The sequence below is a fragment of the Wolbachia endosymbiont of Phyllotreta cruciferae genome (assembly GCF_918697765.1).
GTDB lineage: Bacteria > Pseudomonadota > Alphaproteobacteria > Rickettsiales > Anaplasmataceae > Wolbachia > Wolbachia pipientis.
Genome location: NZ_OU953855.1, coordinates 922,743 through 980,413, shown reverse-complemented (window position 1 = coordinate 980,413; position 57,671 = coordinate 922,743). Strand labels below are relative to the sequence as shown.

At 34.9% G+C, this 57,671-nt stretch carries 53 protein-coding genes, 1 tRNA gene and 8 pseudogenes (2 of these 62 cut by a window edge); 30 read left to right on the top strand and 32 right to left on the bottom strand.

The window, feature by feature from the left end:
- From NL281_RS04595 to NL281_RS04575, 5 genes and pseudogenes are all read right to left on the bottom strand, one after another.
- Positions 1-1,092 (bottom strand): annotated as a pseudogene (locus NL281_RS04595) (IS4 family transposase) (it extends 146 nt beyond the left edge of the window).
- 106 nt (positions 1,093-1,198) lie between these two features.
- Positions 1,199-2,296: pseudogene (gene ltrA / locus NL281_RS09225) on the bottom strand (group II intron reverse transcriptase/maturase).
- A 1,684-nt stretch (positions 2,297-3,980) separates the two neighbouring features.
- Positions 3,981-5,093, bottom strand: coding sequence for a tRNA 2-thiouridine(34) synthase MnmA (mnmA, locus tag NL281_RS04585; protein ID WP_253303008.1), 1,113 nt, complete (start codon positions 5,091-5,093; stop codon positions 3,981-3,983).
- A gap of 316 nt (positions 5,094-5,409) precedes the next feature.
- Positions 5,410-6,486 (bottom strand): rod shape-determining protein, encoded by a 1,077-nt coding sequence (locus tag NL281_RS04580; protein WP_007548791.1) that lies wholly within the window; start codon positions 6,484-6,486, stop codon positions 5,410-5,412.
- Between the two features lie 23 nt (positions 6,487-6,509).
- Positions 6,510-7,931, bottom strand: coding sequence for a gluzincin family metallopeptidase (locus tag NL281_RS04575; RefSeq protein WP_253303007.1), 1,422 nt, complete (start codon positions 7,929-7,931; stop codon positions 6,510-6,512).
- A gap of 275 nt (positions 7,932-8,206) precedes the next feature.
- On the opposite strand from NL281_RS04575, the gene NL281_RS04570 reads away from it, so the two are divergent.
- The 4 genes from NL281_RS04570 (at position 8,207) to NL281_RS04555 (ending at position 12,838) form a co-directional block, all read left to right on the top strand.
- A complete protein-coding gene (locus NL281_RS04570) occupies positions 8,207-8,686 on the top strand; it encodes an OmpA family protein (protein ID WP_010081889.1) in 480 nt (159 codons plus the stop codon).
- A 182-nt stretch (positions 8,687-8,868) separates the two neighbouring features.
- Entirely contained in the window at positions 8,869-10,164 is a 1,296-nt protein-coding gene (gene tilS, locus NL281_RS04565) for a tRNA lysidine(34) synthetase TilS (protein WP_253303006.1), read from the top strand.
- Between the two features lie 12 nt (positions 10,165-10,176).
- Positions 10,177-12,015, top strand: coding sequence for an ATP-dependent zinc metalloprotease FtsH (gene ftsH / locus NL281_RS04560; protein WP_253303005.1), 1,839 nt, complete (start codon positions 10,177-10,179; stop codon positions 12,013-12,015).
- Between the two features lie 154 nt (positions 12,016-12,169).
- Positions 12,170-12,838 (top strand): hypothetical protein, encoded by a 669-nt coding sequence (locus NL281_RS04555; protein WP_010081999.1) that lies wholly within the window; start codon positions 12,170-12,172, stop codon positions 12,836-12,838.
- Here NL281_RS04555 and tmk read toward each other — a convergent pair.
- Complete coding sequence (gene tmk / locus NL281_RS04550; protein ID WP_010081998.1) at positions 12,831-13,421, bottom strand: dTMP kinase; 591 nt, start codon at positions 13,419-13,421, stop codon at positions 12,831-12,833. The genes NL281_RS04555 and tmk overlap by 8 nt on opposite strands.
- Before the next feature lie 108 nt (positions 13,422-13,529).
- On the opposite strand from tmk, the gene NL281_RS04545 reads away from it, so the two are divergent.
- Both NL281_RS04545 and NL281_RS04540 read left to right on the top strand, forming a co-directional pair.
- Entirely contained in the window at positions 13,530-14,102 is a 573-nt protein-coding gene (locus NL281_RS04545; RefSeq protein WP_253303004.1) for a thioredoxin family protein, read from the top strand.
- 5 nt (positions 14,103-14,107) lie between these two features.
- Positions 14,108-15,826, top strand: coding sequence for a monovalent cation:proton antiporter-2 (CPA2) family protein (locus NL281_RS04540; protein ID WP_182319809.1), 1,719 nt, complete (start codon positions 14,108-14,110; stop codon positions 15,824-15,826).
- A 30-nt stretch (positions 15,827-15,856) separates the two neighbouring features.
- On the opposite strand, the gene NL281_RS04535 is transcribed toward NL281_RS04540, so the two are convergent.
- Genes NL281_RS04535 through NL281_RS04520 form a run of 4 tightly spaced genes read right to left on the bottom strand, consistent with a single transcriptional unit; the run spans position 15,857 to position 18,144 of the window.
- The gene (locus NL281_RS04535; protein WP_182321165.1) at positions 15,857-16,474 is read right to left on the bottom strand and encodes an SURF1 family protein; all 618 of its coding nucleotides are present in this window, start codon (positions 16,472-16,474) and stop codon (positions 15,857-15,859) included.
- Position 16,475: 1 nt separating this feature from the next.
- Entirely contained in the window at positions 16,476-16,952 is a 477-nt protein-coding gene (gene bfr / locus NL281_RS04530) for a bacterioferritin (RefSeq protein WP_077188433.1), read from the bottom strand.
- Between the two features lie 59 nt (positions 16,953-17,011).
- On the bottom strand, positions 17,012-17,506 hold the full coding sequence (locus NL281_RS04525; protein ID WP_077188432.1) for an RDD family protein: 495 nt from the start codon (positions 17,504-17,506) through the stop codon (positions 17,012-17,014).
- Complete coding sequence (locus tag NL281_RS04520) at positions 17,506-18,144, bottom strand: HAD family hydrolase (RefSeq protein ID WP_253303003.1); 639 nt, start codon at positions 18,142-18,144, stop codon at positions 17,506-17,508. Before NL281_RS04520 ends, NL281_RS04525 begins: the two co-directional genes overlap by 1 nt.
- A gap of 167 nt (positions 18,145-18,311) precedes the next feature.
- On the opposite strand from NL281_RS04520, the gene NL281_RS04515 reads away from it, so the two are divergent.
- The 3 genes from NL281_RS04515 (at position 18,312) to NL281_RS04505 (ending at position 21,014) form a co-directional block, all read left to right on the top strand.
- Complete coding sequence (locus NL281_RS04515; protein ID WP_253303002.1) at positions 18,312-18,611, top strand: hypothetical protein; 300 nt, start codon at positions 18,312-18,314, stop codon at positions 18,609-18,611.
- Positions 18,612-18,789: 178 nt separating this feature from the next.
- The gene (locus NL281_RS04510) at positions 18,790-19,140 is read left to right on the top strand and encodes a hypothetical protein (RefSeq protein ID WP_253303001.1); all 351 of its coding nucleotides are present in this window, start codon (positions 18,790-18,792) and stop codon (positions 19,138-19,140) included.
- 404 nt (positions 19,141-19,544) lie between these two features.
- Positions 19,545-21,014 (top strand): PD-(D/E)XK nuclease domain-containing protein, encoded by a 1,470-nt coding sequence (locus NL281_RS04505; RefSeq protein ID WP_253303000.1) that lies wholly within the window; start codon positions 19,545-19,547, stop codon positions 21,012-21,014.
- 697 nt (positions 21,015-21,711) lie between these two features.
- On the opposite strand, the gene NL281_RS04500 is transcribed toward NL281_RS04505, so the two are convergent.
- The 3 genes from NL281_RS04500 to NL281_RS04490 all read right to left on the bottom strand — a co-directional run bounded on the left by NL281_RS04500 (position 21,712) and on the right by NL281_RS04490 (position 24,185).
- The gene (locus NL281_RS04500; protein ID WP_010962344.1) at positions 21,712-22,290 is read right to left on the bottom strand and encodes an RlmE family RNA methyltransferase; all 579 of its coding nucleotides are present in this window, start codon (positions 22,288-22,290) and stop codon (positions 21,712-21,714) included.
- A 76-nt stretch (positions 22,291-22,366) separates the two neighbouring features.
- A complete protein-coding gene (locus NL281_RS04495) occupies positions 22,367-22,942 on the bottom strand; it encodes a PopZ family protein (protein ID WP_010082598.1) in 576 nt (191 codons plus the stop codon).
- Positions 22,943-22,961: 19 nt separating this feature from the next.
- Entirely contained in the window at positions 22,962-24,185 is a 1,224-nt protein-coding gene (locus NL281_RS04490; RefSeq protein ID WP_253302999.1) for a TolC family protein, read from the bottom strand.
- Positions 24,186-24,314: 129 nt separating this feature from the next.
- Between NL281_RS04490 and rplM the strand changes: the two genes are divergently transcribed.
- From rplM to NL281_RS04475, 3 genes are all read left to right on the top strand, one after another.
- Positions 24,315-24,773 (top strand): 50S ribosomal protein L13, encoded by a 459-nt coding sequence (gene rplM / locus NL281_RS04485; RefSeq protein ID WP_253303726.1) that lies wholly within the window; start codon positions 24,315-24,317, stop codon positions 24,771-24,773.
- Between the two features lie 10 nt (positions 24,774-24,783).
- Complete coding sequence (rpsI, locus tag NL281_RS04480; protein WP_006279875.1) at positions 24,784-25,239, top strand: 30S ribosomal protein S9; 456 nt, start codon at positions 24,784-24,786, stop codon at positions 25,237-25,239.
- 146 nt (positions 25,240-25,385) lie between these two features.
- Positions 25,386-25,697: an HU family DNA-binding protein gene (locus NL281_RS04475; protein WP_010082594.1), complete on the top strand. Its 312-nt coding sequence runs from the start codon at positions 25,386-25,388 to the stop codon at positions 25,695-25,697.
- On the opposite strand, the gene NL281_RS04470 is transcribed toward NL281_RS04475, so the two are convergent.
- A complete protein-coding gene (locus tag NL281_RS04470; protein WP_253302998.1) occupies positions 25,690-26,397 on the bottom strand; it encodes a pyridoxine 5'-phosphate synthase in 708 nt (235 codons plus the stop codon). The two genes, NL281_RS04475 and NL281_RS04470, sit on opposite strands and share 8 nt — an antisense overlap.
- Positions 26,398-26,533: 136 nt before the next feature.
- Between NL281_RS04470 and NL281_RS04465 the strand changes: the two genes are divergently transcribed.
- The 3 genes and pseudogenes from NL281_RS04465 to NL281_RS09220 all read left to right on the top strand — a co-directional run.
- Complete coding sequence (locus tag NL281_RS04465) at positions 26,534-26,827, top strand: transposase (RefSeq protein ID WP_253302997.1); 294 nt, start codon at positions 26,534-26,536, stop codon at positions 26,825-26,827.
- Positions 26,812-27,141 carry an IS3 family transposase gene (locus NL281_RS08785; protein WP_370274061.1) on the top strand — a complete coding sequence of 110 codons (330 nt, stop codon included), beginning with the start codon at positions 26,812-26,814 and terminating at the stop codon, positions 27,139-27,141. Before NL281_RS04465 ends, NL281_RS08785 begins: the two co-directional genes overlap by 16 nt.
- Before the next feature lie 147 nt (positions 27,142-27,288).
- Positions 27,289-27,836: pseudogene (locus NL281_RS09220) on the top strand (DDE-type integrase/transposase/recombinase); the annotation flags it as partial.
- Positions 27,837-28,304: 468 nt separating this feature from the next.
- On the opposite strand, the gene NL281_RS04450 reads toward NL281_RS09220, so the two are convergent.
- The 6 genes from NL281_RS04450 to NL281_RS04425 form a co-directional block, all read right to left on the bottom strand.
- Complete coding sequence (locus NL281_RS04450) at positions 28,305-28,940, bottom strand: hypothetical protein (protein ID WP_077188484.1); 636 nt, start codon at positions 28,938-28,940, stop codon at positions 28,305-28,307.
- Positions 28,941-29,068: 128 nt separating this feature from the next.
- Positions 29,069-31,585: a leucine--tRNA ligase gene (gene leuS / locus NL281_RS04445; RefSeq protein WP_253302995.1), complete on the bottom strand. Its 2,517-nt coding sequence runs from the start codon at positions 31,583-31,585 to the stop codon at positions 29,069-29,071.
- Positions 31,586-31,597: 12 nt separating this feature from the next.
- Positions 31,598-32,194: a murein hydrolase activator EnvC family protein gene (locus NL281_RS04440; RefSeq protein WP_253302994.1), complete on the bottom strand. Its 597-nt coding sequence runs from the start codon at positions 32,192-32,194 to the stop codon at positions 31,598-31,600.
- Positions 32,195-32,239: 45 nt separating this feature from the next.
- A complete protein-coding gene (locus tag NL281_RS04435; RefSeq protein WP_006279880.1) occupies positions 32,240-32,566 on the bottom strand; it encodes a MerR family transcriptional regulator in 327 nt (108 codons plus the stop codon).
- Complete coding sequence (locus NL281_RS04430; RefSeq protein ID WP_006279881.1) at positions 32,566-32,871, bottom strand: integration host factor subunit alpha; 306 nt, start codon at positions 32,869-32,871, stop codon at positions 32,566-32,568. Before NL281_RS04430 ends, NL281_RS04435 begins: the two co-directional genes overlap by 1 nt.
- Positions 32,872-32,931: 60 nt before the next feature.
- The gene (locus NL281_RS04425; protein WP_141456806.1) at positions 32,932-34,119 is read right to left on the bottom strand and encodes an MFS transporter; all 1,188 of its coding nucleotides are present in this window, start codon (positions 34,117-34,119) and stop codon (positions 32,932-32,934) included.
- A gap of 227 nt (positions 34,120-34,346) precedes the next feature.
- On the opposite strand from NL281_RS04425, the gene NL281_RS04420 reads away from it, so the two are divergent.
- A complete protein-coding gene (locus NL281_RS04420; RefSeq protein ID WP_253302993.1) occupies positions 34,347-35,516 on the top strand; it encodes an IS4 family transposase in 1,170 nt (389 codons plus the stop codon).
- 162 nt (positions 35,517-35,678) lie between these two features.
- On the opposite strand, the gene NL281_RS04415 is transcribed toward NL281_RS04420, so the two are convergent.
- A complete protein-coding gene (locus NL281_RS04415) occupies positions 35,679-36,635 on the bottom strand; it encodes an IS5 family transposase (protein ID WP_253302992.1) in 957 nt (318 codons plus the stop codon).
- Complete coding sequence (locus NL281_RS08465) at positions 36,620-36,745, bottom strand: hypothetical protein (RefSeq protein WP_256469358.1); 126 nt, start codon at positions 36,743-36,745, stop codon at positions 36,620-36,622. Before NL281_RS08465 ends, NL281_RS04415 begins: the two co-directional genes overlap by 16 nt.
- A gap of 127 nt (positions 36,746-36,872) precedes the next feature.
- On the opposite strand from NL281_RS08465, the gene NL281_RS04410 reads away from it, so the two are divergent.
- From NL281_RS04410 to NL281_RS04380, 8 genes and pseudogenes are all read left to right on the top strand, one after another.
- A complete protein-coding gene (locus NL281_RS04410; RefSeq protein ID WP_265029948.1) occupies positions 36,873-37,517 on the top strand; it encodes an alpha/beta hydrolase in 645 nt (214 codons plus the stop codon).
- Positions 37,518-37,522: 5 nt separating this feature from the next.
- The gene (locus tag NL281_RS04405) at positions 37,523-38,329 is read left to right on the top strand and encodes an SDR family oxidoreductase (RefSeq protein WP_213863192.1); all 807 of its coding nucleotides are present in this window, start codon (positions 37,523-37,525) and stop codon (positions 38,327-38,329) included.
- A 303-nt stretch (positions 38,330-38,632) separates the two neighbouring features.
- Positions 38,633-38,893, top strand: coding sequence for a transposase (locus NL281_RS04400; protein WP_253302990.1), 261 nt, complete (start codon positions 38,633-38,635; stop codon positions 38,891-38,893).
- On the top strand, positions 38,878-39,192 hold the full coding sequence (locus tag NL281_RS08775; protein ID WP_370274059.1) for an IS3 family transposase: 315 nt from the start codon (positions 38,878-38,880) through the stop codon (positions 39,190-39,192). The genes NL281_RS04400 and NL281_RS08775 overlap by 16 nt, the downstream gene beginning before the upstream one ends.
- 150 nt (positions 39,193-39,342) lie before the next feature.
- Complete coding sequence (locus NL281_RS04390; RefSeq protein ID WP_253302989.1) at positions 39,343-39,513, top strand: hypothetical protein; 171 nt, start codon at positions 39,343-39,345, stop codon at positions 39,511-39,513.
- A 184-nt stretch (positions 39,514-39,697) separates the two neighbouring features.
- A pseudogene (locus NL281_RS09215) lies at positions 39,698-40,127 on the top strand (transposase); the annotation flags it as partial.
- Positions 40,128-40,298: 171 nt separating this feature from the next.
- Complete coding sequence (gene polA / locus NL281_RS04385) at positions 40,299-42,884, top strand: DNA polymerase I (protein WP_253302988.1); 2,586 nt, start codon at positions 40,299-40,301, stop codon at positions 42,882-42,884.
- Between the two features lie 49 nt (positions 42,885-42,933).
- The gene (locus NL281_RS04380; RefSeq protein WP_253302987.1) at positions 42,934-43,977 is read left to right on the top strand and encodes a hypothetical protein; all 1,044 of its coding nucleotides are present in this window, start codon (positions 42,934-42,936) and stop codon (positions 43,975-43,977) included.
- A gap of 20 nt (positions 43,978-43,997) precedes the next feature.
- Here NL281_RS04380 and NL281_RS04375 read toward each other — a convergent pair whose 3' ends face one another.
- The 4 genes and pseudogenes from NL281_RS04375 to NL281_RS04360 all read right to left on the bottom strand — a co-directional run bounded on the left by NL281_RS04375 (position 43,998) and on the right by NL281_RS04360 (position 46,389).
- The gene (locus NL281_RS04375; RefSeq protein WP_006280373.1) at positions 43,998-44,777 is read right to left on the bottom strand and encodes an exodeoxyribonuclease III; all 780 of its coding nucleotides are present in this window, start codon (positions 44,775-44,777) and stop codon (positions 43,998-44,000) included.
- Positions 44,777-45,484 carry a uroporphyrinogen-III synthase gene (locus NL281_RS04370; protein ID WP_077188389.1) on the bottom strand — a complete coding sequence of 236 codons (708 nt, stop codon included), beginning with the start codon at positions 45,482-45,484 and terminating at the stop codon, positions 44,777-44,779. Before NL281_RS04370 ends, NL281_RS04375 begins: the two co-directional genes overlap by 1 nt.
- 253 nt (positions 45,485-45,737) lie before the next feature.
- A pseudogene (locus NL281_RS04365) lies at positions 45,738-46,234 on the bottom strand (hypothetical protein).
- Between the two features lie 70 nt (positions 46,235-46,304).
- Positions 46,305-46,389 (bottom strand) — tRNA-Leu (locus NL281_RS04360).
- Positions 46,390-46,451: 62 nt separating this feature from the next.
- On the opposite strand from NL281_RS04360, the pseudogene NL281_RS04355 reads away from it, so the two are divergent.
- Positions 46,452-47,393, top strand: a pseudogene (locus tag NL281_RS04355) (TldD/PmbA family protein); the annotation flags it as partial.
- Positions 47,394-47,549: 156 nt separating this feature from the next.
- Positions 47,550-47,726, top strand: a complete 177-nt coding sequence (locus tag NL281_RS08760; RefSeq protein ID WP_370273900.1) for a metallopeptidase TldD-related protein — start codon at positions 47,550-47,552, stop codon at positions 47,724-47,726.
- Between the two features lie 10 nt (positions 47,727-47,736).
- Here NL281_RS08760 and NL281_RS04345 read toward each other — a convergent pair whose 3' ends face one another.
- The 5 genes and pseudogenes from NL281_RS04345 to NL281_RS04325 all read right to left on the bottom strand — a co-directional run bounded on the left by NL281_RS04345 (position 47,737) and on the right by NL281_RS04325 (position 53,581).
- On the bottom strand, positions 47,737-48,825 hold the full coding sequence (locus tag NL281_RS04345; protein WP_253303703.1) for an IS481 family transposase: 1,089 nt from the start codon (positions 48,823-48,825) through the stop codon (positions 47,737-47,739).
- Positions 48,826-48,898: 73 nt separating this feature from the next.
- Positions 48,899-49,432: pseudogene (locus NL281_RS04340) on the bottom strand (helix-turn-helix domain-containing protein); the annotation flags it as partial.
- Positions 49,433-49,497: 65 nt separating this feature from the next.
- A pseudogene (gene ltrA, locus NL281_RS04335) lies at positions 49,498-50,394 on the bottom strand (group II intron reverse transcriptase/maturase).
- A gap of 905 nt (positions 50,395-51,299) precedes the next feature.
- Positions 51,300-52,382 (bottom strand): bifunctional diaminohydroxyphosphoribosylaminopyrimidine deaminase/5-amino-6-(5-phosphoribosylamino)uracil reductase RibD, encoded by a 1,083-nt coding sequence (ribD, locus tag NL281_RS04330; protein ID WP_253302986.1) that lies wholly within the window; start codon positions 52,380-52,382, stop codon positions 51,300-51,302.
- Positions 52,382-53,581 carry a deoxyguanosinetriphosphate triphosphohydrolase gene (locus NL281_RS04325; protein ID WP_253302985.1) on the bottom strand — a complete coding sequence of 400 codons (1,200 nt, stop codon included), beginning with the start codon at positions 53,579-53,581 and terminating at the stop codon, positions 52,382-52,384. Before NL281_RS04325 ends, ribD begins: the two co-directional genes overlap by 1 nt.
- 47 nt (positions 53,582-53,628) lie before the next feature.
- Here NL281_RS04325 and NL281_RS04320 point away from each other — a divergent pair, with 47 nt between their 5' ends.
- Both NL281_RS04320 and NL281_RS04315 read left to right on the top strand, forming a co-directional pair.
- On the top strand, positions 53,629-54,090 hold the full coding sequence (locus tag NL281_RS04320; protein WP_010081891.1) for a HesB/IscA family protein: 462 nt from the start codon (positions 53,629-53,631) through the stop codon (positions 54,088-54,090).
- 39 nt (positions 54,091-54,129) lie between these two features.
- Entirely contained in the window at positions 54,130-54,804 is a 675-nt protein-coding gene (locus NL281_RS04315; protein ID WP_065106727.1) for an ABC transporter ATP-binding protein, read from the top strand.
- A gap of 237 nt (positions 54,805-55,041) precedes the next feature.
- Here NL281_RS04315 and NL281_RS04305 read toward each other — a convergent pair whose 3' ends face one another.
- Entirely contained in the window at positions 55,042-55,740 is a 699-nt protein-coding gene (locus tag NL281_RS04305) for an alpha/beta hydrolase (RefSeq protein ID WP_151808056.1), read from the bottom strand.
- Positions 55,741-55,895: 155 nt separating this feature from the next.
- On the opposite strand from NL281_RS04305, the gene NL281_RS04300 reads away from it, so the two are divergent.
- Together NL281_RS04300 and NL281_RS04295 are read left to right on the top strand one after the other, a co-directional pair.
- Positions 55,896-57,032 (top strand): cysteine desulfurase family protein, encoded by a 1,137-nt coding sequence (locus NL281_RS04300; protein ID WP_253302983.1) that lies wholly within the window; start codon positions 55,896-55,898, stop codon positions 57,030-57,032.
- Positions 57,033-57,560: 528 nt separating this feature from the next.
- On the top strand, positions 57,561-57,671 hold the start of the coding sequence (locus NL281_RS04295; protein ID WP_458695369.1) for a WD_0702 family putative metalloprotease. Its footprint extends 627 nt past the window's final position; 111 of the gene's 738 nt are visible here — the first part of the coding sequence; the start codon lies at positions 57,561-57,563; its stop codon lies off the right edge, out of view.

The window sequence follows — 57,671 nt, the reverse complement described above, 5'->3', positions numbered from 1 at the left end:
GATAGAGTTTCTGCCTCATTACACCAAATAAAACCGAAAAATTTAAACGATACTCAGCAATTTGATCTGGATTCCAAGGCCCTTGTGCATCACACATATGAAGCGACAATATATTACACATGACTAAGTTTGCCCAAAATTCTTGTAATACAGCCTCTAAATTTACGCCAGAAAAATTCTCTAACTCTGCACCTATTTTGAGTCGTTTATAGCACTCCTCTATATGCCACCTTAATACATAAGCTTTGCTGATATCTTCCAAAGTAAATTTTTCTCGATCAAAAAGTGAAGTAACCAATACCTCTGTTTCTCCGTTGGCTAATGTCAGCACTATTACTCTTACTTTCTGTCCTTTCATTTTATTTTTTAGCTTTTCATTTTCTAATATAAAATCGAAATCTAATTCTCCAGATGCAATTCGTTCCCATAGCTTGCTATAATTTCTTTTTTGCAAGCGAAAAATAAAATCTACTTCCAAATCATAATGCTGCTGAATGAATTTTACTGAAGACGATCATAGATAAATAATAATTTCTTTTGATTTAATGAACGCATTTGAGTGATAACTTCGGGTAATTGCTCTTCCGCCAACGTTTGTTCACCTATATTCCAAGCCGCAAGACGAGCACTACAAATCAGCGAAGTACACAAATCAACAAACAAATTGCCAATGGTGGCATTGTGCCTGTTGTTCCATTTGGTTTAAAGCGGCCAAACTCGGATACAATTTCCTCAGAGCTGGGTAATCTCATACCAGAACCATCTGCTGCAATAAGCCTATAGCCTCTCCAACTCAGGCTCATCTTGATAGGCTGTTTGGATGCTTAAATTCTTTAAAACCTGTATGACAAATCTTATATCTTGCTTTAGAAAAAGCTTGCTTTGAGGGTACATGTCAATGGCTCCATAAGTTCACATTCTATTCCCAAACTTTTTTTAACTAACTTTAAAATCATAGAAAATACTGTCGAAAAAGGAAGTTTTCTTGTTCGTGTAAAACTCAACACAATGGATTCTCTGAAAAGCTTTCGAGTATATTATATTTTTAATTTGTAGAATAAAATTTTTTCCTTTTTGTTTGGTAGAAGTCATAGTTTTAAATCCTCCTGATTAAGTTTTATCGCTATGACTCCCCCACCAGAACCGTGCTTGCAGCTTTCCCGCACACGGCTCCACAATGTAGTATTCACAGCATTTCCTATTTTGTATATAATGAGTAGCATATTCTTGGTTTTGGTAATGGATTAACTTGTAGATAGTGTATAAATTGCTTTGAATTCATACTCTTCTTCTGACTACGTCGGTTTATCCATTTATACGCTAGCTTGATTACCCGCCAGAAGAATTTATTCAACCACCGGTAATTTCCGCTAACTCCGAAGTAGTTATAGTGTCCTGTTAGTTTTGCTTTAAGTATTGACCACCAATCTTTAAGGTGAACTTTATTTCGGATCTTTTTCACCCATTCTTTGATTTCTTTAAGTTTTCTAGATAGATTTTCTTTCGAGGTTTTATGACCTACCATTACTCTACCTTTACGACTCCTTGTACCATAATGGGTGAATCCTAGAAAGTTGAAACTTTCCGTTTTTCGTTTCTCCCTTATTCCTTGTTGCCACTCCTTTTTGCCAAACTTTACTATTCTTGTTTTGTCTTCAGATATTTCCAGTCCAAATTTTCCTAGCCTTTGTTTCAGTGACTCTAAGAGTTCTCTAGCATCTTTTTCTCTTTCGCAGCAAATCAGGTGATCGTCTGCATACCTAACTAGCTCCATATAACCTTTAGATCTTAGCTTGAATTTCTTTTCAAACCACAAATCCAGCACATAATGCAACTATATATTAGCTAGTATAGGACTTACTATTCCCCCCTGAGGTGTGCCTAGTTCAGTTGCTTCATAATGTCCTGCTTCGACTACTCCTGCCTTAAGAAATCGTTTTACTAACCACAGTATGTTTGGGTCTGTTATCCGTTCTCTCAAGCATCTCATTAGCCATTTGTGCTGGACATTATCAAAGAATTTCTTGATATCAACTTCTACTACATAGTTAGTTGGTCTGTACATAACTGCTTTATTTAGTGCATTTACCGCTTGATGACAGCTTCTACCAGGACGAAAACCATATGAGTTATCCAGAAAGTTAGCTTCATAAATATTTTCTAATATCTTCTTCAGCATTATCTGGACTAACTTATCTTCTGTAGACGGTACTCCAAGCCCGCGTTTCTCTTTGCTTCCAGCTTTTGGTATATATACTCTTTTCACTGGTTGCGGTTGATATCGCTTTCTTTTCATACTATCCACCAGAGTGTTGAGCTTCTCTTCAAGATTTTCTCCATAAGCTTCTACTGTCACCTGGTCTATACCGCATGCTTTGTTATGCTTTAGCTCTTTATAACATTCAGCAAGATTCTCTGCGTTTATCAGATGAATTAACGATTAAATTTCAATCGTTTATCTTGCCTGGCTCTTACTGCTATCTGATTTAGTTTTCTTTGCACGTTATTCCAACCTCCGTTGTATTGGCATAGCAATTCCTAAACCAGTCACTATATTGCTGACCGCTTCCCCTTGTATGTGGCTTTCCCACACTCTGAGTACTATCAATCAGTCCGACTTCCTTTATATCTTCCGTCAGTACTCGCCTTTGTTGACTTGTTCCAACGTACCTTAATAGGAATACAAAGGATCTCCCAAGTTTACGTAAACTCCATCTCAACACGTGATACGGCCTCAGATCCCGATAGAGTGAGTGATAACTTGCCCTATTGTTACCCTTCTTGCTGTCTTCCACTATATGCAACGTGTCGACCTCTATGACATCGAGAATTTCGGGACTCAATACCTTCACTTTCGTTGTACCCTGTGTTGTCCATTCCACTAGCTTTACTACGCTCGTTACCTTACGCAGCATAGTGGTTTGTTCCAGCCTGCTGGCTAGGCTTTGCCTGGGTTGGATTTTCACCAACTGGACTTTACGCACTTTGCTTGGCGCACGCATGTTTCACCTAAAAAGGACACATTTTAGACTTCTTTATTGAAATAAAACAGAAACAAAAGTGCTGTTTATTGCACTCTTTGGATAATTTAATGATAAAAAATTTAGAGAGAAATTTTATACACTATCGCTGATATTTTTCCTTAAGTTGACGCCATTGACCGTCCAGCCTCTACTTTTGAGAAGGGAACTCTTTTCTTTCCCACAGATTTTATATCTAAGGTATTGCCCAGAGTTTTTCCCTTCTCCATCTAATGCTTAAGCTTAAAGCATTAGATGCTTTTTTCAAGATACAAGGTATAGCTATACCGCCGCGGTATCTCAGCCACTAACAAGAGATCCCGCTAACACGCAGCGGGATGACGAGACTTATCTTTATGCCGCCGCGAACCGTCATACCGCGATTCATTCGCGGTATCTCTAGATCCCGCTGGGATGACGGTTGTCGTTTAGCTGCAAACATTAAGAAATTTACCAAACGAAAAAAAAGGCAAAAGAAGCCCCGTGGTTGGCTAATTACTTACATTATACTTTCAAGTATGGCGTTTTTTTATTCTAAACACTTAATAACCGCGATTTAGCTGCTTTTAAGCCGCAACTAATCTAAATTATAAACGTTAAGAAATTTACTAAACAGAAAAAAAGGCAAAAGAAACCCTAGGGTAGCTAGTTATTCACTATCCATTTTTTAAGTTGGCGTTTTTTAATGTTTTAAATGCTTTATAAGCGTATTTCAGCTTGTGTAGGTAAAAACCCAGAAATTTGATAAAGACATAGAGTGCACATAGTGCAAAAAATTAAACATGAAACGCCAGATACGTGAGTTTTTTTGTCATTTAATCTGTACAGAGAAGATAAATAAATAGCTTCAGTTTCATGATAAGGGGGCTGGCGAGGTTTGTCAAGGAAGTTTTTTCGTTTCTGTTATATGGTTATGCAAGAAGTCTATTGTATGTTTACACTCTGCATTAAAGCTTTTAGTTAAGAGCATATCCATCCACCGCCGATAACTTGCTCATCTTTATACGCTACACAGGCTTGACCTGGACTGATGCCAAAGTAATCGTCGTTTAAAATGACACAGGCTTTATTTTTTTCGTCAGTTGAATGTATTGTTGCTAAACTTCCCGCATGTGATGATCTCAGCTTCACAGTTACTTCCATACCTTCCTTTGGTTGTTCTAACCAATTTAACTCCTTGATCAATATTTTTTTTTGCATTAATACGTTGATCGGACCTACTATAACCTCATTATTTTCTGTATTAATTTTTATCACATAAAGAGGTTCATTGTGTGCGATACCCAAGCCCTTTCTTTGCCCCACTGTAAAATTTACTATGCCACTGTGCTCGCCTAGCACTTTTCCATTAACATCCACAATTCTGCCTTTCTGTACGGATTGTGGAGCTAATTTAGCTATTGTTTTACTATAGCTTTCGGAAACAAAGCATATATCTTGACTGTCTGGCTTTTCAGAAATTTGTAAACTGAAATATTTTGCTAATTTTCTTATATCACTTTTATAGAACCCACCTAGCGGAAATCGCAAAAGCTTTAACTGCTCTTGAGTTGTAGCAAACAAAAAATAACTTTGATCTTTACTTTTATCAATACTTCTGCACAACTTTACCTCACCATTTTTTTCTAACCTTCTCACGTAATGTCCTGTTACGAGCACATCCGCACCAAGATTTTTTGTAACTTGCAATAGATCACGAAATTTTACCGTTTGGTTACATCTCACGCATGGTATGGGAGTTTCCCCACGCATATAGGTACTCGCAAAATCCTCTATTACTTCCTTTTTGAATATTTCCTCATAGTTTAAAATATAGTGAGGAAAGCCAACACTTTCAGCTACACGCTTAGCGTCATAAATATCCTGTCCAGCGCAGCATGCACCCTTTCTTGCGTTAGCATTACCGTCAGTGCCATAGAGTTGAAGAGTCACACCTATCACCTGGTACCCAAGGTTATGTAGCAGTGCTGCAGCAACCGAGCTATCAACTCCCCCGGACATTGCAACAACAGCCTTGGTCTGGTGCGGAGTTTTATCTTTTAGCAGAGGTTCAATTTCAAATTCTTTTAGCATAACCGCCTTAATTTATAAACGCAAATCTTGTGTCATTCCAACATACAACTGTGCAAACGTTTTGATTTGGGGGCAATTTACATAGTAGATAATGTCATGAAAGTAGCTGACACTGGAATCTAGCTTCTATTACACAAATTCATTAAAACAGCATATTTATTTGTAATCAAGTTTCCTGGATCCCAGTGTTAGCTACTCGGATGACACCCTTTTCTGCTAGAAGTTGCCTTCAAATTACTTGGTGCATGACACTGGGATCTCATTTATATTACATAATTCCATCAAAACAATTCGATAAACTACCTTCAAAAATAATTTAATCTTGCTTGAATAAAACATGGCCAAAATAATCCATGTTTTCAAGCACTTTTCCACTACCTAAGGCAACACAACAAAGTGGGTCATCTGCAACACGAACCGGTAATTTTGTTGTTTCACTGATAACTTTACCTAGATTACGTAATAATCCACCACCACCGGATAAAACTATTCCTCTATCGACTATATCAGAAGAAAGTTCAGGTGGAGTGCTCTCCAGCGCAGTCTTAATAGCAGAAATTATCTGATGTACAGGCTCTATTAAACTCTCTGCAACTTGGTATTCTGATAAAAGCATTTCTTTTGGCATGCCACTCACTAAATCCCTGCCTTTAATTATCATTCCCTCTTTGTTATTTTCACCTGGCAGACTGGCTGAACCTATGCTTTTCTTAATTTTCTCAGCGGTTGTTTCACCGATTAATAACTTATGATTTTCACGAATATATGATTTTATTGCTTCATCCATAATATCGCCACCTACTCTGGCAGAACGTGAATAAACAATTCCGCCTAAAGAAATAATTGCAACTTCAGTTGTACCGCCTCCTATATCAACAATCATAGAACCCTCAGGTTCAGTAACCGGGAGCCCAGCTCCGATTGCTGCAGCCATTGGTTCTTCAATTAAAAATACTTCATTTGCACCAGCACTTTCTGCTGCATCTTGTATAGCACGCCTTTCAACTGGCGTGGATCCAGATGGAACGCATATGATAATATTAGGTTTATTAACAGTGAATTTTGTGTTTGCACTGCGTATGAAATATTTTAGCATTTCTTCCGCACTTTTAAAATCAGCAATGACTCCATCTTTTAAGGGCCTTATCGCCTCTATTTCTCCAGGCGTTTTTCCAAGCATCATTTTAGCTTTTTTACCAAAAGCATAAGGAACGTAACTTCCTTTTTCTTTTATTCTTGCTACAACTGAAGGCTCATCAAGCACTATTCCCTGATTTTTCTGATAAACTAAAGTGTTTGCAGTACCAAGGTCTATAGCAATATCGCTAGCAAACAAACCTTTGAAAGTAAAAAGGCTATAAAACTTTCCGGTTAATTTTCGAACAAAATTCATACATAACTCAAGAAAACCATTTATTAAGACAAATTATACTTTTCAGATAAGTAGTAAGTAACACACTCAACGTCTAAACCCTTACCTGTTACTTTTTTTAGCAGTTCCAGGCCACACTTTGCACTGTATACATTTTGAGATAACCAACTGATAAGTAAACTAAAATCTCCTTTTATTATAGCACTTAATGATTCGTAATGATTCTTTTTAACGAAAGAGAAAATCTGCACAGCAGCAATTAAAGCAATAATTTTTATAGGAAAGTAACCCATAACACCGCTTGCCCAATATTCATCTTGAAAATAAGTGTTTAGCTCATTTTTAGCTTTTACTGGAATTTTATAGTGCTTCATACCTTCCAACCACGCATCATGCAGGTCTTTGACTTCCAATGTGCCATTTATTATATCTTGTTCTAACTTAGTTCTCAACATAATATGAGCTAACAGACTAAATTCATCTGCATTTTTTAAAAAAGAAGAAAGGTTTATTTCATTGAAAATCAAGTACAAATTTTCAACACTGCTAACTTTCTCGTTAGTTTTGCCTTTTATAGCAAATTTCTCTTTTATGTGTGGTTGAATAAACTCAATAAATTCTCTGGATGTTCCAATCATCCTTTCCATGAATAACCCTTGAGTTTCATACATAACATGTCTCGTAATTGGACTACTTATAGAATTTTGCGCTAAACATTTTTGATAAATTGCATAACCACTATGCCGTAAAAGTGAAAATAAACCATAACAAAAATCAGATTCATCATAATCTATAGGGTAGTAATAAGAAGTACGAATCTCATTTAGTGCAATACCCATTTGCTGTAAACATAATGAGCCAAGTTCAATCTGTTTCTGAGTAGCAACTTTTTGTATATTAGTAACCTTATCCTTTTTCTGCTTTTCAATTATTTTATCTACATTTTCGCTAAAAAATTTGCCTACCTTGGGGAATACTTCCCTTATATTCTTTTCTGTGATATCAGAGTCATAGTCAGCAAGCAGTGAGTCGTATTTTGAGCATTTTAATTGCTGCGATTTTATAGAAGCTACTTCGCGAATGAGTGTGATTAAATCAGTAAAACGTTCTTTTAGTTTTTCTAAGTTACTGGTTTCAGAATGGGATAGCTTCCATAAATTTTGGCATTCAACCTTAGCTTTGGATAAAGACTTTACTAAATCAATAGGAACAGCACTGTTGCTTTTATGTATTCTCTCTATTAACTTTAGCTGCTGAGTATTTGCACTTTTTTTGTTACCAAGAGCATCTGCTAATGATTCCTTTATTACGTCATGAGAGATAATTTCATGTCTGATTTCTTCTAGAAGACTCATTTGTTCAACTTTGTCCTCTATATTCAATTGGCTTTGGTTTAGTACTTTTAGCGTATTTTCGATATTCTTTACCCTATATAATACTTCCTCTAAAAACTTATAAGATTTCATATTTGTTCATTATTTTAGAAAACATCTGTTTAACATCGTGATAGATTAATAATAAAGTTAAAAGTATATTTGCTTAAAGTACAATAAAAAATTGTACTTTTTATTCTTTTATTGGATTTTTCTACTCAGAGTCCAGCATATTATAGGAAAATTAATTGTAAGGTTGTAGAAAAAGTATTTAGTATTTTATTTCTCTTGACTATATTACAATATGGAGAGATATTAGCTACTGAAATTAAAGTTACGCACTATTTAAAATTTATGGAGGTTTAGTAATGTGGAGTAGACTGGTTATAATGTGCTGTTTTTGTTTATTACTTACTGGTGTAAGTTCTTGCCCAAAAAAAGGAGCAAATACAACAAATAAAATAAATTCTGTTGTTAAGCAGATAGGTGATAAAAGAGTTTTCTTTGGTTATGATGAATCTAGTATTGCTGAAGTAAGTGCAGATGCATTACTTGACGTAATGGAGGTGTTACAAGATAACCCTGACGCGAAGGTTACTTTAACTGGTCACACTGACAACCGTGGTTCTCATGAATATAATCTTGCGCTAGGCGCTAGAAGGGCAGATGCAGCTAAAAAATTTATGGTTAGTTGTACACCCTACATAGAAAACAGAATAAAAACTGCTTCTAAAGGTGAAACTGAGCCTTTGGTTAATGTAAAAGATGATTCTAGAAATTCTAAATATGAAAAAGAGCATGCTAAAAATCGTAGAGTGGAATTTTCATTTTCTGGAATAAAGAAATAGTTTCTTGCATTAAAACCTGGATCCCAGTGTCAAGCACTGGGATGACATAAAGAAAGGGCACTGGGGTAGACAAAAAAGGACAAACTTGTCATATTTCGTTGCTTGAGTGGGATCTATATATACCACAAATAAGTCGCGGTATGACGTAAGAGATCTGACCTATCTGGCCATCAAGAGACATAATGGAATTAGAGTTATTATTTCAAAATGTGGTTAATAGTTTTGCTTTCTATAACAATCAAGTTGCAGTTGCAGTATCAGGTGGTGTAGATAGTATAGTCTTACTGCACTTAATGACTAACTGGGCAAAAAAAAACAAGCTTTCACTTCCTATAGCATTAACAGTAAATCATGGATTACGTTCAGAGTCTCAAAAAGAAGCTGATTTTGTTGTAAGTTATGCAAAGGAACTTGGAGCAAAGGAATCGTTCATATTAAATTGGGAAAAGCAAAATATTAAAGGCAATATTCAGTTACAGGCACGAAAAGCACGGTATAAGTTACTAGCAGAGTGGTGTAAAAACAATAATGTTAAATGTTTGCTCGTCGCTCATCACAAAGATGATCAAGCAGAAACGTTCTTGTTAAGATTAGAGCGAGGTAGTGGCGTAGATGGATTATCATCAATGGACTACAAGTCTTTCCTAAATGGTATTTATATATTTAGGCCACTGTTAAATTTTAGTCGTAGTGAAATAGAAAAGCACGCTAAGCTTCACCAGTTAAAATGGATCGAAGATAGAAGCAACTATGACTTAAAATACAGGCGAACTTTATACCGTAACTTACTTAAAGCAAGTGACAATCAAGAGATTTTAACAGAGCGAATATGTCTCACAGCCCTTCATATGAAAAGAGCTGCAAAAGCGTTGATGCACTACACACGCCTTGCGTTTAATGACTGTGTTAATGTTCATGATCTTGGTTATATTGAAATTAAACTAAGTGAATTTTATCAATTGCCAGAGGAAATAGCCTTGAGGCTTCTTCTTTACTCTATAATGGCAATTGCCAGTAAACACTATAAACCAAGGTATAATAGCCTTATCGTAATATTTAATAAAATATTGCAAAAGGATAGTAATGTTAACTGTACACTTTCTGGGTGCAAAATAAGAAAGTATGGAGAAAATATCTTGATAATTAGAGAATCGTCAAAGATACAAGAAATTACCGTAAACCTACCTTTAAATGAACCTACTCAATGGGATAACAGATTTAGCTGCACAATACTCGGAAATCAAGAGTGTTCAGTTATCATCGCTCCATTAAAAAAAACACAAAAAGTTCCTGAATTTCTGAAGGATTACAACTGCTGCCCTGAAGTTTTCTATTCTTTGCCTGTAGTGCTAAAAGATGGAAAGGTGCTTGCTTATCCTGATGTAAATTATAACGAAAAAAATACCAATGACGATAAGGCTCAATGCATTATTAATAGCACGATAAAACAAAATTTGGTAAGCTTGATTAGTATTTAGTTAGAAATAGAAATGAAAAAATTTTTAGAAGGCTTATTGATCTGGTTAGTAATTATTGTTCTTATTTCAGTTGCTTATATTCAGTTCAGCGGAAATGTAGGTAAAAGTAAAACAATTATACCTTTTTCGGAATTTTTAACTAGACTAGAAGACAATGATGTAGAAAATATTATTATAAAAAACCAGAGCATTGAAGGCAAGTTCAGGGATGGTTCAAGTTTCAATTCAAACGGTGTCATATATAGCGACCTAATAAAAAATTTACATGATAGAAAAGTGAGATTCTCCTTTTCAACTGGAGATTCCGCCATGAGCGTAATTGGTGGATTACTTATCTCATGGGTCCCAACATTTATCTTTATTGGCTTTTTGCTATTCTTTCTTAAACAAACACAAGCGGGGGGCAACAGAACTATAAGCTTTGGCAAGTCAAGGGCTAGACTTATGACTAGTGGAAAAAAAGTAACATTTGATGATGTTGCCGGAATTGATGAAGCAAAAGAGGAGCTAGTAGAAATCGTTGATTTCCTTAAACAAAGGCAAAAATTTCAAATATTAGGTGGAAAAATACCAAAAGGGTGCCTTTTAATCGGCTCTCCTGGAACTGGTAAAACTTTACTTGCTCGTGCAATTGCAGGAGAAGCTAATGTGCCATTCTTTAGTATTTCTGGATCTGATTTTGTTGAAATGTTTGTGGGTGTTGGTGCAAGTCGTGTTCGTGATATGTTTGATCAAGGCAAGAAAAATGCTCCTTGTATAATTTTTATAGATGAAATAGATGCGGTGGGTAGGCATCGTGGCATTGGTCTTGGTGGCGGCAATGATGAAAGAGAACAAACATTAAATCAGTTATTAGTTGAGATGGATGGCTTTGAGTCTAATGAAGGTGTAATAATAATTGCTGCGACTAACCGTCCGGATGTCTTAGATCCAGCACTGCTTAGACCTGGTCGTTTTGACCGACAGATTACTATTTCTTTACCCGATATAAATGGGCGTGAAAAGATATTAAATACTCATATAAAGAAAATATCAATAGCACCAGATGTAAACGTGAAAACAGTTGCAAGAGGAACACCAGGTTTTTCAGGGGCTGATCTAGCAAATTTGGTGAATGAATCTGCACTTATCGCTGCAAGAAGAAACAAGAAGATTGTTACCATGGATGATTTCGAATATGCACGTGATAAAGTGATGATGGGCGTAGAAAGGCGATCTCTCATTATGACAGAAGAGGAAAAGAGACTGACTGCATACCATGAAGCTGGTCATGCGATGATTGCTGTTAATATGCCTGCTTCTGATCCTATACACAAGGCAACAATTATTCCACGCGGTAGGGCACTCGGTTTAGTTATGAGACTACCAGAAACAGATAGAGTGTCCCTCACAAGAGAAAAGATGCTAGCAGATATAACTGTTGCAATGGGTGGAAGAGTGGCAGAAGAGCTAATTTTTGGCTACGATAAAGTCACAAGCGGTGCATCTTCGGATATAAAACAAGCATCTGATTTATCACGCGCTATGGTAACAAAATGGGGAATGAGTGACAAAATAGGCCCGATCTATCACAATCGCGAACAAACCATACATGGTTCTGAGATAATTTCTGAAGATACGTTAAAACTTATAGATGAAGAAGTGAAGAAAGTTGTATCTTCTTGCTATGAAAAAGCAAAAGACATTTTGACCAAGCATAAGAAAGGCTTAGATCTCATTGCCGAAAATCTACTGGAGTTTGAAACTTTAACAGGAGATGAAATAAAGGACATATTAAATGGAAAAAAAATTGTTAGAGAGGAAAATGAGAAGAATGAGAAAATAAAAAAATCCTCTCTCTATGAGAGTTGACCTCATCTTAAAAATGCTAATCAGCTAACGCTGCAATAAAACATTCAGAATTGTAACTGTCAATATAAATTGTATTAAAATATTCATAATATTGCATTTTCATCACAATAATGCTATCATTCAGTTAGTATTAATGTTTAATGAGGTGTGAGTAATGATTGATATAGCTTCTATTGGTGTAAGTACAGTTATTGATCAGAATTATAGAAGAAAAGCACAATTATGTTTATCAGGATTATTTGTAACTGTGTCAATAGCAACTGTTACCTGGTTTATTTTCCCTGCGTCACAAAATGTATTAGCTCCGTTTTTACTTCCGGCTATGTTCTTGCTCTTCACTTTATCGATGGGTTATTACATGTTCATATTTAGTTGTGAAGAAAAATCTTTGGTAAAGAATGTTCTTGGTATGGTTGAACCGGCTGAATCGGTAAAGAGAGTGCATTGCCAAGAAAATATTAAGTCCTTATTAGCAGAAGTGAGAAGTACTACGAAAGATAGGTTTCGTAACGTGCTTGTTAATCTTTGTTTTGAAGATCGTAGTAAAGCACACAAACTTGCATTATATGTGAAAGAAATTGACGATATTGTGTCTTCAATAAAAAATAAAGACCTCTTAGACCATTTTGATCAATTTTTTACTATTACTGAAGTAAGCAATAAAAAAAATAGAAGTGAATTAATGAACCTCGCAAGGGCATATAAGATGATAAGTGAAGAAGATCCAGACAAAATACAGGATTTTTTAGCTACTCAAACAAAAAGTTATTCATATGAAATAATGTTACCTGAAATTGATAATTTTCTATCACAAGCTAGGTGATTTTATCAATAATTTCATTGTGTACGTGATTATCATTTTTTGTTTCAATTCCAGTGATAACACTGCACCTAACGGGCTCTTTTATGGCTATTTCCTGAAATCCTTTTCTGACCTTATTGTAAAAATTAACATCCATTTCTTCATATTTATTCTTGTCTTTTGCTCTATTTAACCCAACTTTAACATCAATATCTAGAATGAATGTAATATCTGGATATTTAATTTCCACTAGCTTATGTAAGTCCCTTATTAGCCCTAAGTCAACTCCAAACCCATATCCTTGATATGCAATAGTTGAATCAATAAACCGATCACAAATCACTATTTTTCCTTCTGCAAGAGCTGGTAATATTAATTTTTTCATATGTTCGCGCCTCATCGAGATAAGTAGCAAGAGTTCAGAAATAGAATCAATATTATTCGTTAACAATACTCCTCTTACCTTCTCTGCAAAGTTAGTGCCACCTGGTTCTCGAGTCAATACCACATTATTTTCGCCGCGAATTTGCTTAAAATGATTTGCAAGTAGCTTAGATTGTGTTGTTTTACCAGAGCCGTCTATTCCTTCGAAAGTTATGAACATAAGTTTTATAATTATAATACTAAAAAAGAATATGCAAACAGTATACATAGAAACCGTTTGACATTTAAATAATAAGACCGTAAACTACATATGGTATAATAATAGTCTATGGTTGCTCTGAATACTCCTAAAGTCGATTTTAGTTTTACTGCAAAAGATTTTAATCTTTTGGGAGTAGACAATAAATATTATGCATTAAGTGACTGTTGTGGAAAAAATAGTCTTATTATAATGTTTATATGCAATCACTGTCCTTACGTTCAGTCAATTATTAGCAATCTGGTAAGCGATGTTGATCAATTGAAAAAAGATTATCAGGTAAACACCGTTGCAATAATGCCAAATGATGTAAATGAATATCCAGAAGATTCCTTTGAAAATATGATTAATTTTGCCAAGGAAAATAAGTTTACATTTCCATATTTAATTGATAGTACACAGAAAATAGCTAAAGAATACGGGGCTGTTTGTACTCCTGACTTTTTCGGCTTTAATTCCAATTTAAACCTTTGCTATCGTGGACGTTTTAACGACACAAAAAAAGAAAAGGTTCAAAGCTATGAAGTAGGAAGTAGTGACTTATTTCAAGCTATGAAATTTATTGCAGAAACTGGTAATTCTCCAATTGACCAAAAATCAAGTATTGGCTGCTCAATTAAATGGTCTAATTCTACAGGTTAAATATCATGCACAGTGGCTCTCAGCATTTGTTTGATATTATAATTTTGCTTTCTGCTGCTGTGTTTATAGTCATAGCGTTTTGGAAAATGAATATTAGTCCAGTGCTCGGTTACTTCGTTGCAGGTGCAGTTATTGGTTCTCATGGGTTTAATCTGATACACTCAGCTGAAGCAATGGATAATCTTGCAGAATTTGGTGTAGTTTTCCTATTATTCATTATAGGCCTTGAATTGACATTTGAACGCCTGATCGCTATGCGTATTCATGTATTTGGGTTCGGTTCTCTTCAAGTTATAGTTACCATGGTAGCAATATGGTGCATCGCTCTTGCTTTCGGAGTGAATACGAATATAGCAACAGTTATTGGTGGTGGGCTTGCGCTATCCTCAACAGCAATAGTGTTGCAGGTTCTGCAAGAAAAAGGTTCTCAAGCAAGTCAGGTTGGTAGGTTGTCAATAGCAGTACTATTAATGCAAGATTTTGCAGTAGTACCATTAATAGTATTGGTACCTTTACTTGCTGGCAATTCTGAGCACAGCCTGATAAGCTCATTGGCAGGTTCATTGGTGCAAGCAGCTATTGCATTAGTGCTGATATTTATAACTGGTAGATTATTGCTTAGACCTTTATTTTCGGTTATTGCTAAAATGGAAAGTAATGAGGTCTTTATATCAACAACGCTTTTAATAGTATTAGGAGCAGCATTTATTACTGAGCAATTCCATTTATCGTTGGCATTAGGTGCATTTGTCGCTGGATTGTTAGTTGCAGAAACAGAATACAGACACTCAGTGGAACACGCGGTATTACCATTTAAAGATTTGTTTCTTGGCTTATTTTTCATGACTGTTGGTATGTCCATCAATACCGAACTTTTACTCAATAAGTTACCACTAATTACTTTATTATCGATTATCCTTATCGTTTTAAAAACATCTATCATATATATATTGTGTAGATTTTTTGGATTTAAGAGTGCACCTGCTATACAAGCTGGGTTACTGCTTTCACAAGGCGGTGAATTTGCGTTTATTTTATTTCGCTTAGCAGATGAGCTAAATGTGCTACCAAGTGAAATCGCTCAAGTACTTATGATGGTAACTACAGTAACCATGGCTTTCACTCCTCTTTTATCGGGGCTTGGAGATTGGATAGCAAACTCATTTAGCACTGAGAAAACAATATTAGATGATGAAGCTGTTGAAACAGATACACAAGATCTTTATAACCATGTGATAGTTGCTGGATTTGGTAGAGTGGGATATATGGTAACAAAAATGCTTACGGCAGAGCATTTAAGTTACGTTGTTGTAGATATTCAATCGAAAATAGTCAAAGAAGGAAAAAGTGATAGTTTTCCTATATATCTTGGAGATGTTACAAGATGTGAAATTTTAAAATCGGTAGGAATAGAAAGAGCTCAAGCTCTCGTTATTTCAATAAAGAATGAAGTTACTATAAAAAAAGTTGTTTCTTTAGTTGCAGCAAATTTTCCGCATGTAAATATTGTAATACGCTTACCAGATCTGAGTAATGTGGAGGTTTATAGAGATCTAGGAGCTAGTAAAATTATTCCTGAAACATCTGAGATAGGATTGCAGCTAGGTGGAGCTGCACTGAGCCTTAGTGGTATTAGCGAAAGTGGAGTTACGTCTTTAAAAAGTAGATTCAGAAAAGGCAATTACAGTATGTTAAAAGACCTTGGTAGTGATAAAGATGAATAACTACTTTTCTAATTTTATGTACAGAAAGCTTCAAGCTTTATTGAGGTTTTGCCTATAGTAAATTACGCACATAATCAACCAAGTTAAGGAAAGTGCAAACCAAGTGATTGCATATTCCAAATGCTTCATTGGCTGTATAGCTACTTTGCTGCCAAAATTGTTCGGCCACAATACACACTTCTCTAGCTTAATACCTAACTCATTGGAAATTTCTTCTGTACTCAGGGTAAACCATGTATTCGAAGCAGTATCGTTCTTGATAAACCAATTTTTACTTTTATTGCTATCGCAATATAAAATTCCATCTGCAACTACTTTTTCAATTTTTACTTTTTTCTCCTTTTTTTCTCTGACTATTCCTTTATTCACCAACATGTAACGTCCAGTGGTGAGCAACATAGGAGACAGCACGTGATAGCCGTGTTGCCCTGCAAAAACATATAGTTCTATGTCACTTAGAATCCCATCAATCTTGACATGCCTATAGTTAAATTTTTCAAGGTCGTTATTGGGCAATAGATGAACCACTGGAAGACTCATACTTTTAATAATATTATTCTTCCAGTTCAATCTGAATATTTGCCATAACCCTAATAAAAAAAGAAGTGAGCAAGGTATAATTAAAATAAATACTATCTTTTTTAACACTCTATATTTGTGTTCTTAAATAGTTTTCAACACCCATTAGTTCAATAAGATCGATCTGTTTCTCAATCCAATGAAAGTGCTCTTCTTCATTTTTTAACATCTCTTCTAATAACATTACACTAACAAAATCCTTTTCTTTCTCAGCGATAGAAATCGTTTCTTTGATATCCTTAATACCTTTTCCCTCTAATTTCAAATTAGCTTCTAAGATTTTCCGTATTGTGTCTTTTGTAAACTTTCCATCATACTTTGATATTTCGTTTGTATCCTGAAAATTTGGGACTCCTTTAAATAACAAAATTCTTTCTGCCAACTTGTTTGCATGTTCAAGTTCTTCGTTAAGCTCATTTTTTACCTTTTCTGCAAGTCTATTAATTCCATTGTTTTTGAGAATCGCAAAATGCAAAAGATACTGGCGTACAGAAGTCAGCTCATTGGTCAATAATTTGTTCAAATGTTTTACTATCTCTTCATTCATAATCTTCCCTTAGTTCAATTCATCAGCATAATTTATATGATAACGATAGTTATAGCAACTCATTTAATAGTTCCTTTGATAACAACCGTATTAAATAGCATGTCGTGGTATGTCTGTTTTTTCTTAGAGAAGCAAGCAACTAGATACCAGCAGAGAGTGAGTAGCACTATAATTACTTTCAATGCACTCAAGACATTCACTAATACTTCCTGATCTCGCAAAAATTCAGTAAGGACAACTACTACACTGTTTAACAAAGGAAGAAAAAACTGGGAAGAGCTTCTGTCAAACGCTAAATTCAAGTCTATTTTAGAATTATCTAAATTGATAGTATACATATTCATTAACTGTTGACCGGGAGTTGCTTGGGCCTTTGAAGATATAAAATATGTGAAGTAACTACAATTTACACACATGTATGATAGATGTAAAATCAACGGAGAATCCTCTAATAGCAGTATAATTAATAAAGTTGGAATTAATAAAATTGCTACATCTATTAAATACGCGCAAAAGCGTCTTGTTATACTGGCAATCTCTGTAACAGCGGTCATTACCTATCTTCTAAATACTTTATTACAAAATCTGTAAGTTTATCAAAATGTTGAAAACATAACAAATCTTCATAACCGCTTATTGATTGACCGTATATAATAGGTAAACAATTGGCATTTTGTGCACACAGAACATCTGTGATGCTATCACCAACGAAAAACACATTTTCTCTATTTATAGGCAACGTACTCTCTTCTAATGCAAATAGCAGTGGGGTTGCAGATGGTTTATCTTCTGCAGTATCGGATGACCCAACCACTCTTTCAAAGTAAGAATCTAGTTTAAAATAGGTAACTTCTTCACGTAAATTAGTATTTTTCTTATTACTTACTATTGCTAGATAAACATTGTGGCTTTTCAGTGTCTGCAACATTTCCTCTACTCCTTGATTCAGAGCAATGTTTTGTAATAGCGCATTATCTAAGTATTGTTGATATATGTGATTTGCTTTTTTCCACTGATCGCCAAACAAATTGACCATATAGCTCTTTCTCGACTCATGGGAATTTCTATCAGCAGCTTTATTACTATACCCCATTGAGTTTATGGTATGCTTAATAGCATTAAAAATGTTATCTTGAGTGTCAACTAAGGTATTATCCCAATCGAATACTACTGCTAATGGGCTATCTTTCATTTCTTACATAATTATACATTTTAACTTAATAAGTAAATAGCATTTTAATGAAAAAGATATAAATAGGACGCCCTTGATAAACACTTTTTACCACAAGTTATGTTAACTGTTTTTTATATAATTAGCTAATATACTGGTTATATGATATGTTTTAATAGGTAACAGGTATGGCCCAGACATCTAAAGAAAGTGTTGAAAAAAAGTTTAAAGATGTTTTTGAACGTTCTCCAGGTGCTTTTCCAGAAGGTACCTCATTAGAAGAGAAGGTTAATTATATCGCAAAAGGAACAGAGGCTCTAAAAGCTGTGAAAAGTAAGGAGCTTGAGAACAAAATGAAAAACGTTGCAGAATTGAGTCAGAAATTTGAAAGTCAAAAAGGACGTGCAGATGAAAAAGTACGTCAAGATTTTGAAAGAATTGCTGAGCTTGACCAACAATATAAAGGGCTTACTATTACCCACAAATAAAAACATAGTATTGTATTTACTCAAATAATTTAATTTTATTAACCTGAAAGCTTATTAGATTAAAATTATTAAACTAAGAGTTATAATTTTAGCAACTAAAAGCTGTAAATTGCACCATATAAACAGTTATTTCAAGCAAAAGTTATGCCATTAAGAGCTATGCAACAAACATTTATATTTGTGGGTAATAGTAAGGGCTTTATTAAGTGGAGGTTGTGATGAGTTTAGTAGACAATTTGTAGGTTTTTTAAACAACTGTCCATCTTTTTTGCATTCGGCTAATAAGCCTGGCTTTTTTCCTACATTCTTTTTTGGTATGTTTTCTACTGCACATGATGCAGGTATATTAGTTGAAGATGAAAGAGTCTATTTTCGTTTTGACAATTATGGAAATCTAAAAGTTGCTGTTCTCACTAATAAAGAAAATAGAAGAATAGTCAGGTGTTATACTGTTGCTGATAATGAGAACAGCCCTGGTCAAGGTCTTACTATTACCCACAAATATAAATGTTTGTTGCATAGCTCTTAATGGCATAACTTTTGCTTGAAATAACTGTTTATATGGTGCAATTTACAGCTTTTAGTTGCTAAAATTATAACTCTTAGTTTAATAATTTTAATCTAATAAGCTTTCAGGTTAATAAAATTAAATTATTTGAGTAAATACAATACTATGTTTTTATTTGTGGGTAATAGTAAGGGTCAAGGTTTAGTGCAGAAGAGAAGCAGCAGGTAGAAGAGAATCTTCCACAAGAATTACAGGAAGATGAGGATCTGGATTGGGAAGAGTATAAAATATTTCGGTTTGGAGAAGAATGTAGGTTTATTCATGAAATAGATAGATTTCCTCAACGTGATGAACCTGGAGCTCCAATTTTTCATGAAATTAACCCAATCAGAGAACAAGGTGAATTGTTAGACCTGATGAGTGAGTTGGCAAATGATGATACAGGAGAAGTGCGTACTAATGTTAAAAGAATTTTGGAATATGTTATTGATATCCATGATGAACATGAAGATAGCTTAGTGTTTCGTGCAGAGTCTGATTACCACGGTTTTCTGTGTGGGTTTTTAGTAAATTTTAGATACCGAGCTGTGGCTGATCTCTACCCAGAGCTACTTATAGGAAAAGGTTATGCAGATGTTGTTTTGCTTGTTCGTGGTGTTGATCAGACAAATGATTCGGTTCCAATTATAATTGAGTTGAAGGTTGGTGATGAGGAAGGATTAGAGCAAGCTAAAGATTATGCTAAAAGTTGTTCTGTTTCGTCTTTGCCTATTCATACCTCATCACCAAGTGCTGTTTGTGTAGCGTTAAATTTTCAATTACGTGGAGGTGCTGGTCTCCGAACTTCTGTGCAGGCCTTTTCAGAAGGTGGTCTTTCCTTAATACCGGGTTTACTACATCCTCATGGAAATGGAGTTAGGGGAAATGTAAAACGTTTTTTACAACCCATAGCATCAGAGTTCACTCAATCGCCTCATTGTAACACTTTTTCCTGTACGTCATCGTTTGTTTTTGGAAATGTTTTATCTACAAGGAGGGACTTAGAAACAAATGATGGGCGGGAGGTAAGGGTTACCAAGTATCTATTTAACCACTCTCAGGGAGAGAAAATGAAACGTACAGGTGGTAGGGGAGATGCAGCAGATATTGTAAGCCATGCGTTAACTTTAGCTCTATTTTTATCAAATATTGGTTTTGTTGTGCTTCACATTTTTCGTCGTTTAAAGTGGCAGACTTTACCAGACAAGGCATTGAACCTGTCGTTACTGCCTCAAGCCACAGATGATGCTAAGGTGCGTCAAGTACTTTGTGAAGTAGATGTCCAGGGTCATCTGGAAGTGGCTTCTGCAAAGAAATTCGAATCACTACGTGCTTACTCACGTTCTCATAGTGAAGGTTATTTCGAGGGAAGGTTTTCAGAACAAATGGGTAATGTTAGGAATTTACATCAACTTGCAGATCAGTTGATGAGTGCTGAGCCTAATTTTGGTAATGATGGTAATGTTAATGGTGAGTACAGGGCTAGGTATGAAGTTTTATTTAATGAGATTTCTCGTCTGTTGTCTCCGTTATTAAATGGAAACCGTCTACTCGTGAACAATGAAGCTAAATTTCAGGCTTTGTTGCGTGGGATATTTCAAAGTTGCGATAATCCTGCCAAGGTAATTATTGAGTTCCAGCTACAGAGAGGAAGGAAAATAGACCTAGTATTATCAAAATCTGCGGAAAATGATGATACTCATCCAATTGGAATAGAGTTGAAGTATGCTAACACCGCAGAACAAGTTGAACGAAAAAGGGTGGAGGCAAATCGACAGTTAAGTGAATACGAATTTTGTGGAGGATGCAAGCGTATTACTGGGGGAGATGCGATGGTTTTGTTATACGCTATATAAATGCTGTAGGACAAGAGCAGGATCTGATATTGATTGGTGGGCTTCGTAGAGCATCTGGGTTTTCTAGATGACTTGTAACTAATAAAAGTACCAAAGATAAGGTTATTTATGGGTAAAATTATGCATTAAGCTAGAGTGCGTTTGAGTAAGGTTGGAGAAAAAGCAAGGTCTTTGAGCAAGAAAATTTGATTTATGTTTTCTTAAGTTAAAGTTAACCTGATGAAGTTTGTATAATTTATTGTTGGAGTTTTTTTGTTCTATTTTTACTGTAAGTTCAATCTGCTCTATCTTTGGTCTTTTTTTCTTAGTTTTGCGGCAAGTCTAATATTTTTACTACTTAATGGAATAACTTGCAGAAAGTGGAGATATAATGCTAAGGCAGAGGAGCTCAGACAGTTATCTTAAACAATAAAGAAATACTAAAGGCAAAAGATACGCTTGCGTAGTTCGAAAGCTTTCTATAGGATAAGCCTCACCTGATTTACAAATAGAATTGTTATGTTAGATGTTTGCTATTTATTCTTAAGCTCATTTTAACAGCATTTTGCTTTTTTTAGTATGTAGGGGTTTTCTAGGAATTATCCTACTGAATTCTATGATATTATTTTTTGTAACATTGTTATACATATCATGATAAGGGGGCTGGCGGAGTTTGTCAAGGAAGTTTTTTCGTTTCTGTGGGCTACCTGGATTAATATTATATAGAAGGTTTGCTGCCAATAAAGCCTAAACTTACCAAATACATTTCTGTAGATTCAGATCTACTTGACTTTGGTTTAAAGTATTTTACTGTTTTAAACATTTTTTTTAGCTCGTTACAAAAATCTTTATCAGATTCTCCTTGGAAAATTTTTACTACAAACGTGCCACCATGGCTCAAGAAATGCTTTGCAAAATTGAGCGCTGCCTCACATAAAAGCATAATTCTGATATGATCCAACGATTTTAAACCACAAGATTCGGGCGCCATGTCAGATAAAATTACATCAAATTTTTGATCCTTGAATTTTTCTCTTAAAATTTCAAACTCATTGATAATATCACATTGTATAAACTCTACTCCATTAATTGCGTTCATTGGTTTTATGTCAAGAGCAACCACATTTGCACCTTTCTGAGATGCAACTTGTGACCATCCACCAGGAGAAGCACCAAGATCAATAATTTTTTGCCCTTCTTGGAATAATTTAAATTTGTTATCCATTTCTACCAGCTTATATGCTGAGCGTGACCTATAACCATCCTTGCTAGTTTTTTGCACATACTGATCATTCAAATGACGATGTAGCCACCTTGTTGAAGATAGTTTTCTGCCTCTAGCCGTCTTTACTCTAGTTTTTATTGCTAATACCCTACTTATTATTGATTATATCTTTAAGCTCTTTTTCAACTACTTCTTTTACCAGTGCATGTAGATATTTATTCAGCCATTCTGAGAGCTGAGGTTTTAAAAGAGATGTAACTAATTCTTCAACAGTAAGGTTCGCTTTTTTTTGTTGTTTATGCTGTAATTCGTTTTGCATTTTTCCAAGCAACGCTTTGATCTCTTCCATATTCTCTTTTAAAATTAGATGATCGTTATTTTGCGCTTGTAAGCCGCTATTACTCGCTTTGTTATTACTCATTTGGATATTATCGTACAAATAAATATCTTTTTTTTCTTCTGAATTGTAGCTATGGCCATTAAATTGGTTATTGTTGCAAGCCATTTCCTCACTTTGGTCATCATTATCAATGTCCTCTTTTTCATTATTTTCTTTTTTGCCATCTTCTTCTATTTCTTCTGGATACTCTTCCTCAAGGTATAGCACATCATCATTTTCATCCTTTATTTCTGCTTTATCGTTACTCGCGTTTTTACCCGATATAGCTTTTTTTATATCTTCTAGGATATCTTTTACAGATTGATTGCCTTGTTCATCATGCATAGTGCTAATACCATTAAATTTAGAGGTCTATACTATTTATCATAAAAAGCAAGTTGTAAACACTAATCACATAATTGCTTTTTGCTTCAACTAAGTCTGAACGTGCTTTAAATAATGCATCTTCAGTGTCCAAAAGGTCAGATGTACTCTTTAAATTTAAGTTTACTTCTTGCTCAACTCCTTCCAATGCTAGAGCTGCTGCTTTTTCCGCTTCTTGACTTGCTTTGATAATGGCCTTTGCTGTCAACACATTATTCCAAGCATTTACAACTGCTTGTTCTATATTTTTTACCGTTTCATAATAATCGTAGGTAGATTTTTTTGCATCCATTTTAGCTTTACTGACACCAAAAGCATTAACTCCTCTCTTAAAGATCGGAACATCAAGAGTAAAAACTACATGAACATTTTCTAATAGTTTGTCTACCTTCATACCATCCTCCCCCAAATTTTTGCTTGCACTTAGATTTAAAGAAGGAAGCCACTTGGAGCTTTCAGCAATCACTTCCATTCCGGCTGCTCTTTTTTGATAAACTGCTGCTTTTAGAGATAAATTATTGGTTTTTGCTAACTGTAAACATTCATTTAGCTCTGGAACAGAAGGTAGTTTATCATTAGCTTCAGAAAGGTCATCAGCATCTTCGCCAATCAAATGATAATAAGCAATATTTACCAACTTTAATTTACCTTCAGCATCAACTCTTTCGGATATAGAAGACGAAAATTTTGCTTTTGCTAACAAAACTTCAGCATTGGTTACCTCTCCAAGGGAAAAGCGTTTTTTCATAGCTGACAAATGTTCCAAAGAAACGCGTTCTTTATGTTCTCTGAGCTTTAATATTTCTGTCTTTTGTAAAACATTAACATATGCTTTCACAGCATTAAGTGCAAGCTCTTGTTTTAATTGCTGAAATCGCATCTTTTCTGCTTTGAGAAGATGGCTTGATCGACTGAATGTGGCAAAGGTACCACCGCCATCGATTAATTTCTGGCGCAATGTAAGTTTTTTTTCAGATGTATCAAGATTAAAGTTACTATCGAAATTGTATTGCAAATTAATGTCAGGTAAAAATCCAGCTAACCCAGAAGATTTATAGTGTTTTTCTGCGCTTTTATATTGGTAAAATTGAGACTTTATTTTTGAGCTATTTTTGATGGCTTTGCTTATCACTTCTCCCACATCGGTTGCATAGCAACTTATAGTATTAAAAATGATCGCAAGTGTGATAATCAATCGAAACATTCTAATTCCTATGCATATTGGTTGCGCAGCTCAATTACTAACATAAATTACTTTAATAATCAATAACTAATATTGTTGACACTATTGAGAAATTAAGTATATAGTAGCTTACTATTGTTGGATCAAATAATGAAGACTTTTTTCTTAAAGGAGAAACAAATCAATAAAAAGTGGTTTGTCATAGATGCAGAAGGATTAGTGGTAGGGAGGCTTGCAGCATTTGTAGCGACACTATTACGTGGAAAGCATAAACCTGAGTATACACCTCATATGGATTGTGGCGATAATGTAATTATTATCAACGCAGAAAAGGTGCATTTCACCGGAAAGAAGCTTAAAGATAAAATTTACTATAAGCATACAGGTTATTCTAGTGGTTTGAAGAAAACTACTCCAGATAATATTTTAAATGGCAAATTTCCTGAGCGTGTAATAGAAATGGCAGTGAAAAGGATGCTTGATGATGGGCCTATGGCACGTAGACGCTTTGAAAATTTGTATGTTTATTCTGGTTCAGAGCATAAGCATCAAGGACAGCAACCTGAAAAGATAGATTTTGCCTCTTTGAATCGTAAAAATAAAAAGTAATGGAGTAAAAATGAAGAGTTCTACAATAAATAACAATGATTGGTCAGAAAAGACAATTAAATCAGCAGTTGATTCGCTTGGTCGTTTATATGCTACAGGCCGAAGAAAAGAATCTGTAGCAAGAGTATGGATAAAGCCGGGGAGTGGAAAATTTAGTGTTAACAAAAAAGGCGATCTAATTTCTTATTTTAAAAGAGAGTCAGTGTGCCAAATAGTAAAAATGCCATTTGTTGCAACTTCCACATTGGATAAATACGATGTATTTGCAACTGTAAAAGGTGGAGGGCTATCTGGTCAAGCAGGTGCTCTAGCTCATGGAATAAGCAGAGCTTTAAGTAGTGTAAGCCAAGATTTGCATTCTATACTACGTAATGGTGAGTTCTTAACTAGAGATTCACGTGTTGTTGAACGTAAGAAATATGGTCAACATAAAGCTCGGAAAAAGTGTCAATTTTCTAAGAGATAGTTATTTTATAGGGGTGTTTTTTTGTAAGTATTATACAAATATTTGCAAAAATGTATGATATCCTCTATTTTTGTGATGAATTTAGTTGACTATCGGTGTCAACATAATATGCTATTTATGTGATTTTTTCAATATTAAGGTAATTTATGAGTAAAGAAGATATAATAAAACAATTAAAGGAAGATTGTTCTAGTCAGAATATAGATATAACAAAATCTGATTTGAGCAAGATTCATGATGCGTTTATTAAAATAATAAAGAATGAGCTGCATGGGAAAGGTGAAATACGTTTGCATGGAATAGGAACATTTTCTACTGCTATCAGTCAGGAAAAACAATGTCGTAACCCCCAAAGTGGTCAGATCATGACTGTTCCTAAAAAGACAAGGGTAAAATTTAAAGCAAGCCAAACTCTTTTAAGTATTTTAAATGAGAAGGAAAAAGCAGCAGTTAGTTAGACATTGTCATTTTCATTGTTTTTACTACGCTGTGTAAGCCGTAAAATACAGCTTCGCTAATTAAATAGTGGCCTATGTTAAGAGCTGAGATGTGAGGTATTCTTGTCATCTTCTTAGCGTGTTTATAAGTTATGCCATGTCCTGCGTGGCATTCTATTCCTAATTCATTGACGTACTCTGCAGCATTAGTAATTAACTGTAACTTTTTTTCTGATGGATTATCACAGTAATCCCCTGTGTGAATTTCTATTATGTCAGGTTTTGTCCCTAGCTTTTCAAGATATTTTAGTTGATCAATATTTGGATCGATAAACAGTGAGACTTTTATGCTAGAGCTATGCATTTCCTCTATTATACTAGAAAGTTTACTGTGCATATTCACGATATCCAGGCCACCTTCGGTTGTTAATTCTTCTCTTTTTTCTGGTACTATACTAATCGAATAGGGTTTTACCTTTTTTGCTATTTCAAGCATTTCTTCCGTGGCTGCAATTTCAAGATTTAGCTCAGTGCTAATGCTTTTTTTTAGGTTAAATACGTCTTCATCTCTAATATGCCTTCTATCTTCTCGTAAGTGTACAGTAATAAAGTCTGCTCCAGCGTCAATGGCTATTTCTGCTGCTTTCAATGGATCTGGATAAGAAGTTCCGCGTGCGTTGCGGAGGGTTGCAACGTGATCGATATTAACACCTAGTTTCACAATCTACCTCAGAAATTATTTATAGATTATACATGTTATTAGGTTTTTTGCATAGTCATTGTTTGACCTTATCCAGAAAAAGTGGAGAGAAAGAAAAGAGTTTTTTTGGGTAAAATAAAATTTTGGAGGATTAGAAATGGTAAGAGAATATACGGCAGAATTCAAATTGGAAGCTGTTAAACTGGCAAATGAACAAAGAAAGGCAGGTCAAACAATTACAAAAATAGCAAGAGATTTAGGAATAAAGGGTGGTTTATTAGGAAAATGGATAAAGAAACACAACGAAAAAAAGTCGGCAGCAGATGCATTTCCAGATGTAGCACCTTATGACAAAGAGAGGTTTGATTTACAAAGCAAGAGTAACAAGGGAAAGAGACATTTAAAAAAAAGCCCTGGCCAGTCAAAAAGAGTAAAATATTTTTTTATATAGTAACTGCTATAAAGTACAGGAATTATGTAGGATTTTCTGCTAGTGGCTACTATAAGTGGACCACAAGAAAAATAAGCAGTAGAGAATCAGCAAATAAAGAGCTACTCGCAGCTATTCAAAAAATATATCAAGTTTCTAAATGTAGATATGGAGCTCCTAAAATTCATGCTGAATTGAAGGCTTTGGGTAAAAGTTGCAATTTGAAAACGGTGCAAAGTATTATGCAGAAAAATGACATCAGGGCTATACTCTTACTATTACCCACAAATATAAATGTTTGTTGCATAGCTCTTAATGGCATAACTTTTGCTTGAAATAACTGTTTATATGGTGCAATTTACAGCTTTTAGTTGCTAAAATTATAACTCTTAGTTTAATAATTTTAATCTAATAAGCTTTCAGGTTAATAAAATTAAATTATTTGAGTAAATACAATACTATGTTTTTATTTGTGGGTAATAGTAAGGGCTATACTGAGAAGAAAGTTTAAAATTAAAAAACAACAAACAGATAATAGAGCTGTAGCTCTCAATATACTAGATCAAAACTTTATTGTTGATCAACCAAATAAAGTATGGGATTACTTACATCAAAACCAAGGAGGGATGGCTATATTCGGCAGCAATAATTCTCACGTATGGTAGTTAATGAGTAGTGCAATAAATAAACAATTGGTTATGAACTCTTTATTAATGGCCATTAATAGGCGTAAACCTGTTAAAAATCTACTGCTGCACAGTGACCAAGGTTCACAATATACTGCGCAAGGGTATCAATATCTCTTAGCTGTAAAGAATATAGATGAGTAATAAAGGCTGTTGTTACGACAATTCTGTTGCAGAAAGCTTCTTTAGCTCATTGAAAAGAGAAATACTTATTGATACTTCACAACACTCTGCTCAACAAACTAGAACTGCAATATTTGAATACTTAGAAATTTTTTATAACAAACAACGTCACTATTAACTATTGCATTCCAGAACAATTTGATGCATCATTCTTTTTGTAAAAAACATTCCACACTTTCTCTCCACTTTTTCTGGGTAAGGTCAGTTGACAACTGTCCACTTTCTATTCCCATGGATTCATATTTTTTGCCTTGACCAAGAAAAAATTCAGCTATTGCCTTACTTTCTCTTGCAACAACTTCTTCCTTAACAATTTTTCCTTTCTCATCAACGATACTTATAAAAGTTTCTTTTAGTGAGATCGCTATAATATTCCATGAGACTGCTCCTACTAATAAAAGTTTAAATTATTTTTGAAGAACTTATTCTACTGAATTCGTTACTTCGTGCTAAAATAATGGACTCCATCATTCAACAGCAATTACAGTATGTTTACCTTTTTTCTTGTTATTTTTCTAATCTATAGCTAGCGTTCAAAACCATATTCGAAAATACGTTTTCGGATTTTTTTTAATGCTGTTTATTTCATCCTCAACATCGTCTCTACCTTTATGAACTAAGTAGCAGCATTAAAAATTATAACGTACCCCTATCTCTAGAGTTGCATCTGGTATTTGTTTTGCTTTTATACCACTTAGTTGCCCACCCATGGTCATACCAACTGCACCAATTATCTGCGGAGTAATTTCATAATCAACACCTAACTTTAGTTTATAGGAAATAGAACTCAGTATTTTATCTACTACAGATGAACCAGCAGCTTCACCACCTGATTCTGGAGCACCTTGTGTTTCTTCTTCCTTTTCTTTTTCTTCTTGTGAACTATTGTCATCACCATCAACTGTATCACTAACACCAAAGCCAAAAGGTGTTATTTGGAGATATCCTCCTAAACCTCCGCTGACATATAGTTTAACGGGATCAATATCAAGGTCAGGATAGAAGCGGTAGTTTGCCAATAAGCTAGCTCCTATGCTCTTTAATGACTTAATATTACTGAGAACCTCAAGTTCAAATTTAGAGTTTTGGTCATAATGGTAACCAAGAACAACACCAGGTTTCATTTTAAAGCCACCACCCCAACCAGCACCAAAGTTTAAACCTGCATAGTACTTATCTTCTGACTTACTTGCACTATTACTAGCTGCACCTGCTAGAGATGAAGTAAGCAACACAGCCAAAACGCACAATCTCTTTATTTTCATATAACTCCTCATACAAAAAAATATATAATGCATAAGTATATATCCTTTATATTAAAAAAGATATAACTACATGTCAAAAAAAGTATAGCCATAAAATCAGATTATATAAAACGTACTACTCAGGTCTTTTATATAACTATATTTACTATCTTATTTGGTACAGCATATACAGTGCGAACTTTGCTTTGATCGATCTTACTGGACACAGAGTCTATCGCTATTTTCTTCAATTCTTCTTGAGGTAAGTTAATTGCCACCTTGATTGTTGTACGTAATTTTCCATTGATTTGCACTGCTATAGTTACCGTATCGTCAACTAATAATGATTCATCAGCTTTTGGCCAAGGTTGACCTCCTATTTCTTGCCATAGGCTTTCAGCTAGATGTGGTATGAATGGTTCGATTACTCTGATTAATATACATATACCTTCATCAATAAGAGATTTTCCAGTTTTTACGTCTATTTCAGCTATTAAATTCGTCATCTCACGAAATTTTGCCACTACACAGTTTAATCTGCAGTTTTCCAAGTCATCTGTAAGTCCGTGTAAGAGTTTATGAATTTTTTTTCTGTACTCTAGAAGTCCACCCGTAACATTTTCATTATCATAGTGTATATTTACAGGTCTTAGCTGCATGACCATACGCCACAATTTATTTACATAACGAGAACAACCTTCCACGCCATCATCGGACCATTCCATATCTTTCTCCGGAGGAGTGTCGGACAACACAAACAAGCGGGCAGTATCAGCACCATACTTTTCTATGATAAAATTTGGATCAACTGTGTTCTTTTTCGATTTGCTCATTTTCTCGACTTTTCCAACTTGAACCTTAGCTCCTTGTGCAATCAACTCTTTTGCTTCTGCGGGAAATAGCCACTTACCATTTTCGTCTTTATAAGTTGCATGGCAGACCATTCCTTGAGTGATTAAAGTAGAGAAAGGCTCTTTAATATCAAAATAGCCACATTTGGTTAAAGCACGGCAGAAAAATCGTGAGTAAAGCAAATGCAGAATTGCATGCTCTATTCCACCTATATAATAATCAACAGGCATAAAACGATTACACGCATCTTTGTCTATTGATTTATCTTCGCTACAGAATGCAGCAAAATACCAAGAGGATTCAAAAAAGGTGTCAAACGTATCAGTTTCACGCTCTGCTTGCTTTCCACATTTTGGGCAATCAACAAATTTCCAAGTAGGATGTTTATCAAGTGGATTGCCACCACTTGTGAATTCCACATCCGCGGACAGTATTACAGGCAGGTCTTTTTCTGGCACTGGAACAGTACCACAGTCTTTGCAATATATAATAGGTATAGGGCATCCCCAATAACGTTGTCTCGAAATTCCCCAATCGTGCAAACGATAGTTTATTGTTTTTTTGCCTATTTTTTTTTCTTCAAATTTTTTAACTATGGCTTCCTTTGCTTCACTAACCATTAATCCGTTTAAGAATTCGGAGTTAAACATTGTCCCGTCTCCAGTATACGCCTCCTTTGTCATCTGAGTAGCTTGACACTGGGATCCATTGTAAGAATTCTGGTCACGCGCTGGAATGACACCTAAGTGGGCTGAAGAAATAACGGGAATTATCGGCAAATTATATTTCTGTGCAAATTCAAAGTCACGCTGATCATGTGCAGGGCAACCAAAAATCGCGCCTTCCCCATATTCCATCAACACAAAATTCGCTATGTAAAGCGGCAATTCCTTATCAAGAAATGGATGTTTGACGTTTAATCCGGTGTAAACTCCTATTTTTTCATTGTTCTCTCTTTTCGATTTTATTTCTTGGATCCCAGTGTCAAGCACTGGGATGACAACAGAAGAACCATTCTTTAAATCCTGCACAATAGGATGCTCTGCTGCCACTGCACAAAAAGAAGCCCCAAACAAAGTATGAGGATAAGTTGTAAAAACTTTTAATTTCTTATTCAGGCCAACTACTTCAAACTCTATAGTTGCTCCTTCAGATTTTCCTATCCAACGCTCCTGCATTGTTTTGACTTTTTCTGGCCAATTTTTCAAACTTTGCAGGCACTTGAGTAAATCTTCAGCGAAATCAGTAATCTTTAAAAACCATTGGGACAACTTACGTTTTTCAACAACTGCACCTGATCGCCATCCTTTTCCATCAACCACCTGTTCATTTGCAAGCACTGTTTGGTCCACTGGATCCCAGTTAACCCATGATTCTTTTCGATAGGCAAGCCCATGCTTTAAAAAATCCAGGAAAAATTTTTGTTCGTGTTTGTAATAATCAGGCTCACATGTGGAGAGTTCACGCTCCCAATTATAAGAAAGACCTATAGATTTCAACTGTGTACGCATATTATCTATATTCTCTTTTGTCCATGTTTCGGGGCTAATATTGTTATCCCTTGCTGCATTCTCAGCTGGTAATCCAAACGCATCCCAGCCAATTGGATGCAAAACCTCAAATCCATTAGCTCTCTTGTAACGCGCTATCACATCCCCTATTGCATAGTTACGTAAGTGTCCCATATGAATTTTACCAGATGGATATGGAAACATTTCCAACACGTAACACTTTTCTTGTTTACCACTCTTGCTTACAGAAAAATCCCATTTATCTTGATAAAATTTTTCAACACTTTTAAAATCATATTTCATATAAATCCAAATTCAATTACAGTTCATATGCATCAAAGGATCAACCGCTTGGCCATTATGTCGTATTGTGAAACATATCTGTGGATCTTTATCTTGTGTGCTTGATTTACCTGCAGATCCAATTACTTGACCTTGCTTTACTTTATCACCAATTTCAACATGTATGTTTTTTAAATAGGAGTACACAGTCATGTAATTATCTTTGTGTTCCACTATAATTAAATTCCCATACCATCTCAGCCCTTTGCCTACATATATCACTTTGCCTGGTGCAGAAGCAACTACGTTCGTTCCATTTTGAGCAGCAATTTTTATGCCATCCTTACACATTTCATCAGAAGAGGTAGCTGAACCTTTAACTGGCATTACAAATTTACAATTTACCTCCACGTTTTGTGCATTATTGTTATCTTTGTATATCCTATTTATGATGGCTTTTCTACTTTCTTTTTGCACTGAAGGCTCCCTAATTAAATGGTACTCTCTTGTATATTCCAGATCTCTTTTTCCGTAAAATTCTTCGCCTTTAAGCAGCACAGGTGCAGGTTTTTGCAGGCCACAGCCTATTAATATTGCTAATAACATAAGAAATGAGGCTATATGCCACATTTTAAACTCTCACAAAACTCCAAAATTTTAGCGAGACGTAGTGTTTCACGCCTGCTTGTTACTTTCCTCGTTATTTATTTTACTAGTTAAATAGTCCCTCAAATCGGTGAGTTCTTGCAACAAATTCTTTGTGACTTTTATATCATTACCAAATTCTTTTTGCACTCCTTTTATTGTATATCCTTTATCATATAGCATGTATTTTACTTTCTTTATGGCCTCTATACACTTGCGATCATATAGCCTTCTTCCTTTACGCTTTGTAGGCTTAATTTGATGAAATTGACCTTCCCAAAATCTCAAAACATGCTGTTCCAAATGTAGCTCTTCAGCTACTTCCCCAATCGTATAAAATAATTTTTCCTTGTTCATTAATTATTGATTGATTTTTTTATAATTTTTGAAGGCCTAAAAGAAACTGAATTTCTTGCCTGAATCATCACTTTCTCCGATGTATTTGGTATATTTCCTGGTCTTTCCTTCTTTTTCTTAACCAAGAATGTTCCAAATGACGATATTTTTACTATTCCATCCTTTACCAAGCTTGTCTTTATTTCGTCCAATATATCATCTATTATCGAAACAGAGTCTTCCTTTGATAATCCTATTTCTTGGTTTATATCTCCAGCTATCGTTGCCTTAGTTACTGTTGTGTCTTTTGTTGTAACGTGATCCATTATTGATAAATATTACAATACGTAAATATAATATAGCAATCGACTCGAGATTCAGCTACTTTATTTTTTAGAGTATGTCTCTTTTGTTGCATAATTTAAAATACCGGCAACTATCAATATCGCAAATATTGCAAAAAGTGCCATTTTATGATCTGTAAAAAGTGCTAACATTGACACTATAACTCCACTGCCAATAAACATAAATCCATTGATAATGGATGATGATGTGCTGATGTATTTTCGTTTCACAATCTCGCTGCCGACAGTAAAATTAAGCATATGTCCTCCCGCAAAAAACCCGAACATTAACATACAAAAGTACACAACGTGGACTGTTAAATGGCTGTATAGTAAAATAATAATTGAGACGCCTTGCAATAAAGCAAAAGCAGAAATTACATGTTTCCTATTTTTAAATAAGTTTGAGATTCGATCTGCAATTGGAGCACCAACTGCAAGACCAAGCCATAGTATTGCAGTTGCTATACCTGACTCCATTGCATTGAGTTCTGAGTTGCCCAGTAACCTTGGAGCCCACAAGGTATTAAGTGCTAAAAATGTTCCAAAAGTAATAGCACCCACCACTGAAGTTATCCAGATATCTCTTAATTTTAGCACTGTTAATATAGAGCACATTACTGTCTTCATAGAGCTTTTTATTGTGCGCTTTTCTGAGCTGCTTTCTGGAAGTGTGTTTGGACAAAAAAGCGTAAGTACAAATATCAACACACCAAATAGTATTATGCATACAATCAGATTTTTCCAATATGCATCTTCGGCAAGCAAGTTAGAGAACAGTATTTGAATTACCAAAGCAGAAAGGCTTGAAATTGTCTGCACTAGTGAAAACATTAGTCCAAATTGGGCAGCGGAAAAACATATGCTACTTGTGTGAGCAGCACCAATAAAACCAAATGATGCTCCAGTTGCAATCAACACTTGAGACAAAATCAAATGGGAGAAATTGTCACTATTAATAAGGACAAAAAACCCCAAGATCATAGTTGATAACGAGAAAAAATAAATTTTTTTACTGGAAAAAACATTAAACGTTGCTCCACTAAAAAATTGTAAGATGGCGAAAGTCCAAGTATATGCTGAATTAGCCAGTGCAACTTGCGCGATTGTAAGTCCAAGTTCCTTTTCAAGATTTACACTTATAAAGGTATAAATTATCTGCATGTTGCTGAATATAACAACCAAGTTACTGATTAGCCAAATGAACCAAGCTTTAGCTCTGCTTTCCATAAGATTTATTTTTATAAGTAATCTATTAGAAATTTAACACTAAGTCTCTTTTTAGGCTATTGTTTCCTGACTACTGTTATAGCTAACCCAAAAAACGGGTTCCCTACGTCATGCCGCCGCGGTATCTCTTAGCCGCTAACAAGCAGCGGGATGACGATTGTCAGGGTGTCATCCATAAGTGTTGAAAGTAACACAAAAAAGACATAAAGAACTATTATTGCAAGAAAATGGAGGCAATAATGGATCAAATAGAAAGAGTACTAAATTTAATAAAAGATGAGGATTTAGAAAGGCTAGGAAAATTAAGTGAAGTAGATAAATGTAATACTAAATTGTTGGGCAAGATTATATTTAAAGGTCTAATGAAGTTAATATTAATGGGGCAAAAAACAAGCCTAAGAGCGCTAGAAATGGTAATAAACAGGTGTATAATGGATAAGAATAGCGATAAAAGTACAGTAACATACAGTGGTTTGTCAAAAAGGTTAAAAGTTATAAATCCAGAATATTTTAAGGGAGTATATATTGATTTGATGAGCAAGATTAAAAAGCTATTACCCCAAAAAACATTAAATAACTTACATAAGTTTGATTCGACGATCATAAATTTATCGGGATATCTCATAAAAGATGGGCTAAAAATAGGCGGTAAAAGTAACGACAGTCAAGTTAAAGTGAGTGTAGGATTAAAGGATCAATTGCCGACAAGTATAAGATTTTGTAAAGGACAAGAAGAAAGTAGTGAAGATATAGCATTAGTGAGAGCAATTAATGAAGCTAAAGTTGAAAAAGAGGATATTTTATTATTTGATAGAGGAATCAGAAAAGTTGGAACTTTTGCCGAATTTGATGAAAAGGAGTACAAATTTATCACAAGAGTTAAAGTAGGAAGAAAACATGATGTTATAAGCAGGAACAAAGTTATAAGAGAACAAAAATCGGATGGATCAGAGATTTTAGAAGATATAATAGTTAATCTTTATCGTGCACGAGGTAAAGTGGCAGAAAAGCATGATCTACGGCTAATAAAAATCAGAAATAAAATTGGAGATGAAATATGGTTTTTGACAAACTTGTTTGAAATGCCAGCTTATGAAGTAACAGAGCTATATAGGCGCAGATGGGATATAGAAGTGTTCTTTAAATTTATAAAGCAAAATCTTGGATATAAGCACTTTTTAAGCCATACTATGAATGGCATGAAGGTGTATATTTACATGATTATTATTACGGCTTTGTTATTTCTTGTTTATAAAATCAAAAATAATCTACATGGGTTCAAAATAGCATTACTGCAATTCACATTGGATCTAAATGACTCTTTTATACGTTCGATTGTTTTACTGTCGGGAGGTAATTTACATGCCGTTGATCATCTCATATCACGTTATTTTTGATACTTTCAACACTTATGCCCAGCGCCCCTATGATGTCATCCCAGTGCTTGACACTGGGATCTAGAAAAATTGATTGTGCACTATGCAACATTTTCGATCAAAAGCTGGATTCCAGTGGGCTTTGTTGCATCACACTTTATGAGATGGTGATTTATGGTAAATTCATGTAACTATCTCAAATTTAGCCATACCAATATCAGTGAATTTATTAAGCAAATAGCATTTGATTAGCAGTTCTTTTTCTCGATTTATCTCAGATTTATTCCTAAAACTAAATCCGAATATTTGCTTTAATCTTGAGAAAAACCCTTCAATATAAGATCTTTTCCCATAATTTACTTCTTTTTTCCATTCTTTCATGCCATCTTCACCGTATAATTTTATTAACCTAATAGCAGCATTCCTGTCAGACATATAATCTATTTCTGGATGTTCTGCCGCATTGTTTATTGGTGGAATTTTTGTCTTTATACCGTATTTGTTACACAACTTATAAAACTTGTGCCTATCACATGCTCTATCTGCATATAGTGCTTTTATGGCATGCTGAAAATCAACTTCTTTTAGCAAATCACAAGCTCCATAGTGATCAGAGTAGACACCGTTACTGTATTTTACAGCTATGGCTTTTTTGTTGTTTATATTCAACATTACGTGCAATTTTCTCGTTTGCTCATAGCCACGATATTTTCTGTCAGTGCTATTTTCCTTGCTGTGACCAGGAGTGTTGTTGTATATACTAATTCCTGTACTGTCTATAGCAATTTCGATATCTTCCATATTATTTTTATCAATTCTGCAATCATTTATCTTAATATTAAGTTTCTTAAACCTTCTTGATGCTTGTGAATAGCTGATAACTGCCAAATCTCTTCCTATTTGTTGCAAATACCCTTTTATAAACCCGACTGTTTGTCTTAAACCAATTCTAAAGAAACTGACGATTATATGCACCAAAATCACAACTTTATCACTATAAATATAGTTGCCGCCCTGCATTTTTGGACAATTCTCGTACCAATTTTCTATGGCGTCATTGATATAACAAAAAATGCTTCCTCTTTCTTGGAGAAATTTGTTATATTCATGGCAGTTACTGACTCTCATTTTTTGTGGCATATTTTTTCTTCAACAGTTAAATGGCTATTTATAATGAATTTTGTCAGTAACTGCCAGTTCTTTTCACTTGAGCGATGCAACAAAGCCATTCCAGTGTCAGCTACTTTCATCTGCCACGCGAATTGCCTGCAAATTGCAATGTTCATACAGTTATGAGCTAGTGTACATAATTGCACATTGGTTTTACAAATTTGAAAATTAGTGTTAAATAAAAATATAAACGCAAAAGGAAAAGAAATGATTGAACTTAAAGGCCCAGAAATTTGTGCAGGCGGAAATAAGAAAAATTTGATTATTTTTTTACATGGTTGGGGCTCAAGTGGCGATAATTTCATTCACCTTGCTAAAGTTATGAGCAAGTTTTTACTGGGTTCATATTTTGTAGCACCCAATGCTCCGTTTAAGAGAGAAATAGGTGATGGTTATCAGTGGTTCAGCTTGGAAGATCGTAGTGAGGAAGCGCTATATAATGGAGTAAAAAATGCTACATCAATTGTAAATCATTTCATTGATACAAAATTAAAGGAGCTTAATTTAAAAGATACGCAACTTTCTTTAGTTGGATTTTCTCAAGGAGCAATGCTTGCAATACATACAGCTCTCACCCGCTCTCAATCCTGTGCATCAGTTGTTGCATACTCTGGTAGGTTTCTTTCACCTTCAAAAACTGCACCAGAGATCAAGTCAAAACCTAACATATGTGTTATCCATGGTGATGCTGACGACGTGGTACCTTTTTCGTCCCTCGACTTAGCGGTTAAAGCTCTGAAAGAAAATGGAGTAAATGTTGAAGGACACCCAATTCATGCATTAGGGCATATTATTAATGAAGAGGGAATAAAATTAGGAGTAGAATTTATCAAGAAGAATTTTAAAAATTAATTTTCATGCATTTGTTTTGCTTTGGTTATGGATATGTAGCTAAATTTTTATCGAAAAAATTACTGAACTTAGGTTGGAAAGTCAGTGGCACATCAAGAAGTAAAAATATACAAGATGTAATCCTCTTTAATTATGAGAAAGTTAGTCAAGATCTGCTTAAAAGCGCAACGCACGTTTTAATTTCTATTCCTCCAGATGGCGATGATGTTGTGGAGAGATACGGTGATTGCCTGCAAAATGTAAAATGGCTTGGTTATTTGTCTGCAACTAGCGTCTATGGTGATCACTCTGGTAATTGGGTGGATGAGGAATCTGAAACAAGACCTATAGAAATCAGAGGAGAAAAGCGCCTTAAATCTGAAAAGAAGTGGCTAAATAGCAAACTGCCTGTACATATTTTTCGTTTAGCTGGAATATACGGCCCTAGTAGGAACGTGTTAATTGACTTGCAGCTTGGCAAAGCAAGAAATGTGAAAAAAGAAGGGCATTTTTTTTCTCGTATTCACGTTGAAGATATATCAAATATTTTATTTTCTTCCATGCAAAACATAAAACCTGGTGAAATATACAATTGTGCAGACGATTTACCCACTACACAATCTGAAGTGGTAATATATGCGACCAAACTTCTCAATGTTAGCCCTCCAGAACCAATTGAGTTACCAGATTATGCACAGAGTTTTTATTTAGGATCAAAGAGAGTAAGTAATGTTAAAATTAAAAAAGATCTTAATGTCTCTCTAATTTATCCTAACTACAAGGTGGGATTAGAGAGTTTGCACGTAAACAAAACTGAAATCACATCAGAATGATAGATAGGCTTATTGTCACTGCCATTAAGTTAAGGAAAGAATGGTTAAAAACTGAACTAAAAAGTCAGAAATAATTAAGGATTTATGACAAATGCTGAAACAGAATAGAGTAAACTTTAAAGCAGATAAACTCTGAAGTGTAAATTACTTAAGAAATAGTGACCTTACCCAGAAAAAGTGGAGAGAAAGAAAGGAGTTTTTTCGGGTAAAATAAAATTTTGGAGGATTAGAAATGGTAAGAGAATATACAGCAGAATTCAAATTGGAAGCTGTTAAACTGGCAAATGAACATTAAACTGGCAAATGAACATTAAACTGGCAAATGAACAAAGAAAGGTAGGTCAACCAGTTGCAAAAGTAGCAAGAGATCTAGGAATAAGGGATAGTGTATTAGGAAAATGGATGAAGAAATATAACGAAAAAAAGTCAGCGGCAAATGCATTTCCAGATGTAGCACCTTATGACAAAGAGAGGTTTGATTTACAAAGCAAGAGTAACAAGGGAAAGAGACATTTAAAAAAAAGCCCTGGCCAGTCAAAAAGAGTAAAATATTTTTTTATATAGTAACTGCTATAAAGTACAGGAATTATGTAGGATTTTCTGCTAGTGGCTACTATAAGTGGACCACAAGAAAAATAAGCAGTAGAGAATCAGCAAATAAAGAGCTACTCGCAGCTATTCAAAAAATATATCAAGTTTCTAAATGTAGATATGGAGCTCCTAAAATTCATGCTGAATTGAAGGCTTTGGGTAAAAGTTGCAATTTGAAAACGGTGCAAAGTATTATGCAGAAAAATGACATCAGGGCTATACTCTTACTATTACCCACAAATAAAAACATAGTATTGTATTTACTCAAATAATTTAATTTTATTAACCTGAAAGCTTATTAGATTAAAATTATTAAACTAAGAGTTATAATTTTAGCAACTAAAAGCTGTAAATTGCACCATATAAACAGTTATTTCAAGCAAAAGTTATGCCATTAAGAGCTATGCAACAAACATTTATATTTGTGGGTAATAGTAAGGGCTATACTGAGAAGAAAGTTTAAAATTAAAAAACAACAAACAGATAATAGAGCTGTAGCTCCCAATATACTAGATCAAAACTTTATTGTTGATCAACCAAATAAAGTACTTACTATTACCCACAAATATAAATGTTTGTTGCATAGCTCTTAATGGCATAACTTTTGCTTGAAATAACTGTTTATATGGTGCAATTTACAGCTTTTAGTTGCTAAAATTATAACTCTTAGTTTAATAATTTTAATCTAATAAGCTTTCAGGTTAATAAAATTAAATTATTTGAGTAAATACAATACTATGTTTTTATTTGTGGGTAATAGTAAGAATAAAGTATGGGATTACTTACATCAAAACCAAGGAGGGATGGCTATATTTGGCAGCAATAATTCTCACGTATGGTAGTTAATGAGTAGTGCAATAAATAAACAATTGGTTATGAACTCTTTATTAATGGCCATTAATAGGCGTAAACCTGTTAAAAATCTACTGCTGCACAGTGACCAAGGTTCACAATATACTGCGCAAGGGTATCAATATCTCTTAGCTGTAAAGAATATAGATAAGTAATAAAGGCTGTTGTTACGACAATTCTGTTGCAGAAAGCTTCTTTAGCTCATTGAAAAGAGAAATACTTATTGATACTTCACAACACTCTGCTCAACAAACTAGAACTGCAATATTTGAATACTTAGAAATTTTTTATAACAAACAACGTCACTATTAACTATTGCATTCCAGAACAATTTGATGCATCATTCTTTTTGTAAAAAACATTCCAAACTTTCTCTCCACTTTTTCTGGGTAAGGTCATATGTGTACATCCCCATCATGAATGCTATTTTCGGTAAAATCTCTTACAACGCTCAAAAGCAGAAAAACAAAAACTTGATTTTCTCAGCTAAATAGTGGACCATCAAAAGCACGCATAAATATCTACAATGAAAGAAAAAACTTTCACAATCATCGATGGCTATGGTTTTCTTTTCAGAGCTTACTATGTACTACCTCACTTAATTACCACAACAGGAATGCCAATAGGTGGTGTATATGGCTTTCTGAATATGGTTCTTAAGTACATTGCCCATTCGGACTACTTAACTATAGCACTTGATGCAGGGAAAAAGAATTTTAGGCACAATTTATATCCTGAGTACAAAGCGAACAGAGTAACGCCTCCTGAGGATCTAACTCCACAGTTCACCATACTGAGGGAAGCGGTAGAAGCTTTTAACCTCAGCTATGAAGAGATTGAAGGTTATGAAGCAGATGATATAATTGCAACACTAGCTGCAAAATACACCAACCACCAAGACTTTAAAGTGGTAGTCGTTTCATCAGATAAAGATTTATTTCAACTCTTGAACCACAATATTTTAATATTCAACCCCATTAAAAATATATATATAGATGAAAAACAAGTAATAGAAAAATTTGGCGTAAACTCACACAAGCTTCTTGATTTATTTTCTCTAACTGGTGATGCATCTGACAACATTCCAGGCGTTCCGGGAATAGGTCCGAAGACTGCAGCTAAATTACTAGATGAATTTGATTCATTGAATAATATTATAGAGAACATTGATAACATCGAGCAAACGAGGATTCGTAATATTCTTACCGAACATAAGGAAAAAGCACTAATTTCAAGAGAACTTTTATCACTATGCGAAAAAGTAGACCTTCAACATGATATTGCAAAATGTGAAGTTCGCCCTCCAAATATGGAAAAACTATTATCCTTTTTAAAGAAGTATGAATTCAATTCTTTAATAGGTAAAATGGAAAAGCTTTTTTCCTATAATGGGTCTAGCACAAAAGAGAAAATAGAATATAGTAGTGAAGAGTTAGAGAAATTTTTGGAGCATTGTAGATATGAAGGCAGAATTGCAATTCATTGCCACTTTGAAGACAACTTATTAAATAAAATTTCCTTATCTTATAGCGAAAGTAATATTTTTTATATAGAGCAAGACAGCATACAAGATGCACTCATTATAATTAACTCAACTTTACTCTCAAATGGGGCGCTTAAAATAATACATAACATTAAAGAAATCAGGAAAATCTTCCCTACAGTAGAGAAGATGCTAGATTCAGTTGATGATTTGATGATAATGTCGTATAGCTTGGATACAGGAAAGCATGATCACAGTATTCCAAACATAGTTGCACATAATTTGAGTGGAGATGTAGAAATTTTCTCGGCAAAAACTTTAATAGCAATTCGCGAAAAGCTAAAGCAAAGGTTGTTTCAGGAAAAATTGTTCACAATTTACGAGCGCTTCGATAAGCCACTTATGAAAGTAATATTTGATATGGAGAAAAATGGGATATTACTGAACATACAAAAATTACAGGAATTGTCCGATAAATTTCAGCAGGTAATTGCCGTGCTTGAAGATGAGATATATAATTTGGCAGGAGAAAGATTTAATATTGCTTCGCCAAAACAATTAAGTGATGTTTTATTCAACAAAATGGGGCTTAATAAAAAGAAAAAGTCAAAAAAATCTGGATCGTATAGCACCAATTATGAAGTTCTAGAGGCACTCGAAGAAGAAGGGGTAGAAATCGCAAGTAAAATCTTAAATTGGCGACATTTAAGTAAATTAAAAGGCACCTACACTGATGCATTAATAAAGCAAGTTGATCCACTTGATGGTAGAATACACACAAGCTTTTCAACGACTGCAACTGCAACTGGAAGGCTGAGCTCCAGCAATCCTAATTTACAGAATATTCCTATCAGAAGCGAAGAGGGAAATCTTATCAGACAAGCATTTATTGCGCCAAAAGGGCATAAGATAATTTCTGCTGACTATTCGCAAATAGAATTAAGACTCCTGGCACACGTTGCAAACGTTGCAGCATTTAAAGAAGCTTTTGCAAACGGACAAGATATTCATGAGATCACCGCAAGGCAAGTTTTTGGAGTGCAAGAAATAGATGAGCAATTAAGACGCAAAGCAAAATCCATCAATTTTGGAATTATATATGGCATTAGCCCATTTGGTCTTGCAAAGCGGCTTGGAATTACCATTGCGGAAGCTGCTGAATACATTAATTACTATTTTTCCTGTTACCCAGAAATAAAGGCCTATATGGAAAAAGCAGTGTCTATCGCAAGATTGCATGGTTATGTAGAAACTTTGTTTGGCAGGAGATGCTTTGTAAGAGACATAAACAATACAATTCCTTATATAAGACAATTTGCAGAAAGGGCAGCAATAAACGCACCACTGCAAGGCACCGCCGCTGATATAATAAAACGTGCGACGATTCAGCTTTTTGACCAATTAAAAGTAGGTAAAATAATCCTCCAGGTTCACGATGAACTACTGGTTGAAGTAGAAGACGAAAAGGTACAAGAAACAGCAAAACTTATGAAAGATATAATGGAAAATGCAATAGAAATTTCTGTACCACTTGAAGTAGAAATAAAAGTTGGCGACAACTGGGGTCTAAATTCCCTTAATTATGACTTAAACATCGTGAATTCTAGGAGTATAAATCATTTGAACTAATACGAAAAATATGTTAGAATAGAACATAGCAAATGCAAATAGGTCAGCCATGACAGGCCCACAAGTAAAAAGTTCAAAACCTCCAAAGTTACCTACTCAGGTAACTAACGAAGATGAGAAAATTTTTGAAAAAGAGGAACATCAGGTAATCCATGATGCCTTTATACAATTGCTAAAAAACAAAGTACAACCTAAAGAATTAAAGGAAGATGACGAGGCAGTACTCGCTTTCATGCTAAGTCAGAATCAAATTATATTCAATAATGTCAAGCTAGAAGATGTAGAACCACTCAGTGAAGAGAATTTTTCTCAGTTTTTACTTTCCGTATTTGAGAAAATTAGAGAGAAAAAATTAGCTAATGAGGAGAATCTCAAGAATGGTAAAATAAAAGAAGTAGTAGATGACTGTGTAGCTGATATACGCGGTACAGAAGCTAAAGATTCATCCATAAAGTTTGTATTGGAAATGCTGCTGCTGCTAATTGGAGGGATCAAAATAGACCCGAAAAATATTTCTGGCTCCTTTATGGATGGGATGAAAGAAAAAATACCATTCTTAGGTAAAGATAAAAAAGAAGAGGATGAACCACCACTCAGTGATGAAGAGATGGTAACAACGTTCTTAAGCAAGATCTTTTTTCCTGTCCTTCTTTCCACTATTCCAATGTTAATTTTTGGTCCTACTACACTCGGAGTAGTTCTTACTGCTATCGGCACAATATTTGCCATAAAAGGAGGAGTGGAGGTTCTTTTTTCAAATAACAAAAAAGGTACTTTGTATGACCCTAGCTCACAAGATAAAGATGATACAGAAAAGAGAGCAAAACTGAATGGAAAAATTCTCGAGGGCATTGATGATATTTTAAAAACCCCAGTTACAGAAGTTGAGAAAGGCACCTCTGTTTCTGAACAAATTTCCCAAGGAAAAGAAAAGAGTGAACAACAGCCTGTTCCTGAACAAATTTCCCAGAGAAACAACAGGGAAAACGAAAAGAGTGAGCAGCGCGATCAATCTTGGACAGGAAAGGAAAACAAACGAAGGGAAGAACCACAGAGCAGCAAAGGTAAGACTACTCAGGTTTGCCAAAAGTGAATTGTGTAAGAGATCTGCTATTATTCTATAGCACATACAACAGGAGTATGGTCAGACGGATTTTCTAGCTTACGCAATCTATCATCTATGTAGCATGTTTCCAATTTATCTACAGCTTGTGGTGATAACAGCATATAATCTATTCGCATTCCTTGATTATTTCTGAGTGAATTGCCTTGATAATGCCACCAAGTGAATTGTTGCAAATTTGGGTGAGATATTCTAAACGCATCTTTAAACCCAAGATTCAAGATCGCTCTTAACTTCTCACGTTCTCTTATATGAAAGCACACTTGGCCATTCAATAAGTTTGAATCAAAGACATCAATTTCATCCGGTGCAACATTATAATCGCCAGCTATAATAGTTAACTCTTCATTCTTTAACAAAGTGCTCATCCTTTCATATAGATTATCAAAAAACTTGAGTTTATATTCAAATGCTTGAGAGTCCGGGCTTTGACCGTTTGGAACGTATACACTTCCCACCCTTACCTTCTGATTATTGTGCTTTATTATGCACTCTATATAACGCGCTTCTTGATAACCTTCTACGATATCAATCTTAAACTTCTCCAGTATTGGATATTTAGATAAAACACAAACGCCATTTCTTGCAACTTGTCCATAGATAGCATATTCATATCCTAACTTTTCTATCTCCGCATAAGGAAATTGCTCTTCCGTACATTTTATCTCTTGCAGCAAAACTATATCTATCTGACTATCAACTATAAAACTACAAAGTTGGTTAACTCTTTTACGTATGGAGTTTACATTCCAAGTTGCAATCTTTAGCATCAACAATCCTTATTAATTATATCAATTAAACTCTCCCCAGTAGGCAACCTCGATGTTATAATTTTTTTCCATTTGATTAACTTTAAACTATCAGCAATGTTCTTACTCATAGTATATGCAACTGTATTATTCATCACATGAGATAGCCCACTTTTTAGAACTAATGAACAAAATACCCTTGCTGTCTGTGAGGAAAAAAAAGCAACACTACCAATTTTACCATCCAACAGTAAATTTTTACACCTATTAGTTAGACTCCTTTTAATGATTGTTTTATAGAGTACAACTTCTCTTACGTTAAAATCTTCTTCAGATAATCTCTTTTTTAGGTCACATGATACTTCTTGTCCCCTTATATACAAGAACTTTATTGCGTTTGAATAATGAGCTTTTATGAATGATATCAGACCATCAACGTTGCTGTCTGCTGAGATTATATCAGAAAATCCCAAATTTTTTGCAGCCTGCATGGTTGAATTACCAACTGTAATAATCGGAAAGTCATCCTCTTTGCATATTTGACTAAAAGCCTTTACACTGTTTTTACTTGTAGATATCACAACGTCAAATTCGTACGCAGATATATCAGGATTTAAGTACTTTATTGTGAATACTGGTTCTATAAAAACTTTGTATCCATACTTTCTCAATATATTTCTTGTATTGAACGAGTCCAATAAAGGCCTCGTTAATAAAATAGACTTCATTCTGATTTATTTCACTACTAGTAAAATAGTACCCTTTATACACAAATTACTGAATAAAAACTTTTATTTTGATAGCTTGAGCAATTATTCAAGTAATTGATGTGGAAGTAGGAGTACTAAGCGCTCCTACCCCAATAAGCCCACAATTTCTGCTTACACTTTTTTGACGCTAATTACATCGAACTCTTTTGAATGGCTTCCTTCAGTGGAATTATATAGCTAATATTCCTGTATAAGTTAAATAAGTTAATACTTAAGCTTGTACTCTTGCAGTATTTGAAGAGAGATCCTCAAGGACGTTTTTTGTCTGTGGTTCACTAATCATAGTTTGAACGATATTAGCTGCCATAATAACACAGCCTAGAATAAAAAAAGGCGTAGAAACAAAATAAATAACAGAAGACTCAAAAAGCGACATAGATGCAATACCTCCTATTAGAAATGAAGCACTGAATGCTATATCAAGATAGATCTTTGTTAACTTTTTTTGTCCTGGAGTTTTTTTATGCCAGATTTCTTATTAAGATTCTGTTGTCGGGAATGATCATTTAGTGACCATATATTTAAAGCAAACGAAAGTGCACTGAATATAGTGCCGGCAATACTAAAATACAGACTTAAGACAGGAATATTCAAGACCAATGCCGCTATGTATCCAATGAAAGAGATAGTAGATAGTGTAGTAACTAAGCGTTTCGAGTAAGTTCGTACCTTCTTTCTGCAGGCTAACTTATTTTTTTCACTATACATAGCATGAATATTACCTAATATGTTATATTATAACATTAATTAATTCAATAAGCAATATGGAAGCTAAGAGTGCCCGAGAGAAGACTTGAACTTCCACAACTTAAAAAGTTACTAGCACCTGAAGCTAGCGCGTCTACCAATTCCGCCACCCGGGCTTTTTATAGTTTACTATGTTAAAGTTAAATAATATACTTAAACAATTTTTAGTTCAAAGGTAATGCCAAATCTAGATCAAATATTTTTTGCTCAAAACAATGTTAATATTAATAACGTATATAAAATAGTCAATAACGCTTTGAGCAATAGCGATGGTGGTGAGCTGTTTCTAGAATTTTGCCAGTCGGAGTCCCTAGTTTTTGAGGATAACATATTAAAACACATGGACTTGAATACTAGAAGGGGATTTGGTTTAAGGTCTTTTTGTGAAGATAGTACATCTTTCGTTTGTTCTTCTGAGATCAGCGAAAAAGAAATTAGTAATGCTGCTTCTATGGTAAAAAGCTCAGTGTCTTTAAACAAGACAAATTCAATAAATTTAAACGAAGAGACAAAAAGCCTATATTCGAGGATTAACCCTATAAATGAAATGGATCTGAATTCAAAGATTAAGCTACTCAATGAGGTTAATGAGTATGTAAGGTCCAAAAATAACTGCGTGAAGCAAGTAAAAATAACTCTAAGTGGAGAATGGCAAGTTGTACAAATAATAAAGGGTGATCACAGATTAAGCGATATCAGGCCTCTGGTACGTTTTAATGTGCTAGTCATTGTAGAAAAAGATGGCCGTACCGAAAGAGGTTCTGCAGGGCATGGTGGAAGGGACTCTTATAGTAAGTTTATTTCTGAGAAAAAGTGGAAAGAAGTTGCAAACCAAGCGTTAGAACAAGCACTGGTAAATCTTGAAGCAATTCCAACTCCAGCCGGAGAAATGACAGTCGTTTTAGGTCCAGGCTGGCCAGGAATATTGTTACACGAAGCCGTGGGTCATGGACTTGAGGGCGACTTCAATCGCAAAAAAGTCTCAGCATTTTCAAATTCTGTGGGTAAACAAGTAGCAGCTAGTGACATCACAGTAGTTGATGACGGAACTCTGCCCAATTTGCGCGGCTCTATCAGCGTAGACGATGAAGGCACTCCACCCAGTTATAATCTTACTATTACCCACAAATAAAAACATAGTATTGTATTTACTCAAATAATTTAATTTTATTAACCTGAAAGCTTATTAGATTAAAATTATTAAACTAAGAGTTATAATTTTAGCAACTAAAAGCTGTAAATTGCACCATATAAACAGTTATTTCAAGCAAAAGTTATGCCATTAAGAGCTATGCAACAAACATTTATATTTGTGGGTAATAGTAAGAGTTATAATATATTGATAGAGGATGGGATCCTAAAAGGATACATGCAGGATCATATGAACGCTAAACTCATGGGTGTAAGCCCAACTGGTAATGGTAGAAGATGTAAAAGACAAGACTTAATCTGACAGACAAGAATTAACTGACAGAAGAATTGAGGTAGTCAAAACTAATATCAGTCTCTTGTGTAATGCTACTAATATTTTTCTGAAAAGCAACATGTTTGCTATCAAGAAAAGTCTGCATAGGCGTCTTACCATAGCAATATTTACCTGAATGCGGTCTTGTTTCATTGTAAGAACGCAACCAATAATCAACATCAATCTGTAGACCTTCCAAAGAATTGTAGATTTTCTTTCTGAAGATAATATTGTAACACTCATCTTGCATAGTTCTATGAAACCTTTCACATATGCCATTAGTCTGTGGAGAATTGGCTTTGGTCCTAGAATGATCGATATTTTCGATTCCCAAATAAAGCTGATAAGCGTGATTTTCAGGCTTACCACAATACTCTGTTCCTCGGTCTGTAAGGATACGCAATAATGGCACATTTTGCTCATCAAAAAATGGTATCACTCTATCATTCAGCAAGTCAGCAGCAGTAATAGCCGTTTTGTCTGTATAAAGCTTGGCAAATGCTACTCGAGAATAAGTATCAATGAAGGTCTGCTGGTAGATTCTTCCTATACCTTTTATATTACCTACATAATAGGTATCTTGAGAACCCAAATAACCTGAATGTTCGGTGTCAATTTCACCATGTGCTTCTCTTTGTTCTTTAACTTTTTCTAAAGCTGCAAGTTGCTCTTCGGTTAATATAATTCCATCTTGAGCTACTTTTGCTTCCAGTGCTTTAAGTCTTTTCTTGAAAGTTTCAAGATCATTTCTCAGCCATATAGATCTCACTCCTCCCTGAGAAATTATTATACCTCTTTTTCTCAGTTCATTTGCAGCTCTTTCTTGCCCATATGCTGGAAATTCTGTTGCTATACCAATCGCTGCTCTTTCTATATCGTCGGAAACTCTATTCGCTAATAGAGGTTTTTTCTTACTTATCTCATGTAATGCTTCTTCTCCTCCATTTTCGTACAACTCTTTGAATCGATAAAATGTATCTCTTGAGTATCCCATCACTTTGCATGCTTGAGATACATTTCCTAGTTGTTTTGCTAGTTCTAATAACCCTAGCTTTGGTTTTAGTATTTTTGTTTGTATTGTACTCATTTCTAACACTCCTTTCTTTTATTATTTTATAACTTACTTTTTTAAAGTGTCAGATCAAGTCTTGTTTAATACATTTTATATTACCTACATAATAGGTATCTTGAGAACCCAAATAACCTGAATGTTCGGTGTCAATTTCACCATGTGCTTCTCTTTGTTCTTTAACTTTTTCTAAAGCTGCAAGTTGCTCTTCGGTTAATATAATTCCATCTTGAGCTACTTTTGCTTCCAGTGCTTTAAGTCTTTTCTTGAAAGTTTCAAGATCATTTCTCAGCCATATAGATCTCACTCCTCCCTGAGAAATTATTATACCTCTTTTTCTCAGTTCATTTGCAGCTCTTTCTTGCCCATATGCTGGAAATTCTGTTGCTATACCAATCGCTGCTCTTTCTATATCGTCGGAAACTCTATTCGCTAATAGAGGTTTTTTCTTACTTATCTCATGTAATGCTTCTTCTCCTCCATTTTCGTACAACTCTTTGAATCGATAAAATGTATCTCTTGAGTATCCCATCACTTTGCATGCTTGAGATACATTTCCTAGTTGTTTTGCTAGTTCTAATAACCCTAGCTTTGGTTTTAGTATTTTTGTTTGTATTGTACTCATTTCTAACACTCCTTTCTTTTATTATTTTATAACTTACTTTTTTAAAGTGTCAGATCAAGTCTTGTTTAATACACTTTAAGTATTGACCACCAATCTTTAAGGTGAACTTTATTTCGGATCTTTTTCACCCATTCTTTGATTTCTTTAAGTTTTCTAGATAGATTTTCTTTCGAGGTTTTATGACCTACCATTACTCTACCTTTACGACTCCTTGTACCATAATGGGTGAATCCTAGAAAGTTGAAACTTTCCGTTTTTCGTTTCTCCCTTATTCCTTGTTGCCACTCCTTTTTGCCAAACTTTACTATTCTTGTTTTGTCTTCAGATATTTCCAGTCCAAATTTTCCTAGCCTTTGTTTCAGTGACTCTAAGAGTTCTCTAGCATCTTTTTCTCTTTCGCAGCAAATCAGGTGATCGTCTGCATACCTAACTAGCTCCATATAACCTTTAGATCTTAGCTTGAATTTCTTTTCAAACCACAAATCCAGCACATAATGCAACTATATATTAGCTAGTATAGGACTTACTATTCCCCCCTGAGGTGTGCCTAGTTCAGTTGCTTCATAATGTCCTGCTTCGACTACTCCTGCCTTAAGAAATCGTTTTACTAACCACAGTATGTTTGGGTCTGTTATCCGTTCTCTCAAGCATCTCATTAGCCATTTGTGCTGGACATTATCAAAGAATTTCTTGATATCAACTTCTACTACATAGTTAGTTGGTCTGTACATAACTGCTTTATTTAGTGCATTTACCGCTTGATGACAGCTTCTACCAGGACGAAAACCATATGAGTTATCCAGAAAGTTAGCTTCATAAATATTTTCTAATATCTTCTTCAGCATTATCTGGACTAACTTATCTTCTGTAGACGGTACTCCAAGCCCGCGTTTCTCTTTGCTTCCAGCTTTTGGTATATATACTCTTTTCACTGGTTGCGGTTGATATCGCTTTCTTTTCATACTATCCACCAGAGTGTTGAGCTTCTCTTCAAGATTTTCTCCATAAGCTTCTACTGTCACCTGGTCTATACCGCATGCTTTGTTATGCTTTAGCTCTTTATAACATTCAGCAAGATTCTCTGCGTTTATCAGATGAATTAACGATTAAATTTCAATCGTTTATCTTGCCTGGCTCTTACTGCTATCTGATTTAGTTTTCTTTGCACGTTATTCCAACCTCCGTTGTATTGGCATAGCAATTCCTAAACCAGTCACTATATTGCTGACCGCTTCCCCTTGTATGTGGCTTTCCCACACTCTGAGTACTATCAATCAGTCCGACTTCCTTTATATCTTCCGTCAGTACTCGCCTTTGTTGACTTGTTCCAACGTACCTTAATAGGAATACAAAGGATCTCCCAAGTTTACGTAAACTCCATCTCAACACGTGATACGGCCTCAGATCCCGATAGAGTGAGTGATAACTTGCCCTATTGTTACCCTTCTTGCTGTCTTCCACTATATGCAACGTGTCGACCTCTATGACATCGAGAATTTCGGGACTCAATACCTTCACTTTCGTTGTACCCTGTGTTGTCCATTCCACTAGCTTTACTACGCTCGTTACCTTACGCAGCATAGTGGTTTGTTCCAGCCTGCTGGCTAGGCTTTGCCTGGGTTGGATTTTCACCAACTGGACTTTACGCACTTTGCTTGGCGCACGCATGTTTCACCTAAAAAGGACACATTTTAGACTTCTTTGTTGAAATAAAACAGAAACAAAAGTGCTGTTTATTGCACTCTTTGGATAATTTAATGATAAAAAATTTAGAGAGAAATTTTATACACTATCGCTGATATTTTTCCTTAAGTTGACGCCATTGCCTGAACGGATACCTTTTTTTTACTGTTTGAGTATGTAAGGATTATGACGACCTATCCCAAACCTCAACTATATCCTCACTAAACTCTATTATCTTTGTTTTTTTAAACTGATAACAGTTGTTAATGAATTGAATCCCTAAATCTCCTACAAAAGGAGTGGCATCATTGCCTAAAATTTTACCACTGCGGCATATTATCAACCTGTCGATTAAATTATACTTTAATAGTTCTGTGATTAACACTCCTCCACCTTCAACTAATAACCTTGTTATACCGATTTCTGAAACAAGTTTTAATGCCATGTCCTTTAGGCAGGCTTTGCCTGCATCGTTTGAATTGACTTTCAAGTAGTTAATGTTTTTTATTTTTTTCTCTACTTCTTTATTTGTGATGACCCAAGTTATTACTTTGTCTGCAGTCTTTGCAATGTTATGCTCTTCCTTTAATCTCCCTTGACTATCTATAATTAGCCTTATTGGCGATCTACTTCCGAGTCCTGGTAATCTGCAAGTTAAGAGTGGATCATCATTAATAAGAGTATTGCTGCCGATCATAATTGCATCATATTTCGTTCTGAGCTCATGCACCCAGTTTCTCGTATTTTCACTTGTTATCCATTTGCTATCGCCTGTAAATGTTGCGATTTTTCCGTCAAGAGTTGTTGCGACTTTGCAAGCTATAAATGGTCTATGTAATTCTTTAGTGGTGAAAAAACCGACATTCAGTTCTTCTGCTTCTTTTTGCATAATACCTTGCTCAACTTCAATTCCTGCTTCTTTCAGAGCTTTAATGCCTCCACCTGAAACTCTACTATCTGGGTCAATAGTTGCAATTACTACTCTTTTTATGCCAGCTTTTATGATTTTTGCAGTGCAAGGCCCCGTGACTCCGTGATGACAACATGGCTCAAGAGTGATATATATAGTTGCGCCATGAGTTGAATCTTTAGCGTTTTGCAAAGCGACTACCTCCGCATGCGGACGCCCACCAATCCCTGTATATCCCTCACTAACAATTGTACCATCTTTTACAATAACACACCCGACAGCAGGATTTGGTGCAACATTTCCAAGATTTTTTTCTGCAAGCCTTAATGCAATTGACATGAAATGATCATCAGTCATTAGAAAGAAGTCATTTCGTATGAGGTATCAAAAATTCTTCTGTGCTCGTGTATAGCAAATCTATCTGTCATACCTGAGATATAGTCACATATTATTACTGAACGCTGAGATTCACAAGCGAGTTTGCTCCACTCTGTGGGAAGTAATCCTGGGTTTTCATAAAAACATTGAAAGAGTTCCTGTATTATGCGTTTTGCTTTGTTCATCGTTCTACTCAGTTTATAGCTTCTGTATATTTTCTCCATGTTGAATCTTTTCATTTCTTTTGTAGCATTCGCAACTTCTGGTGAAAATGTGACTAGCATTTTATTTAGACTTCTTACGTCTTCTACGCTTTTTATTTTGTGATCTTCAATATTTCTTTCAGTCTGAGAAACAACATCACTTATCATAGTTCCTATAGTTCCACTCAGTGATTCATGTATGAGTTTGCTCTGAGGCAATTCTGAATATCTGCTCCTTATGTCTTTAAACATTTTTTCAATTAAAGGAACATTCAGCAAATCTTCGATGGTTACTAAATTCGCCCTGAGTGCATCATCAAGATCGTGAACACTGTAAGCAATATCATCGGCAATTGAAGCAACTTGAGCTTCAATGCTTGAAAATTCTTCAAGTTTTAGATCATATTTTTTGTTGTATTCTAATAACAGCTGATTACTTGTAGAAGACTCCGCGTTTTGACCAAGCAAGGGACCGTTATGTTTTGCAACTCCTTCAATCACCTCCCAACTTAGATTCATACCATCAAAATCAGCATGTTTTTGTTCAAGATAAGTTAAAATCCTTATAGCTTGAATATTATGATCAAACTCATACTTCTCGTTATCAAGATTCAAATCTTGAACTGATTTCTTTAGAGCATCTTCACCTGCATGACCAAATGGAGGATGACCAAGATCATGTGCGAGCGCTATGCATTCAGTGATATCCTCATTTAAGCCAAGTCTACGCGCAATGGACCTTGCAATTTGTGCAACTTCAAGGCTATGAGTAAGCCGAGTGCGATAGTAGTCGTGCTCATAATTGATAAAAACTTGTGTTTTGTACTCCAATTTTCTAAACGCATTAGAGTGAATGATACGGTCCCTATCACGCTGAAAGCAGCTGCGATTCTCATCTTCTGGCTCTTTGAAGTATCTCCCTTTTGTTTTGCTTGGAAAACATGCATAATTTAATAGAAAATTATTGTTTGACATGTAAAATTTCTACTATAATAAGTTATCAATAATAAACGGTGGTTACTATGTCAACAAATTACAACATCAACTTAACTGATAATGCACTAAAAAAAATCCACTCTCTTGCAGAGCAGGAAGGGGATAAGAGTTCCATTTTACGGGTTGCAGTTTCAGGTGGTGGATGTTCTGGCTTCAAATACAATTTTCTTATGGATCAAATGAATAAAAATCTATCTTTGGATGATGAAGACGATGATTACGATGATGAGTTTGATGACGAAGACGAAGATGATGACTATGAAGAAAGTGAGGACTATAGAAGCCACTCCAGTTTTAGCGAAAAAGGTAAAGATATAGTAATTAATGATGAAAATGGAAACCCTGTATTAATGGTTGATAATTGTTCAGCAAAATTTTTAAATAACTCAGTTATAGATTATACTGAGGATCTCAGTGGTTCTGGTTTTCAAATAAAGAATGCCTTTGCTAAGTCTCAATGTGGTTGTGGTAACAGTTTTTCGGTTTAATTATTACTAAAACTTAGATGCCTTCTGGATCTTTTAAACATGGGTGGTAATGTAGCACTAGAACTAACTTCTGTAGATAAAAGCTTCAAGGACAATTCTGCTGTTGTAAAGGATATCAACTTAAGTGTTACAAGAGGGCAAGTAGTAGCGCTGATTGGCAATTCAGGTGCAGGGAAAACAACTATATTGCAAATCGCAGGCTTGTTGGACAAGCCAACTTCAGGTATAGTTACGATAGATGGAATAAATTGCACACAAGCCAGTAATAAGCATAAAACTCATGTAAGAAGAAATTTTCTTAGTTTTGTTTATCAATTTCACTATTTGTTACAAGAGTTATCGGTGTTGGAAAATATTATGCTTCCTCAACTCATTGCAGGAAAAAGCAAAGCTGAAGCAAAAAAAAATTCGCAAGCAATGTTGGAAAAATTTGGTCTGGAAAACAAAGCAAGTAGCATGGTATCTGAAGTTTCGGGTGGGGAAAGGCAGAGAGTTGCAATTGCAAGAAGCATTGTAAATTCTCCAAAGCTTTTACTTGCAGATGAGCCAACAGGAAACTTAGATCCAACAAATTCTTTTAACGTGTTTTTACTGCTACATTCATACGTAAAGGAAAATAACAGCTCTATGCTTATAGTAACACACAATCATCTCCTTGCAGAAAAGGCAGACTGCATTTTCCAATTGAGAGATCGATCATTAGTGAAGTTGTGAATAGGAAAAATAGCACAATTTCTATGCCTTATACTTATCTAACCAATATCATTAACAGAGTATAACTCGCATGAAATGCTTTCATTGCTTTTTATACACGGACTTTTTAACTTACGCTGTTTACTTAGGGAACACCCCGATAACATAAACACAGCTAAAACAAAAAATAATAGCTTTTTAAACATAACAAAACCTTTTCATTTATATTACTACACTCATTTCTCTTGTTTGTAAAGATTAGGCATATTCTTTTACCCTTACCTCTTTTTTGACCTTTTGAAAAGAAATAGTTGCACTATTCAAGCGCAGTTTTATATAATTGTCCACGATTTGAGTCACTTCCTCTTCTTTATCCTTTAGAAAGTGATTAGTATCATCTATTATATGGTATTTCATGTGATCACTTCTTACTGAATTTATCAACCTTTTTGCTAATTCTGTTACATCGCTTTCTTCTGAGATTGTATCATTACTGCTTTGTATTATAAGCCCAGAAACTGGACAGGGAGAAAGAAAAGAAAAATCGTACTTAGTTACCGGAAGAGAAAGAGCAATAAAACCCACTATCTCAGGGCGGCGCATTGTTAGCTGCATAGCCACCCATGCTCCAAAAGAAAAACCAGCGATCCAAATTGGAACATTGCTAGGATTATGTTCCTGAAGCCAATCAATGGCTACCGCAGCGTCAGTTAATTCTCCTATACCCTTATCAAAAGTTCCGGTAGATTTTCCCACACCACGAAAGTTAATTTTCAATGCAGAAAAATTGTTATCGATAAAAGACGTATATGTACTATGTACAATTTTACTATCCATATTACCACCATATTGAGGATGATGATGTAAAACCAGCACAACCGGCGCGTTGGCATCTTTGCTTTGGTGGTATTCACCTTCTATCTTTCTTGTTGCATTATTTAAAAAAACTTCAACCATGGTAACTCCTAATAAGAACCCGCTTGACAGGTATTGATGACGTGAGTTATTAATTATGTATTAATTTCGCTGTTTTTGCAATAAATTTTTTATCGTGTTAAAGCTAACGTACATAGTTATGGCTATAGTTGATGGTAAACTTATTTAAGTGACAGATGAATCCATTCTCTTTAGAAAATAGTGGTTGCGTATATGCTGATTACAATGCAACTGCTCCAATTAGTGAAAATGTAAAAAAAAGTATATTTGAGGTCTTGTCAAAACAAACGCTCAATCCATCATCACTACATAAGAGAGGACAAGAAGCGAGGAAGATTCTTCAGGATGCAAGAGATAACGTACGTGGTGCTATTGGCGTTTCAAGTGATAAAGAAATAGTTTTTACGTCTGGTGCAACTGAAGCGAATAACCTTGTTATGAGAGGAATAGCAGGCTACCTGCATATAATTTCAGCTATAGAGCATCCTTCAATTCTTAATTCTGCATGTAATCCATATATAATACCTGTTAATCAGGAGGGCATTGTTGACTTTTTAGAGCTAGAAAAAATTCTAAGCGAACTTAAAGGAAACAAAGCAATAGTTTCAGTTATGATGGCAAATAACGAAACCGGAGTTATTCAACCTATTGAGGAAATAGCTAAAATAGTACACAAGTTTGGAGCAATTTGCCACACTGACACTGCTCAAAGTGTTGGGAAAATTAAAGTTAATATGGAAGATTTAGGAGTGGATTTACTCACTTTATCCGCCCATAAATTTGGCGGTGTAGCAGGCAGTGGAGTTTTAATATTCAATAAAGAACTTGCGATAGAACCTATTATAATAGGTGGTGGACAAGAGAAGGGATTTCGTGGTGGTACGGAAAATATTGTTGCAATTGCAGGCCTTTCTGCTGCACTGCAAAATATTCCAGATCTTTTATCAAAAATGGATGAAGTAAAGGAGCTACGCGATCAATTAGAGTGTGAATTATTAAATCTTGCCAGTGACATAAGAATCTTCGGTAAAAACTCTAAGAGGCTGCCAAACACAAGTTTTATTTATATGCCAGGAGTAAAGAGTGATGTGCAGCTCATGCATTTTGACTTGAATTATATTGCAGTTAGTAATGGCTCCGCATGTTCTTCTGGAAAAGTTGAGCCTTCCCATGTTTTGCTTGCAATGGGGGCAACAAAAGAGCAAGCAGAGTGTTCAATTAGAATCAGTATAGGTCCAGAAACTAAACCACAAGACATAAAAAAAATAGTGGATTGTTGGTATAATATCTACAAGCAGAACACCTTGGTATAGATAATACGTGGTATCATGCAGGCACTGGCCGAGCATTAGATGTGAAAAATTACTTTACAACCCCGCGGTATCTCTAGATCCCGCTAACAAGCAGCGGGATGACGGTTGTTAGGCTAGCTGTCATCCAAGTAGCTGACACTGGTTCCTTTATGACGGCAGTGCCCCTATGGTGTCATTCCAGTGCCCTGACTACTTGGATCTAGCAAGCTTTGCTTGCAAATAAGTCTAATACGTGTCGCGTTTTATGCCAAAACACAATTGGAGTTACATGCAAAATAGATCCCAGACTGGGATGACAAAAAAAGAGCACTGGAATGACACCATTTGCTGTGCAATTTACCTTCAAAAATGAATGTTCGTACAGCTATGGATTCATTCGCGGTATCTCACCATAGATCCCGCTGACAAGCAGCGGTATGACGGTTATCAGTAAACATGAATTACTTTAGCTATGCAATCAGGCTTCCTAAAAACACTTTGTAGCCAATCAATTCTTGAGTATAAAAAAAATTCCTTTAATAATAAGGTATGCTAATCAGGAATTTAATAAAACAAGCAACTCAAGTAGGAAGCAGTGAAAATGCAATACGGTATGTCGAATATCTCTATCAATTTGAGAAGTTTAGAAACACATTAAAC

What these genes read in the sequence shown, in the direction of transcription:
- NL281_RS04420 (WP_253302993.1), top strand. Translation starts at nt 34,347, where the DNA reads ATGGAGGCAATAATGGATCAAATAGAAAGAGTACTAAATTTAATAAAA.
- NL281_RS04525 (WP_077188432.1), bottom strand. Translation starts at nt 17,506, where the DNA reads ATGACCGCTGTTACAGAGATTGCCAGTATAACAAGACGCTTTTGCGCG.
- NL281_RS04575 (WP_253303007.1), bottom strand. Translation starts at nt 7,931, where the DNA reads ATGAAATCTTATAAGTTTTTAGAGGAAGTATTATATAGGGTAAAGAAT.
- NL281_RS04435 (WP_006279880.1), bottom strand. Translation starts at nt 32,566, where the DNA reads ATGAACAAGGAAAAATTATTTTATACGATTGGGGAAGTAGCTGAAGAG.
- NL281_RS04325 (WP_253302985.1), bottom strand. Translation starts at nt 53,581, where the DNA reads ATGTCAAACAATAATTTTCTATTAAATTATGCATGTTTTCCAAGCAAA.
- NL281_RS04415 (WP_253302992.1), bottom strand. Translation starts at nt 36,635, where the DNA reads ATGCCACAAAAAATGAGAGTCAGTAACTGCCATGAATATAACAAATTT.
- NL281_RS04490 (WP_253302999.1), bottom strand. Translation starts at nt 24,185, where the DNA reads ATGTTTCGATTGATTATCACACTTGCGATCATTTTTAATACTATAAGT.
- NL281_RS04465 (WP_253302997.1), top strand. Translation starts at nt 26,534, where the DNA reads ATGGTAAGAGAATATACGGCAGAATTCAAATTGGAAGCTGTTAAACTG.
- NL281_RS04300 (WP_253302983.1), top strand. Translation starts at nt 55,896, where the DNA reads ATGAATCCATTCTCTTTAGAAAATAGTGGTTGCGTATATGCTGATTAC.
- NL281_RS04520 (WP_253303003.1), bottom strand. Translation starts at nt 18,144, where the DNA reads ATGAAAGATAGCCCATTAGCAGTAGTATTCGATTGGGATAATACCTTA.
- NL281_RS04405 (WP_213863192.1), top strand. Translation starts at nt 37,523, where the DNA reads ATGCATTTGTTTTGCTTTGGTTATGGATATGTAGCTAAATTTTTATCG.
- ftsH (WP_253303005.1), top strand. Translation starts at nt 10,177, where the DNA reads ATGAAAAAATTTTTAGAAGGCTTATTGATCTGGTTAGTAATTATTGTT.
- NL281_RS04305 (WP_151808056.1), bottom strand. Translation starts at nt 55,740, where the DNA reads ATGGTTGAAGTTTTTTTAAATAATGCAACAAGAAAGATAGAAGGTGAA.
- tilS (WP_253303006.1), top strand. Translation starts at nt 8,869, where the DNA reads ATGGAATTAGAGTTATTATTTCAAAATGTGGTTAATAGTTTTGCTTTC.
- tmk (WP_010081998.1), bottom strand. Translation starts at nt 13,421, where the DNA reads ATGTTCATAACTTTCGAAGGAATAGACGGCTCTGGTAAAACAACACAA.
- NL281_RS04540 (WP_182319809.1), top strand. Translation starts at nt 14,108, where the DNA reads ATGCACAGTGGCTCTCAGCATTTGTTTGATATTATAATTTTGCTTTCT.
- NL281_RS04515 (WP_253303002.1), top strand. Translation starts at nt 18,312, where the DNA reads ATGGCCCAGACATCTAAAGAAAGTGTTGAAAAAAAGTTTAAAGATGTT.
- NL281_RS04430 (WP_006279881.1), bottom strand. Translation starts at nt 32,871, where the DNA reads ATGGATCACGTTACAACAAAAGACACAACAGTAACTAAGGCAACGATA.
- NL281_RS04380 (WP_253302987.1), top strand. Translation starts at nt 42,934, where the DNA reads ATGACAGGCCCACAAGTAAAAAGTTCAAAACCTCCAAAGTTACCTACT.
- polA (WP_253302988.1), top strand. Translation starts at nt 40,299, where the DNA reads ATGAAAGAAAAAACTTTCACAATCATCGATGGCTATGGTTTTCTTTTC.
- NL281_RS04450 (WP_077188484.1), bottom strand. Translation starts at nt 28,940, where the DNA reads ATGAAAATAAAGAGATTGTGCGTTTTGGCTGTGTTGCTTACTTCATCT.
- mnmA (WP_253303008.1), bottom strand. Translation starts at nt 5,093, where the DNA reads ATGCTAAAAGAATTTGAAATTGAACCTCTGCTAAAAGATAAAACTCCG.
- NL281_RS04370 (WP_077188389.1), bottom strand. Translation starts at nt 45,484, where the DNA reads ATGAAGTCTATTTTATTAACGAGGCCTTTATTGGACTCGTTCAATACA.
- NL281_RS08760 (WP_370273900.1), top strand. Translation starts at nt 47,550, where the DNA reads ATGCCATTAAGAGCTATGCAACAAACATTTATATTTGTGGGTAATAGT.
- rplM (WP_253303726.1), top strand. Translation starts at nt 24,315, where the DNA reads ATGAAGACTTTTTTCTTAAAGGAGAAACAAATCAATAAAAAGTGGTTT.
- NL281_RS04400 (WP_253302990.1), top strand. Translation starts at nt 38,633, where the DNA reads ATGAACATTAAACTGGCAAATGAACAAAGAAAGGTAGGTCAACCAGTT.
- NL281_RS04545 (WP_253303004.1), top strand. Translation starts at nt 13,530, where the DNA reads ATGGTTGCTCTGAATACTCCTAAAGTCGATTTTAGTTTTACTGCAAAA.
- rpsI (WP_006279875.1), top strand. Translation starts at nt 24,784, where the DNA reads ATGAAGAGTTCTACAATAAATAACAATGATTGGTCAGAAAAGACAATT.
- NL281_RS04475 (WP_010082594.1), top strand. Translation starts at nt 25,386, where the DNA reads ATGAGTAAAGAAGATATAATAAAACAATTAAAGGAAGATTGTTCTAGT.
- NL281_RS08465 (WP_256469358.1), bottom strand. Translation starts at nt 36,745, where the DNA reads ATGAAAGTAGCTGACACTGGAATGGCTTTGTTGCATCGCTCAAGTGAA.
- bfr (WP_077188433.1), bottom strand. Translation starts at nt 16,952, where the DNA reads ATGAATGAAGAGATAGTAAAACATTTGAACAAATTATTGACCAATGAG.
- ribD (WP_253302986.1), bottom strand. Translation starts at nt 52,382, where the DNA reads ATGACTGATGATCATTTCATGTCAATTGCATTAAGGCTTGCAGAAAAA.
- NL281_RS04495 (WP_010082598.1), bottom strand. Translation starts at nt 22,942, where the DNA reads ATGCATGATGAACAAGGCAATCAATCTGTAAAAGATATCCTAGAAGAT.
- NL281_RS04410 (WP_265029948.1), top strand. Translation starts at nt 36,873, where the DNA reads ATGATTGAACTTAAAGGCCCAGAAATTTGTGCAGGCGGAAATAAGAAA.
- NL281_RS04345 (WP_253303703.1), bottom strand. Translation starts at nt 48,825, where the DNA reads ATGAGTACAATACAAACAAAAATACTAAAACCAAAGCTAGGGTTATTA.
- NL281_RS04375 (WP_006280373.1), bottom strand. Translation starts at nt 44,777, where the DNA reads ATGCTAAAGATTGCAACTTGGAATGTAAACTCCATACGTAAAAGAGTT.
- NL281_RS04555 (WP_010081999.1), top strand. Translation starts at nt 12,170, where the DNA reads ATGATTGATATAGCTTCTATTGGTGTAAGTACAGTTATTGATCAGAAT.
- NL281_RS04425 (WP_141456806.1), bottom strand. Translation starts at nt 34,119, where the DNA reads ATGGAAAGCAGAGCTAAAGCTTGGTTCATTTGGCTAATCAGTAACTTG.
- NL281_RS04315 (WP_065106727.1), top strand. Translation starts at nt 54,130, where the DNA reads ATGGGTGGTAATGTAGCACTAGAACTAACTTCTGTAGATAAAAGCTTC.
- NL281_RS04580 (WP_007548791.1), bottom strand. Translation starts at nt 6,486, where the DNA reads ATGAATTTTGTTCGAAAATTAACCGGAAAGTTTTATAGCCTTTTTACT.
- NL281_RS04440 (WP_253302994.1), bottom strand. Translation starts at nt 32,194, where the DNA reads ATGTGGCATATAGCCTCATTTCTTATGTTATTAGCAATATTAATAGGC.
- NL281_RS04320 (WP_010081891.1), top strand. Translation starts at nt 53,629, where the DNA reads ATGTCAACAAATTACAACATCAACTTAACTGATAATGCACTAAAAAAA.
- NL281_RS04570 (WP_010081889.1), top strand. Translation starts at nt 8,207, where the DNA reads ATGTGGAGTAGACTGGTTATAATGTGCTGTTTTTGTTTATTACTTACT.
- leuS (WP_253302995.1), bottom strand. Translation starts at nt 31,585, where the DNA reads ATGAAATATGATTTTAAAAGTGTTGAAAAATTTTATCAAGATAAATGG.